At 45.0% G+C, this 57,671-nt stretch carries 55 protein-coding genes, 1 tRNA gene and 1 other annotated feature (1 of these 57 only partly in view); of the genes, 5 read left to right on the top strand and 51 right to left on the bottom strand.

Annotated features, from left to right (window positions below; genetic code table 11):
• From ASL11_RS04810 to ASL11_RS04715, 20 genes are all read right to left on the bottom strand, one after another.
• Positions 1-537 carry the 5' portion of a C40 family peptidase gene (locus tag ASL11_RS04810; protein WP_056610381.1) on the bottom strand. It extends 444 nt beyond the left edge of the window, so only the first 537 of its 981 coding nucleotides appear in the window; the start codon lies at positions 535-537; its stop codon lies off the left edge, out of view.
• A 252-nt stretch (positions 538-789) separates the two neighbouring features.
• The gene (locus ASL11_RS04805) at positions 790-1,863 is read right to left on the bottom strand and encodes an anthranilate phosphoribosyltransferase (RefSeq protein ID WP_056610379.1); all 1,074 of its coding nucleotides are present in this window, start codon (positions 1,861-1,863) and stop codon (positions 790-792) included.
• Between the two features lie 163 nt (positions 1,864-2,026).
• Complete coding sequence (obgE, locus tag ASL11_RS04800) at positions 2,027-3,331, bottom strand: GTPase ObgE (RefSeq protein WP_056610376.1); 1,305 nt, start codon at positions 3,329-3,331, stop codon at positions 2,027-2,029.
• A gap of 15 nt (positions 3,332-3,346) precedes the next feature.
• Positions 3,347-4,153: a Spo0B domain-containing protein gene (locus ASL11_RS04795; RefSeq protein ID WP_082595255.1), complete on the bottom strand. Its 807-nt coding sequence runs from the start codon at positions 4,151-4,153 to the stop codon at positions 3,347-3,349.
• Between the two features lie 139 nt (positions 4,154-4,292).
• Positions 4,293-4,607 carry a 50S ribosomal protein L27 gene (rpmA, locus tag ASL11_RS04790; RefSeq protein ID WP_036742986.1) on the bottom strand — a complete coding sequence of 105 codons (315 nt, stop codon included), beginning with the start codon at positions 4,605-4,607 and terminating at the stop codon, positions 4,293-4,295.
• Positions 4,608-4,611: 4 nt separating this feature from the next.
• Positions 4,612-4,965, bottom strand: coding sequence for a ribosomal-processing cysteine protease Prp (locus ASL11_RS04785; RefSeq protein ID WP_056610370.1), 354 nt, complete (start codon positions 4,963-4,965; stop codon positions 4,612-4,614).
• Positions 4,966-4,977: 12 nt separating this feature from the next.
• Positions 4,978-5,289 carry a 50S ribosomal protein L21 gene (gene rplU / locus ASL11_RS04780; RefSeq protein ID WP_028555793.1) on the bottom strand — a complete coding sequence of 104 codons (312 nt, stop codon included), beginning with the start codon at positions 5,287-5,289 and terminating at the stop codon, positions 4,978-4,980.
• Between the two features lie 156 nt (positions 5,290-5,445).
• On the bottom strand, positions 5,446-6,609 hold the full coding sequence (locus tag ASL11_RS04775; protein WP_056610369.1) for an Rne/Rng family ribonuclease: 1,164 nt from the start codon (positions 6,607-6,609) through the stop codon (positions 5,446-5,448).
• 23 nt (positions 6,610-6,632) lie between these two features.
• The gene (locus ASL11_RS04770) at positions 6,633-7,508 is read right to left on the bottom strand and encodes a M50 family metallopeptidase (RefSeq protein WP_063795474.1); all 876 of its coding nucleotides are present in this window, start codon (positions 7,506-7,508) and stop codon (positions 6,633-6,635) included.
• A complete protein-coding gene (locus ASL11_RS04765; RefSeq protein WP_056610367.1) occupies positions 7,501-8,376 on the bottom strand; it encodes a M23 family metallopeptidase in 876 nt (291 codons plus the stop codon). The genes ASL11_RS04770 and ASL11_RS04765 overlap by 8 nt, the downstream gene beginning before the upstream one ends.
• A 146-nt stretch (positions 8,377-8,522) precedes the next feature.
• Positions 8,523-9,671: an FtsW/RodA/SpoVE family cell cycle protein gene (locus tag ASL11_RS04760; protein WP_056610365.1), complete on the bottom strand. Its 1,149-nt coding sequence runs from the start codon at positions 9,669-9,671 to the stop codon at positions 8,523-8,525.
• A 7-nt stretch (positions 9,672-9,678) separates the two neighbouring features.
• Positions 9,679-10,473 carry a septum site-determining protein MinD gene (gene minD / locus ASL11_RS04755; RefSeq protein ID WP_056610363.1) on the bottom strand — a complete coding sequence of 265 codons (795 nt, stop codon included), beginning with the start codon at positions 10,471-10,473 and terminating at the stop codon, positions 9,679-9,681.
• A 38-nt stretch (positions 10,474-10,511) separates the two neighbouring features.
• Positions 10,512-11,171: a septum site-determining protein MinC gene (gene minC, locus ASL11_RS04750; RefSeq protein ID WP_056610361.1), complete on the bottom strand. Its 660-nt coding sequence runs from the start codon at positions 11,169-11,171 to the stop codon at positions 10,512-10,514.
• 72 nt (positions 11,172-11,243) lie between these two features.
• Positions 11,244-11,771, bottom strand: a complete 528-nt coding sequence (gene mreD / locus ASL11_RS04745) for a rod shape-determining protein MreD (protein ID WP_056610359.1) — start codon at positions 11,769-11,771, stop codon at positions 11,244-11,246.
• A gap of 13 nt (positions 11,772-11,784) precedes the next feature.
• Positions 11,785-12,648: a rod shape-determining protein MreC gene (gene mreC, locus ASL11_RS04740; RefSeq protein WP_235550376.1), complete on the bottom strand. Its 864-nt coding sequence runs from the start codon at positions 12,646-12,648 to the stop codon at positions 11,785-11,787.
• Positions 12,649-12,669: 21 nt separating this feature from the next.
• Complete coding sequence (locus tag ASL11_RS04735) at positions 12,670-13,704, bottom strand: rod shape-determining protein (protein WP_056610357.1); 1,035 nt, start codon at positions 13,702-13,704, stop codon at positions 12,670-12,672.
• Between the two features lie 36 nt (positions 13,705-13,740).
• Positions 13,741-14,430, bottom strand: coding sequence for a RadC family protein (gene radC, locus ASL11_RS04730; RefSeq protein ID WP_056610355.1), 690 nt, complete (start codon positions 14,428-14,430; stop codon positions 13,741-13,743).
• A gap of 110 nt (positions 14,431-14,540) precedes the next feature.
• Entirely contained in the window at positions 14,541-14,990 is a 450-nt protein-coding gene (locus tag ASL11_RS04725; protein ID WP_056610353.1) for an RrF2 family transcriptional regulator, read from the bottom strand.
• 121 nt (positions 14,991-15,111) lie between these two features.
• Positions 15,112-15,714: a Maf family protein gene (locus ASL11_RS04720; protein WP_056610350.1), complete on the bottom strand. Its 603-nt coding sequence runs from the start codon at positions 15,712-15,714 to the stop codon at positions 15,112-15,114.
• Between the two features lie 52 nt (positions 15,715-15,766).
• Entirely contained in the window at positions 15,767-16,009 is a 243-nt protein-coding gene (locus ASL11_RS04715; protein ID WP_056610348.1) for a DUF4321 domain-containing protein, read from the bottom strand.
• A gap of 164 nt (positions 16,010-16,173) precedes the next feature.
• On the opposite strand from ASL11_RS04715, the gene ASL11_RS04710 reads away from it, so the two are divergent.
• Complete coding sequence (locus tag ASL11_RS04710) at positions 16,174-17,409, top strand: N-acetylmuramoyl-L-alanine amidase (protein WP_056610347.1); 1,236 nt, start codon at positions 16,174-16,176, stop codon at positions 17,407-17,409.
• 54 nt (positions 17,410-17,463) lie between these two features.
• Here the strand turns inward: ASL11_RS04710 and ASL11_RS04705 are convergent, their stop codons facing one another.
• From ASL11_RS04705 to ASL11_RS04680, 6 genes are all read right to left on the bottom strand, one after another.
• Positions 17,464-18,810, bottom strand: coding sequence for a hypothetical protein (locus ASL11_RS04705; RefSeq protein ID WP_056610345.1), 1,347 nt, complete (start codon positions 18,808-18,810; stop codon positions 17,464-17,466).
• A gap of 161 nt (positions 18,811-18,971) precedes the next feature.
• Complete coding sequence (gene murC, locus ASL11_RS04700) at positions 18,972-20,312, bottom strand: UDP-N-acetylmuramate--L-alanine ligase (RefSeq protein WP_442953021.1); 1,341 nt, start codon at positions 20,310-20,312, stop codon at positions 18,972-18,974.
• Between the two features lie 55 nt (positions 20,313-20,367).
• Positions 20,368-21,741 (bottom strand): bifunctional folylpolyglutamate synthase/dihydrofolate synthase, encoded by a 1,374-nt coding sequence (locus tag ASL11_RS04695; RefSeq protein WP_056610341.1) that lies wholly within the window; start codon positions 21,739-21,741, stop codon positions 20,368-20,370.
• Positions 21,742-21,811: 70 nt separating this feature from the next.
• Positions 21,812-24,472: a valine--tRNA ligase gene (locus tag ASL11_RS04690; RefSeq protein WP_056610338.1), complete on the bottom strand. Its 2,661-nt coding sequence runs from the start codon at positions 24,470-24,472 to the stop codon at positions 21,812-21,814.
• 55 nt (positions 24,473-24,527) lie between these two features.
• Positions 24,528-24,787, bottom strand: a binding site (T-box leader).
• 188 nt (positions 24,788-24,975) lie between these two features.
• Positions 24,976-26,067, bottom strand: coding sequence for a LysM peptidoglycan-binding domain-containing protein (locus tag ASL11_RS04685; protein ID WP_056610336.1), 1,092 nt, complete (start codon positions 26,065-26,067; stop codon positions 24,976-24,978).
• Positions 26,068-26,182: 115 nt separating this feature from the next.
• A complete protein-coding gene (locus ASL11_RS04680; protein WP_200962411.1) occupies positions 26,183-27,070 on the bottom strand; it encodes an RluA family pseudouridine synthase in 888 nt (295 codons plus the stop codon).
• Between the two features lie 265 nt (positions 27,071-27,335).
• On the opposite strand from ASL11_RS04680, the gene ASL11_RS04675 reads away from it, so the two are divergent.
• Positions 27,336-28,829, top strand: coding sequence for a phosphodiester glycosidase family protein (locus ASL11_RS04675; protein ID WP_056610334.1), 1,494 nt, complete (start codon positions 27,336-27,338; stop codon positions 28,827-28,829).
• 537 nt (positions 28,830-29,366) lie between these two features.
• Here ASL11_RS04675 and hemL read toward each other — a convergent pair.
• Positions 29,367-30,665, bottom strand: coding sequence for a glutamate-1-semialdehyde 2,1-aminomutase (gene hemL / locus ASL11_RS04670; protein ID WP_157256821.1), 1,299 nt, complete (start codon positions 30,663-30,665; stop codon positions 29,367-29,369).
• An 81-nt stretch (positions 30,666-30,746) separates the two neighbouring features.
• On the opposite strand from hemL, the gene ASL11_RS04665 reads away from it, so the two are divergent.
• Positions 30,747-31,406 (top strand): Crp/Fnr family transcriptional regulator, encoded by a 660-nt coding sequence (locus ASL11_RS04665; protein ID WP_056610330.1) that lies wholly within the window; start codon positions 30,747-30,749, stop codon positions 31,404-31,406.
• A gap of 2 nt (positions 31,407-31,408) precedes the next feature.
• On the opposite strand, the gene hemG is transcribed toward ASL11_RS04665, so the two are convergent.
• The 15 genes from hemG to lonB all read right to left on the bottom strand — a co-directional run bounded on the left by hemG (position 31,409) and on the right by lonB (position 48,867).
• Positions 31,409-32,854, bottom strand: coding sequence for a protoporphyrinogen oxidase (hemG, locus tag ASL11_RS04660; RefSeq protein WP_056610328.1), 1,446 nt, complete (start codon positions 32,852-32,854; stop codon positions 31,409-31,411).
• On the bottom strand, positions 32,851-33,798 hold the full coding sequence (gene hemH, locus ASL11_RS04655; RefSeq protein WP_056610326.1) for a ferrochelatase: 948 nt from the start codon (positions 33,796-33,798) through the stop codon (positions 32,851-32,853). The genes hemG and hemH overlap by 4 nt, the downstream gene beginning before the upstream one ends.
• Before the next feature lies 1 nt (position 33,799).
• Entirely contained in the window at positions 33,800-34,864 is a 1,065-nt protein-coding gene (gene hemE, locus ASL11_RS04650) for a uroporphyrinogen decarboxylase (protein ID WP_056610324.1), read from the bottom strand.
• Between the two features lie 158 nt (positions 34,865-35,022).
• Positions 35,023-36,015 (bottom strand): porphobilinogen synthase, encoded by a 993-nt coding sequence (hemB, locus tag ASL11_RS04645; protein WP_056610321.1) that lies wholly within the window; start codon positions 36,013-36,015, stop codon positions 35,023-35,025.
• Complete coding sequence (gene cobA / locus ASL11_RS04640) at positions 36,012-37,562, bottom strand: uroporphyrinogen-III C-methyltransferase (protein ID WP_082595253.1); 1,551 nt, start codon at positions 37,560-37,562, stop codon at positions 36,012-36,014. The genes hemB and cobA overlap by 4 nt, the downstream gene beginning before the upstream one ends.
• Positions 37,562-38,506: a hydroxymethylbilane synthase gene (gene hemC / locus ASL11_RS04635; RefSeq protein ID WP_056610319.1), complete on the bottom strand. Its 945-nt coding sequence runs from the start codon at positions 38,504-38,506 to the stop codon at positions 37,562-37,564. The genes cobA and hemC overlap by 1 nt, the downstream gene beginning before the upstream one ends.
• A gap of 13 nt (positions 38,507-38,519) precedes the next feature.
• On the bottom strand, positions 38,520-39,269 hold the full coding sequence (locus tag ASL11_RS04630) for a precorrin-2 dehydrogenase/sirohydrochlorin ferrochelatase family protein (protein WP_056610317.1): 750 nt from the start codon (positions 39,267-39,269) through the stop codon (positions 38,520-38,522).
• On the bottom strand, positions 39,260-40,090 hold the full coding sequence (locus ASL11_RS04625) for a cytochrome C assembly family protein (protein ID WP_056610315.1): 831 nt from the start codon (positions 40,088-40,090) through the stop codon (positions 39,260-39,262). The genes ASL11_RS04630 and ASL11_RS04625 overlap by 10 nt, the downstream gene beginning before the upstream one ends.
• Positions 40,091-40,122: 32 nt before the next feature.
• Positions 40,123-41,526: a glutamyl-tRNA reductase gene (hemA, locus tag ASL11_RS04620; RefSeq protein WP_056610314.1), complete on the bottom strand. Its 1,404-nt coding sequence runs from the start codon at positions 41,524-41,526 to the stop codon at positions 40,123-40,125.
• A gap of 153 nt (positions 41,527-41,679) precedes the next feature.
• Entirely contained in the window at positions 41,680-42,216 is a 537-nt protein-coding gene (locus tag ASL11_RS04615; RefSeq protein ID WP_056610312.1) for a hypothetical protein, read from the bottom strand.
• A gap of 115 nt (positions 42,217-42,331) precedes the next feature.
• Complete coding sequence (gene speD / locus ASL11_RS04610) at positions 42,332-42,739, bottom strand: adenosylmethionine decarboxylase (protein ID WP_056610310.1); 408 nt, start codon at positions 42,737-42,739, stop codon at positions 42,332-42,334.
• 307 nt (positions 42,740-43,046) lie between these two features.
• On the bottom strand, positions 43,047-43,634 hold the full coding sequence (locus ASL11_RS04605; protein WP_056610308.1) for a hypothetical protein: 588 nt from the start codon (positions 43,632-43,634) through the stop codon (positions 43,047-43,049).
• A gap of 243 nt (positions 43,635-43,877) precedes the next feature.
• A complete protein-coding gene (yihA, locus tag ASL11_RS04600; protein WP_056610306.1) occupies positions 43,878-44,528 on the bottom strand; it encodes a ribosome biogenesis GTP-binding protein YihA/YsxC in 651 nt (216 codons plus the stop codon).
• Positions 44,529-44,545: 17 nt separating this feature from the next.
• Positions 44,546-46,897, bottom strand: a complete 2,352-nt coding sequence (gene lon, locus ASL11_RS04595; RefSeq protein WP_056610304.1) for an endopeptidase La — start codon at positions 46,895-46,897, stop codon at positions 44,546-44,548.
• 251 nt (positions 46,898-47,148) lie between these two features.
• Complete coding sequence (lonB, locus tag ASL11_RS04590) at positions 47,149-48,867, bottom strand: ATP-dependent protease LonB (protein ID WP_056610302.1); 1,719 nt, start codon at positions 48,865-48,867, stop codon at positions 47,149-47,151.
• A gap of 195 nt (positions 48,868-49,062) precedes the next feature.
• Between lonB and ASL11_RS04585 the strand changes: the two genes are divergently transcribed.
• Complete coding sequence (locus tag ASL11_RS04585) at positions 49,063-49,746, top strand: N-acetylmuramoyl-L-alanine amidase family protein (protein WP_162261623.1); 684 nt, start codon at positions 49,063-49,065, stop codon at positions 49,744-49,746.
• A gap of 9 nt (positions 49,747-49,755) precedes the next feature.
• On the opposite strand, the gene ASL11_RS04580 is transcribed toward ASL11_RS04585, so the two are convergent.
• From ASL11_RS04580 to ASL11_RS04555, 6 genes are all read right to left on the bottom strand, one after another.
• Positions 49,756-50,559, bottom strand: a complete 804-nt coding sequence (locus ASL11_RS04580) for a divergent polysaccharide deacetylase family protein (RefSeq protein WP_056610298.1) — start codon at positions 50,557-50,559, stop codon at positions 49,756-49,758.
• A gap of 181 nt (positions 50,560-50,740) precedes the next feature.
• The gene (ispG, locus tag ASL11_RS04575) at positions 50,741-51,841 is read right to left on the bottom strand and encodes a flavodoxin-dependent (E)-4-hydroxy-3-methylbut-2-enyl-diphosphate synthase (protein ID WP_056610296.1); all 1,101 of its coding nucleotides are present in this window, start codon (positions 51,839-51,841) and stop codon (positions 50,741-50,743) included.
• Positions 51,842-51,938: 97 nt separating this feature from the next.
• On the bottom strand, positions 51,939-53,207 hold the full coding sequence (clpX, locus tag ASL11_RS04570; RefSeq protein WP_056610294.1) for an ATP-dependent protease ATP-binding subunit ClpX: 1,269 nt from the start codon (positions 53,205-53,207) through the stop codon (positions 51,939-51,941).
• A 12-nt stretch (positions 53,208-53,219) separates the two neighbouring features.
• Positions 53,220-53,810 carry an ATP-dependent Clp endopeptidase proteolytic subunit ClpP gene (clpP, locus tag ASL11_RS04565; protein WP_056610292.1) on the bottom strand — a complete coding sequence of 197 codons (591 nt, stop codon included), beginning with the start codon at positions 53,808-53,810 and terminating at the stop codon, positions 53,220-53,222.
• Between the two features lie 195 nt (positions 53,811-54,005).
• Entirely contained in the window at positions 54,006-55,307 is a 1,302-nt protein-coding gene (gene tig, locus ASL11_RS04560) for a trigger factor (protein WP_056610289.1), read from the bottom strand.
• A 110-nt stretch (positions 55,308-55,417) separates the two neighbouring features.
• Positions 55,418-56,260, bottom strand: coding sequence for a hypothetical protein (locus ASL11_RS04555; protein ID WP_157256820.1), 843 nt, complete (start codon positions 56,258-56,260; stop codon positions 55,418-55,420).
• Between the two features lie 230 nt (positions 56,261-56,490).
• Here ASL11_RS04555 and ASL11_RS04550 point away from each other — a divergent pair.
• Positions 56,491-56,564, top strand: a tRNA-Arg gene (locus tag ASL11_RS04550).
• A 113-nt stretch (positions 56,565-56,677) separates the two neighbouring features.
• Here the strand turns inward: ASL11_RS04550 and ASL11_RS37810 are convergent.
• The 3 genes from ASL11_RS37810 to ASL11_RS04545 form a co-directional block, all read right to left on the bottom strand.
• Positions 56,678-56,809 carry a hypothetical protein gene (locus ASL11_RS37810; RefSeq protein ID WP_268796183.1) on the bottom strand — a complete coding sequence of 44 codons (132 nt, stop codon included), beginning with the start codon at positions 56,807-56,809 and terminating at the stop codon, positions 56,678-56,680.
• Between the two features lie 177 nt (positions 56,810-56,986).
• Positions 56,987-57,100, bottom strand: coding sequence for a DUF4023 family protein (locus ASL11_RS35620; RefSeq protein WP_082595252.1), 114 nt, complete (start codon positions 57,098-57,100; stop codon positions 56,987-56,989).
• A gap of 46 nt (positions 57,101-57,146) precedes the next feature.
• Positions 57,147-57,503, bottom strand: a complete 357-nt coding sequence (locus ASL11_RS04545; RefSeq protein ID WP_056610285.1) for a hypothetical protein — start codon at positions 57,501-57,503, stop codon at positions 57,147-57,149.
• Between the last annotated feature and the right edge of the window lie 168 nt (positions 57,504-57,671).

Below are 57,671 nucleotides of genomic sequence, written 5' to 3'. Positions count from 1 at the left end.
TGTCCCACCTGTGTTCGTACCAGGAGATGTGCTTCCACCTGAGGTTGATATGTAGGTAGGACTTGTGCTTATGTATCCTTCACGACCATCTGATGCTTTGACTTTATACCAGTAAGCATTTACTTTCTGGAGGATTTGAACCGTTTCTCCTGCCTTCAGATAACGGATTCGCGTTGCATTCTCGTTAGCCGCTGTGCGGAAGCTCACGCTTGCGACGATACGTCCTGTCCCCGTTGCAGGAGACGTTGTTTGACCGTTTGCTTTTATGTACTTTGAACTTGTTGAGACATAACCGATTTGACCGTTCGTCACTTGAACTCTATACCAGTAGGCATTCACTTTCTCGATAATGGAGACTGGCTCTCCGGCTTTTAAATAGCGAATACGCGGTGAATTCTCGTCTGGGCTTTGGCGGAAACTCACACTGCTAACGACTTCACCAGTAGTTGCAGCAGAAGCTGCTTTAGGGAATGGGACTGTGACAGCACCAAATAGTAATGATGGGATAAGGGCAAAAGCAAGTAGTTGTTTCTTCATGAAGTAAGCCTCCTAGCGTTTTGTACTTACGAATCCTGATGACACTAGTAAATGGTAACATATCCATTGATTAAGTTTTAGCTGTAACATCTACCAATTTTCCTACCCCCATAAAATAAACGGCTACTCCGTCCTACTTGGACAGGTGCGTTTATCTAAAAATATAGATAAATTATCGTGTGAAACTATATATTCTATATTTCAAAAAAAGCCCCCCATTTTGCTGTCTACTCACAGCTTTTTGGAAGGCCTTTAACCTATTTTCGATGAGGAATCATCACTGTCGGCAAGATCTTGCAGTTTCAAATACTGACTCTGATCAATCCAGCGCTGCATGATTTTCTGCGCTTCTTTCCGCTGTAGTAAAGCTTCGGCAAGCTGAAAGCCCTCTTCGTAACTATCTACCTTATCAAACCATTTCAATCTTAGCCCCGTATTGAAAATGACGTGATCACGTTCACGTTTGACTTCTGTCCCATCCTCGCCTGCAATAATGCGTTTCACCATCGTAATCTGATCTTCTTTCGCCAAATTTGGTAAAGGTGTACTCGTAAAGCCAAATTTCTGCGGTTCCACACTACGAGACTCATCCCCCCAAGGGGTCACGATTCGGATCATGCTGTTCTCATAAAGTGGTAAATCCTCAGAGCCATCAATGCCGCTGATAATATACGCTTGTTGAAACCCCGAACGCATTGAAATCGGAATCAAGGATTCCATTGCTTTGCGCTGTTGTACACCAATAATTAAGTTCGTCGAAAGCACAGGATTCAATACTTTCTCTATCGTATCGATGACAGTTCGTATACCTAATTGCTCCCTGACCTGCTTCAACCGTCCAATTGGCGGACACAGCTGCTCTGTAGGTAGAAATCCGATATGCAAATGAAATAACATGGATTGCCAAGCCTTCACAGAAAGATGCAAGGAAACACCTAAGCTTTCTACAATCTCTTTCAGTGCTGTCCCTTGGCGGGCCGGAAGCGCATCACCACCTTGCATTACTTGGGTGAACCCCACTGACGCAAGCAGCAGGCTGACGGGCAACGTAACAGGAAATCGCTTTCTCCCTTCCGTAGGCCCTATTGAATTAAGCGAGTTAGGCTGAGTATGATAATTCAATGAATAGCCGCGATAGACATCAATAAAGGCCATCAACTCGTCATCCGCTTCCCCTTTCATACATAACGCCATTAAAAAGGCAGCGCATTGCGCATCTGTTGAATCTCCTTTCGCCATTTCACCAGCAGCTTCTACAGCTTCATCATAGGTTAAATTTCGCATTCGCGTCGGATCCGACCCCATCGCTTGAATCCATCTCTTCATCATACTCCTCCTTTCTTAGGTCCATTTTGTGTTATATTAACTTACATAATTATCGTGTTATATCTAAAATGGTAATGCTTTTATTAATTCGTGTCAAGTATTGTGACATTAAATGAGTCGAAATAAAAAAAACACCTATCCCGTTGGGATAAGTGCTCTTGGATTATAAATTATTTTCATCAAACTCGAAGTCAAAGTCACCAATTTGAATCGTTTGTCCATGAACAGCGCCACGTTTACGCAACTCATCATCAATGCCCATGTTACGCAAAATACGAGCAAAACGCGCGATTCCATCTTGGGTCGTAAAATTCGTCCGCTTGATCAATTTCTCAATCGATGGGCTCTCGATAACGAATACATCATTATCACGACGAATCGTGAAGTCATTCTCTTCGCGTTTCTCAAAGCGATATACTTTACGCTCTTCTGTCCCAGCAACTCCCTCGACCTCAGGAGCATTCGGGATGCTTTCCACGATGTCAGAAATCTTATACAGCAACTCTTGAACGCCACCGCGTGTCAATGCCGAAATCGGATAAACGGCATAATCCTTGCCGTCAGCTGCCAACTGCTCTTTGAACAAGGCCAAGTTATCTTCCGACTCTGGCATATCCATTTTGTTGGCTACAACGATTTGAGGACGTTGCTCTAACTTCGCATTATAGAGCTTGATTTCTTCATTGATTTTGATGAAATCCTCATAAGGATCACGTCCGTCCGCAGCCGACATGTCCACGACATGTACAATGACTCGCGTCCGCTCTACGTGACGTAGAAACTCATGGCCCAAGCCTACACCTTCGTGAGCGCCTTCGATCAAACCTGGCAAATCTGCCATCACGAAGCTTCTGCCATCCCCAACATCAACTACACCTAGGTTAGGAGTTAACGTTGTGAAGTGATACGCTGCAATCTTAGGCTTCGCGGCAGAAACGACAGACAATAAAGTTGATTTACCCACGCTCGGGAAACCTACAAGCCCTACGTCAGCCATTACTTTCATTTCTAAGATAACCCAACGTTCTACGCCTTCTTCACCGTTCTCCGCAATCTCAGGAGCTGTCACGCGAGCAGTTGCAAAGCGCGTGTTCCCTCTTCCGCCTCGGCCACCCTTCGCAACGACGACTTCTTGCCCATGACGCGTTAAGTCAGCGATCACTTCTTGCGTGTCATCATCAATAATGGTCGTCCCAGGGGGAATACGAACGATCATATCCTCTGAGTTAGCTCCATGCATCGATTTGTTACGGCCTTTCTCGCCGCGTTCTGCTTTAAAGTGCTTCTGATAACGGAAATCCATCAATGTCCGTAAGCCCTCGTCTACGCGGAAAACAACATCACCACCGTTGCCACCGTCACCGCCGGCAGGACCACCCTCCGGTACATACTTCTCCCGACGGAAAGCAACTAAACCGTCACCACCGTCGCCGCCTTTTACAAAAATCTTCGCCTTATCAACAAACATTTCTACACCTCAACTTTATATATGAAACGGCAATCGTAGCGTGACACTTGCTTCTTCTTCATGCCAATCATCATTCTCAAGCAAATACTGTGAATCTTTCGATGAAAAACGCGCCAAAACCGATTGCTCAAGTTGTTCCCGATTATAGGGGCCTTGATATACAAAATCAAGCAGTAAGCCATCTTCTTGAACATCAAACTCCAAGCTGAGAGTGCCACTTTCCCCATCTTCGAATGCCGTATGTTCCTGAATGCATGCCACCATTTGCCGAACCAATCGTTCAATCAGTCCGTGCTGGATCGGGAGTTGTCCAAGATTAATTTCTTGCTCAACTTCCACATTCAGCTCTAACATCTTTGACTGCACACGGAATTGAAGCAAGTAAGCAATAAAAGAGGGGATTCCCAGCTTGGAGAGATTGCTTTCCTGCTGCATAGTCATTTTTATTTTTTCCATATAGGGCCGCAAATTATCAAACTTCTTCATTTGAATGTAACCAAATAAAATCTGGGTATCATTCATCCAATCATGCCGCAAGCGATTTACAACGGCAATCAGCTTCAGATGATCCTCTTGCTCTTGCTGCTTCAGCGTAGAACGCCACTTTTCTTCCATTCTACTTACTTCTAGTCTCCAAGCTGTATACCCACTTACGAGAATGATTAGTAGGAATGCCACTCTAATAATCCACGGTTCTGTAACCAACAAGCCAGTCAATCCTATGAGCACAAGTGCTAATACATAGACTTGTGCGCTGCCCAATTGCTTCATTATCCGCTCGCCCCGTTCTCCTGCTTTGTAACCGTTCATCCAGTATATCATGATGCCTGGAAAACTTCACCAAACAAACGAGAAAACCCCCGCCCCGGGCCATCCGAAATGAGTGATCACGGTTAGAGGTTTTTTCCATACATATTGAGAAAAAATCCCTGGATGAACTCTCGCTCACCAGGGATTCTAATTACGCTTCTAGAGCTGCAGCTACTGGAGCTACATCAACTGGGTATACGCTCACTTTTTTGCGATCGCGGCCCAAACGCTCGAATTTCACTACGCCTTGTACCAAAGCGAAAAGTGTATCATCCGAACCGATGCCTACGTTCGTTCCTGGGTGAATTTTCGTACCGCGTTGACGGTAGAGAATGCTTCCAGCAGTAACAGTTTGACCGTCAGCACGTTTAGCGCCAAGGCGCTTAGAGTGTGAGTCACGACCGTTCTTTGTGGAACCTACCCCTTTTTTGGAAGCGAATAATTGGAGATCCAATTTCAAAAACATGGTGTTATCCTCCTTTGTGATAGATTGTTTCAATCGTTATATAGTCACCGTAAGTTTGTTCAATCGTTTGTAACATAACGACCATCGATTCTATAATTAACTGCACTTGACCCCAAGTTTCAGGCATGGCACGCGCACTATCCGGGATGGTTACATCCAGCAGTCCAGGCTCCATTTCGTGAATCGGAATCACACCGGTTAAGGATTCTATCGAGTTACATGTACCAACGGAAATCGCTGATACCGCGGCGCAGACCAAGTCTTTGCCAGGCACGTCATATTCAGCATGGCCTTCCACTACAAAAGAAAGAATTTGAGGCGAATCCGGTGCAAGACGTTCTATGGTCACGTAGATCATAGGGCTTGTCTCTTACGCTTGGATTTTCTCAACTACTACTCTTGTGTACGGTTGACGATGACCTTGCTTTTTGTGATAGTTCTTTTTCGGTTTGTACTTATAAACGATGACTTTTGCACCTTTGCCGTGTTTCTCCACTTTCGCGGAAACTGAAGCACCTGCAACCAATGGAGCACCTACTACTAGGCCATCTTCTTTGGAAACCAAGAACACACGATCAAAAGAAACAACCTCACCCTCAGCAGCGTTCAATTTTTCGATGTAAAGAACATCGCCCTCTTGAACTTTGTACTGTTTACCACCTGTTTCAATAATTGCGTACATTTTCATTACCTCCTCATGTCTCAGACTCGCCTTGTGCAGGTGACGGAACAGAATTAATTCCATTCGCGTACTTCGACCTGTTTCGTGCGGTTACAGCATGCCTAAACAACACACTCCGAGTATTATATCACAGTTATATTTTCATATGCAAACCTTTTATTTGCGTTTCCGAGTCATTTCCAACAATCCTAACTTGGTCCAACCTACAATTGTCGTCTTAGAACGATCCTTGCGTACAGCTTCCGCCATATTCGCCATGACCTTCGCACGATTGTCTTCTGCATGCATGTCAATAAAATCGACAATAATAATGCCTCTCAGATTTCGAAGCCGCAAAAGCCTAGGGATCTCGATAGCTGCTTCCCGATTAATATCTGTAACCGTTTGCTCTAAATCAATAGACCCCGTGTATCGTCCCGTATTGACATCAATTACTGTCAGCGCTTCAGTTTGATCGATGATTAAATACCCTCCGCTAGGGAGCCAGATTTTACGACGAAAGCTCTGGTTCAACTCTTCCGTGACGCCGAAATGATCGAACATAGGTGTTCTACGGTCGTAGAAAGCAATGCGGCCACGCCAACCCGGTTGCTGCTTGCGTAATAAGGTTCTCATTTCCTCAAAAACCTTATTATTGCTCATCCACACTTCTTGAACTTCATCCGATATCACATCTCGCGCTAGTTTGGGCAATAAATCGAGATCTTGATAAAGCTGTGCGGGAACATGTGTTTCTTCTCGCTTCGCTAGAATGGTACTCCACACATCGCGTAAATTTTGCAAATCGTCTCGAATAGCTTCTTCACTTTGACCTATTGCACCTGTTCGAATAATCACGCCTTCACTAGGCATAAGATTACCCTCTGCTAGCTGCTTTAGTCGCTGTCGCTCAGCCTCTAGATCAATTTTACGAGATATGGCAATATAATCCGCATCTGGCATATAAACAATCCAACGGCCCGGAATGGAAACATGCGTAGTCACTCTTGCCCCTTTGGTCCCCTGTGGATCCTTGCTCACTTGAACCATTAGCATTTGCCCCACTTCAGCAATATCCGTAATGGAAGGCTTAATCTTAGGTTGCTTGTCCACATGAACGGGGAGGAGATCGTCTATATAAAGAAAGGCATTCTTCGCAAGTCCAATGTCGACGAATGCCGCTTGCATGCCGGGAAGTACGTTAACGATGCGGCCCATGTAGATGCTGCCTGCCCGTTGAGATTCAAGCGGATACTGCGTATCATACTCCACAAGACGTCCATCCTCTAGCAATGCCGCTTGTGTAAGCTCTGGTGCGCAGTGAATTATCAGTTGCTTCATACATGTTCACCTCACCAGTTATTTTACATGAAAAGATCGGAAACTGCACTCCCCGGTTTTTTCCCATCTAAATAACCGCCGACGATTTGCTGTTCGGGCAGCACAGCTTGGATGCGCCCTGCTTCATTCACGACATAAATTAAGTGGTATCGTTCGCGCATAAAAAGCTTCAATGTCTCCGCCATCGTTAGCTGCTTCGTAATTACAATCGGCTGCGCTCTAGTACCTCGGCTCAGCAACTGCCCTACTCGCAACCCGCGACCCATTAGGAAACGTAGGAAATGATAGGGAATCTGTCGGTAAGCATACCAATTGGATACAAGTAGAAACAGTCCTATCACTAGAATATTAATTGGCAGTTGACCTTGTACGAGCTGAATAATCGCCATAACAATGATTGAGGAGCTTATGATCATACTGATCCAAACCGAATAAACAATCGTATTATGAAACGACATGATATAGCCTAACAAGCCCTGCATGATTTTCCCGCCATCGAGCGGCATCACTGGTATCAGATTGAATAATCCGATCATGAGATTTGCTTCAATGAAGTAATCCCACCAGTTACCACTTCCAATATCCAGTGACTTCAATATCAACGCCAGCAGTATCATCCATACGTGTTGAAGTGGTCCCGCTATGGCAACGATCAACTCCTCACGAGTAGACGTACTCCCTAGCTCATCAACAATTAAGACACCACCAAAGGGAAGTAGCTGAACTTCTTGGACCCTCCAACCGAACCCTTTCGCCGCGGTTAAATGCCCTAGTTCATGGATGAGTACGATGCCGAATAACGTGATTGCCTCCAAGAAATACCCCGTTATCGCACAGCCAATCATAATTAAAGTGAATAATGGATGAAATCGATATTTCGTCCCTGCCCATTTAATCAAAGGTGATCACATCCACCGGGTTGATCGTAACGCCTTCTTTCATGACTGAGAAATACAAATTCCCCTTTGTTGGATCTTTGGCAGAAGCTTTTCCTATGGGCTCCCCTACCTTCATCCAATCGCCAACAGCTACAGTAATCTCACTTAGTCCACCGTATAAAGATTCCAATCCACCAGGATGTCGAATCATAATCGTTAATCCCGTATCCGTAGTTGTACCTGCGAAAATAACCTGCCCCGTGTCCATCGCATACACCGGGGCAAACTCAGCCGTGTTCAATTTGACTCCCTTATGGATTGTTCCATCGTAGCTGACCAACACGCTTCCTTTCGTCGGTGCGAACAGCGTACGCTTCGAGGTACTTACAATCACAGCTTCATTGCCTGCGCGGTTAAAGCTTGGAATAAAGGAAGGAGCCCCTCCGAACTTATCGGCATACCAAGCGGACAAAGCCGTAAAGTCATAGGACTGCGTTAGTGCTGCTGTTATATATAGCTTTCCTTGATTAGCCCATGGCTTGTCTATCTGAAACATGCCGTAAACAGATGCAAATAGGGCACCACTGATGAGCAGCTTCAAGGCAATTCTCCGCGCAGATGGCGGGGTAAGAATTCCTCTTTCTGCATCATCATTCGCCGTATCCATCATAAGCTTCTGTCTCCAGGCAAATTCAGGGTCCTCCATTCGTCTTCTCCAGTCAGGATCAGCATATAACGGCATTTCCTCTATTTGTCGTGTTGGCATTAGGAAATCAACCGACGGAGAGGATCTGTGTGAACTTCCATTCCCAAGTGTTGCTTCTGACGATTCTCTCAAATGGCGAAGTCGCTCTAGCCGGCGTTGCTTTACTTTATCTTTTATAACCATAGAATCCCCTCCTCATAGACTTTCATTAGTACAGCCTATGAGCAGATGGACAAGATTATGTGAAAAGTACAGCCTTCGTTCTGATTGCAGAAATAGAAAAAGCCCGCGGCCTCGATAAGGTCACGGACTTAACATAGGTATAGCCATTAAAACAATTCAGGCGCACGCTCTTGATGCAGCTTCACACTCATGACAAGGCCTAGTGAAAGCATATTGATGAGAAGCGAGGTCCCTCCATAACTGACGAAAGGAAGTGTAATACCGGTTAATGGCATAATGCCAATCATCATTCCAACGTTCTCAAAAATTTGGAATACGAACATAGATACAACACCAACAACGATATATGCGCCAGCAAGCTGAGAACTTTGAATAGAGATCAGAATCATACGATAAATAAGCAAGAAATAAATAAGCAAAAGTACGGCAGAACCACGGAATCCAAACTCTTCCCCTACAACAACGAAGATCGAATCCGAATAGGCGAAAGGAATGAAATTACTGTGCACAGAGGTCCCCTTCAAGAAACCCTCACCTTCCAAACCACCAGAACCAATCGCCCTTACCGCGTTGCGTACCTGATAATTATCATCATCCGATACATCCTGCGGATAAAGGAACGTATCTATCCGATCCATCCAGTGACTGAAGCCGTATCCCTTAAGCATTTCAAACAAACTATCATGAAAATGTTTATATAACGTCAGTGTCAGGAAACCTACTCCGACCACGAGAAGGATACTTATTAACACTTGTGAGTATTTGATATTCCCAATCCATAGCATCCCTATCAAAATAATAACAAAAATAATCGCATTCCCTAGATCCGGCTGTATGAGAACAAGCACAAACGGGAGAAACACAGCTACCCCTACAGGAATAATATCATTCTTCACCTGAAGCAAGTCCCCGCCGCGTCTGGCAAGGAGAGCTGTAATGCAAATAATCAAGATTAATTTGACGAGCTCTGCTGGTTGAAATGTCAATCCTCCAGGAAGTTCAAACCAGCCGCGCGCACCGTGAATTTTTTTACCAAAAAAATAGACGGCAATCAAAGAGACAATTCCAATCCCATACAAATATGGAGCAATTCGTATAAGTACACGATAATCGAATAAACTACAAGCTAGAAATGCGACGAGTCCTACCGCATATAAAATCAGAATTTTCGAAATGCTGATGTTAATGGTCGGGTGATCGACAGATGAGCTGTAGACCATCATTGTACTTATCACCATGAAGGCAAACAGAATGACAACAATTGGAATATCAATGTTTTTCAGTTTGGCAAACACAGAACAATCATCCTATTCCAATAAACTTTTTCATTCGTTTTACCCAACCGGTTTTGTCCTCTAGCTGCATAAGTGGCACGGTATCACCAACAATACGCCTAGCAATATTCCGATACGCAATGGCTGCACGTGATGATGGGTTCATCACCGTTGGTTCACCTAAATTAGCCGCCTTAATTACGTGCTCATCATCCGGTACAATTCCTAACAAATCTATTGCAAGTACAGAGCAAATTTCATCGATATCCAGCATTTCACCTTTTTTCACCATTTGAGGGCGAATACGGTTAATGACAAGCTTCGGTGAAGATATTTTCTCATTTTCCAAAAGGCCAATAATCCGATCCGCATCACGCACAGCGGCATTTTCCGGAGTCGTCACAACAATCGCTTTATCTGCGCCTGCAACCGCGTTCTTGAAGCCCTGCTCAATCCCCGCTGGACAGTCGATAATGACATATTCGAAATCATTTTTTAGTTCCAAAATAATCGTCCGCACCTGTTCCGGAGTTACGGCGTGCTTGTCCTTCGTTTGAGCAGCTGGTAATAAATACAGCTCATCAAATCGTTTATCCTTAATTAGTGCTTGCGGCAATCGGCAACGCCCTTCCGCAACGTCCACAAGATCATAGATAATCCGATTTTCCAATCCCATCACGACATCCAGATTACGTAAACCAATATCCGTATCAACCATGCATACTTTCTTCCCCAGAAGTGCAAGTGCAGTCCCCAGATTAGCGGAAGTCGTCGTTTTACCAACGCCACCTTTACCTGAGGTGACAACGATAGCCTCTCCCATATTCCTCACCCCAGACACAGTTTATATGTTAAAAATATTTAATTAATTGGAGCATCCGGCCAAATCCGATGAAGCTGATGCAGCTTATCGATTTCCATTTTGCCTTCTTTGACATAAGCAAATTCCATGAAAGCCTCCTCGATCCCCCACTCATCTGGAGAACGACTGATGACCCCGGCAATTCGTAATTGTGTAGGCCGCATATGAGACGCAGCAATGATTGCTTTCTCGTCTCCATCTGACCCTGCGTGAGCCATACCGCGAAGTGAACCCATTATGTAAATGTTCCCTGTGGAGGTAATGATTCCGCCTGGGTTAACATCACCTAAATAAAGTAAATCGCCTTCGTTGTGAAGGGTTTGTCCTGAACGAATCATTCCTCTTAGCGTTGTCATGGATACCTTGGGCTCCGGTGGAGCCTCCACCTTAGGCGGTTCACTCTCGATGGATTGAATCAAGAGATTCCCCTTCTGCTTAATTACAGCTCGAATCTCTTCTTTCTGCTCATCGGTGGCCACACGGTTGCCCAATTTGACATTCACATGAATAATCGGACCCGTTAATATTTGTTGATGCGTTTTCTCAAGCTTATGTTGCAGCTCTTGCAACAGCTCTTGCCAATCGCATGCGTCATTTAGTAAAAAAACTAGGCCATCTTTGACCCCTTTAATCATAACATGGTGCTTCGCTACAGACATAATGGCATGACGACCTCCCAACCTATACATTTCGGCCCTTGTTCTAAATTCTCCTGCTTATCGCCTGGAAAATTAATCTTCCTTCGCTGAAGCTGCAAGTCGTTTGCCTTCAAGCAGTTTGCGGATGGGAACGTAGCAAATCAAGGCCACAAGTAAATTGAATAGAACACTTGGGAGCATGTAATGGGTGAGAGCAAAATTCAAATCAATGGCAATCACTTTGAATAAGCGGTTGATCCCATAGTTGAGAAACTCAAATATTAATAATCCTAAGCTTGTAATAAGCAAGTTGTAAAAAATTAGATTGGGCTGCTTGCGCTGCGCAAGACCTGCCAAATAGCCTACGAGCCCCATGCTGAAAGAGTACACACCCAACATCGATCCATAATAAGTAAAATCATGTAATAATCCGAACAGAAGACCGTAAAGAAGAGCCGCATGACGATGATGAAAAAGTCCAATAAACATAATGAATACCAAAGGTAAGTGAGGTGTTACATAGACGATCGATTGCCAAGAGGCTGGCAGTAACCATACGACTAAACTGCCTTGAAGGATAAACAGACCGAACAAGATGAGCCATAACACATGTCTATTCATTTGTTGGCTCACCTCATTTCACTTCCGGAACTTCAACGACGAACACTTCACGGATTCGGTTAAAGGATGCTTTCGGCTTCACCATTACCTTATACGTAATGCCGAATTCCCCAGGTCCAATGGAAGAGATCGTCCCAACTTCAATCCCCTTTGGAAATACCTGCCCTAAGCCTGATGTAATAATCGTATCGCCGATTTTCATATCGTCAGCATGTTCAACCTTATTCATCACTAGCTCCCCAAGCTTGGGATCATAGGATTCAATCATCCCGAATGGCTGTGACTCATTCCCTTTGACTGTGACAGCAATGGCTTTGGAGTTGTTGTCGGTATCATTGGTCTCCGACAAGAGCTGCACGTTGGAGTGAAACCCAAATACTTTACTCACTCTTCCCACTAAGCCATCGACAGACATAACCGCCATATTTTCCTTAATCCCATCTTTATCACCCAAATTAATCGTTACGGTGCTGTTGTAGGGGTCGGGATCAATCGTGACGACCTCAGCGATTCTGTACGTATAATTGTTAGCTTCACGCTGACGTTCTGTGAAACCAAGTGATTCCATGAGTCGTTTGTTCTGCGATTCAAGTTCATTCAACCTTTGCGTATCTCGAGCGTATTGTGTGAGCGTCAGCTTCAACGTCTTGTTTTCTTCATATATGACACGCAGTTGTCTGATGTCTTCGAAGAAGCCCGCTACCTGCGCAGCGGGCTTGTACAAGAGTCCTTGCGTCCATGATATGGAGTCTTTGACGAATTTCTCAGGCCATGTCATCGGCCCTCGATTCCCAAGTGTTAGTCCCATTAAAATAAAGAAACAGACTAAACCGGACATAAGAAAAATAAGTCGTTTATTTCCCATGAATTTAAACAAATTAGCACCTTCTAACGAAAATTAACCCTTATACCTTGAACCAGATCCTGATTTGTTTTTGAATAAGTGAATATTCTCTAATGCACGTCCCGTTCCAATCGCAACGCAATCGAGCGGATTTTCGGCAACCATAACGGGCATACCCGTTTCTCTTGCCAGGAGTCGGTCCAAATTACGAAGCAATCCGCCTCCGCCAGTCAATACAATACCGCGATCCATAATATCCGCAGACAGCTCTGGTGGACATTTCTCAAGCGTGACCTTTACAGCCTCCACAATAGCACTTACCGTGTCAGACAACGATTCCGTAATTTCTACGGATGTTACACTAATTGTTTTAGGTAACCCGCTTACAAGATCACGACCACGAATTTCCATCGAATCGGCTTTATCTGTGTTAAGCGCTGAGCCAATTTCAATCTTCAGTGTTTCCGCGGTACGTTCCCCAATCATGAGGTTGTAGGTACGTTTAATATATTGAATAATGGCCTCATCCATTTCATCACCAGCGATACGAATCGATCGACTGGTTACAATACCGCCAAGTGAGATAACAGCAACTTCTGTCGTACCTCCGCCAATATCAACAACCATACTCCCTGTCGGCTCCCATACTGGAAGATCCGCTCCAATCGCAGCAGCGAAAGGCTCTTCGATCGTGTAAGCTTCTCTTGCTCCCGCTTGCTTCGTAGCATCTTCAACAGCACGCTTTTCTACAGCGGTAATCCCCGATGGCACACACACCATGACATTCGGATGACGCGGAAACAACCAACGTTGCTTCTGAGCTTGTCGAATAAAATATCGAATCATCGTTGCGGTCGTGTCGAAATCGGCAATAACGCCATCCTTCATCGGACGTACTGCACGGATATTCCCCGGTGTACGACCAATCATCTTTTTGGCTGATTCACCGACTGCTTCAATTGTTTTTGTATCTGTACGAAGGGCGACCACCGAAGGCTCCCTAACGATAATTCCTCTGCCTTTCACATAAACCAATGTATTCGCGGTACCCAAATCAATCCCTAGATCTTTCGTAAAACCACCAAACATACAAACGGCTCCTTTCCTGTAGCGTGTTCTATTATATTACATAAAGCCTTGTTCCTTCAAACTTATAAATCTCTGATCTCCAATGATAACATGATCCAACACTTCAATACCAATTATTGCTCCAGCTTCTACTAATCGACCTGTCAGACTAATATCTTCCGGACTTGGGGTAGGATCTCCACTGGGATGGTTATGTACACAAATGATCGAGGCACTGCTTCGTTTAATCGCTGCACGAAAAACTTCCCTAGGATGTACAATCGACGCGTTCAAGCTGCCCATAGATAAAGTCTCTTGCGCAATGACATGATTTTTAGTATTAAGGAACAAGCAAACAAAATGCTCTTTCTGTAAATAGCGAAGATCCTCGCTCATTAAATTGGCGATATCTTTGGGCGAACGAATCGTTATCCGCTCCTCATATGAGCTTTTGGCTAGCCTGCGTCCTAGCTCAATACCCGCAAGAATTTGAAGAGCCTTGGCATCACCAATCCCCTTGATCTGCGTTAATTGATCCTTGCTCATATCTACAAGACTGCGCAGCCCCCCGCTTTCACTTAGAATCCGGCTTGCCAAATAAATGGCTGATTCCGCTACCGTTCCTGTCCGTAATAATATAGCAAGCAGTTCGGCATGACTTAACGCGCCTGCCCCCAGTTGAAGCATTCGCTCCCGAGGTCTTTCTTCGATCGGAACTTCTCGCAGCATCAAGCTTGAGCTTTCCATGTTTTCCCCTCTTCCGTAATGTAGGATATGTTACTTATTGCTATCCCATGCATGCGGGTACAAGCCCTAAAAACAACATAAAACCCCCGGATTGTGAGATCCGAGGGCTTCTAGGATAGAGATTCTGTATTCGATTTCGGACATTCAAATGCCCTTATTTGTTCTAACATACTGCCAATTGTATGACCTTCAAAGTAATTTTCCATTTGCTTCTCAGCATCGTTGAAAACTTTACCCATCAATCTATCCATTTTGGATGATATCATACAAGGTTTGGACTCATCACCAGAGCACCAGCTCGGCTTCAAAGTACCTTGACATGTCAATCTGTAAATCTCCCCGAGTGTGACTTCCTCAGGCTTGCAACTCAGTATAAAACCGCCACCGATGCCTTCCTTCGTTGACACGTACCCTGCTTTTCGAAGAAAGCCCATAACTTTACGAATACGGGCAGAATGCGTTGATACATTAGCAGCAATTTCTTCACTAGTTGCCATATGATCAGGTAAGTGAGCTAACAGAACAAGGCTGTGGACGGCAATTGTAAATTCGCTGTTCATGGCAGGTACCTCCCAGAAGAATGCGAAGTCATGTCGCTTACTGTCATTGTAACCGTTACAGATTGCTCAGTCAATCTTATTACCCTATTTTGGACTAGAATGGATAGAGTTGGAAATGGCACTACAGAACTTGAATATCAAACGTCAACAGCAAGTCACTCAACAAGGAAAGTGGAAGTCCCACAACGGTGAAATAATCCCCCTCGATCCCGCTGATTATCGTTGCGCCAATACCTTGAATTGCGTAAGACCCGGCTTTATCTTTGGGTTCCCCAGTAGCAATATAGCGTAAAATTTGTTCATCCGTCATCGGTTTCATCCGTACATGCGTCACGCTATGCGAGACTACTTGTTGACCCGTTGCTGCATCCACACAAGCAACACCACTGTAAACCTGGTGCACATTCCCTTGCAGACCCTTGAGCATGCGGAAAGCATCTTGCTCGTCGACTGGTTTACCTAGAATCTCCTCGTTATACACAACAACTGTATCAGATCCAATGATAATCCCATGTTGCTCTTGAACCTCTAGCATTTCTCTGACTGTTGAAGCCTTACGTAAAGAAAGTAACTCAACGAGCTCAGATGGTGTTATTTTTTGTTCGACGGTCTCATCCGCGTCACTCACACGAATAATATAGGGTAGTCCGAAAGATTGGATTAGCTCCTGCCTCCGCGGCGACGATGAAGCAAGAATTAGTCTTTGATGTTCTTTGGTTTGCACGCTCAACAACTCCTAAAATAATAATCCCTCTGCTTTAACGTTCAAAAACTCACTAGAGTTTCCGATATAGGAGATAAGCTCCTACTAGTCCAATAATGCTGCATAGGTTTAGCTTCACCAAAAGGTGGAATTCGTATTTCACAACTTGTAAATCAGCTTTAGGTTCCCAAGAAATTTGAACTGATTTGGTTAAAAATGCGAGAGCAGGAACGGGCGCCAGCAGCTGGCCGATAATAATCCCAGTAATTAACCCGACGATTAAAAAAATGATCAGTGTAAATGTGCTTTTTTTCATTCCTGTCATCCTCTCCAAGTATGTACAAGCACTATTATACGGGGAATCCCCTCTTTTTTCCATGCAAAATAAGCGGCCGGCAGTTGAATAAACCGATGGTGATTCTTACCTGCTTACAGCCTAGATCAATCCTAGTAAAATAGTCACCGGAGGTAATTTCAACTATGACTCTACTTAAACGACTTATTCTGTTCACTTTATTCCTTACAATTGCATTCCCTTACCAGGCATTCGCTTACAAGGTTGTACTCGATCCCGGGCATGGGGGAAGTGACCCTGGCGCAATTGGTGTTGGTGGACTCCGTGAAACAGATGTCAATCTGGACATCACGTTAAAGGTTCGACAAGCCCTTCTTGAACGCGGTTACGAGGTCGTCTTGACACGCACCAACGACACTTTCTTATCACTAGCTGAAAGGGTTGCCTTCACGAATGAACAGCAGGCTGACTTATTCGTATCCATTCATGCTAACGCACATTCGAGCAGTAAAGCTAATGGAACCATGGTACTCTACTATGATAATGCATACCCACAAGAAGATTACCCAGCAAGCAGTGCGATGACGCAATTAACGCCTTATAGTAAAGATTTGGCACAGCGTGTGCAGGACGCATTACTCTCGCAATCCGGGACCAAAGACTTAGGGCTGACACCAAGCGCTGTCTACGTGGCCCGAATGGGAACCATTCCGAGTATTCTAGTAGAAACAGCTTTTCTCACGAATGCTAGTGATGCTGCCTTGCTTGCTAGTAGCGCTATGCGATCAAAGATGGCCATCGGCATCGCCAATGGGATTAGTAGCTATGAACCACCTCTTTTTACTGACATGCTTGTACATTGGTCCAGATCATCTGTACTTCGCATGAAGTATAAAGGTATTGTCGAAGGTGTCGGCAACAATTATGAACCAGACCGTGCGCTTACGAGAGCAGAGTTCCTTACACTGATGGATCGCGTATTTACCTTCAGCAAGCTGCCGGCTGTCTGCAGCACGACCGGAAGTGTGACTTCCAGTGTGTATGGCTGCGGGACTGGAGACTCGAAAAGCTATTCGGACTTATCTGCTTCCCATTGGGCAAGCGGCGTTTTTGCCAAAGCGGCCAAATTAAACTTACTACAAGGGTATGCCGATGGGACGATTCGACCTAACCAGGCGATTACGCGCGGGGAAGTTGCTTATTTATTCAATCAGCTTCTACAAATGACATCACCAACTGCACAACCCACGTATACAGCCGCATTCGATGATGTACCGAAGTCCATGTGGAGCGCTTCTGCCATCCTAATTTTGAAAGATAAAGGCATCATTAATGGCATATCGGACACTTCCTTTAAGCCTGATCAAACGATGACAAGGGCTGAGATTGCCGCCCTGCTCGATCGTTACCTCACGAAATAACAAGAAAGCCGTGTATCCCGGACTCCGTAGAGTTCAGGGTACACGGCTTTCTCCTTATGCTACGCTAATCGTCTTAAGAAGATTTTTCTGAGCAATAATGTACTGCATCAAGGCTGACTGCGCTTGCCACATCAAGGCCTGAGATGGTGTTTTCTTGTATTCTTCCATCGATTGAACGGCACTATTGATCGCACTTGTCATTTTCGTCAGCAACGGCTTAACATCATCCCCCGCCCCGTTAGACAGTCCCGTACCGAGCGCGATTAGTGCCTGATGCGAAGTACGAATCGACTGTAAAGAGACATCCGTAAGTGCTGTCGGCTTCGTCTCAGCCAAATGAACAAGTGTCAATCCACTCATTGTGGTCACAAGCTTGTCGCCCTCAGCAATATAATTGGGCAGGGACTCGGCCTTTGAGCCAGACCAACGAATGCCCGTTACCGCTGGGAAATCCACATTTTTCATAAAAACCTCAATCGTTTTATCCGTAGCCTCCACACCTTGTCTCAAGGCAATGGCATCGTCTCTCGTCTTTGCAAAGCCGACAAACACAGTAAGCTTATCGGAATTATCCATCGCGGAAGCAAGACCCTTTTTATTGAGTGAATCCTGAACTGCCTGAGCGCCTTGAAGCGAACTGAACACTCCATTTTGCAAAAATGTATATGATTTAGCGGGAATTTGCACAGCAGTAACAGCTGCTGTTGTAGCTGGGAGAGCTACATCCCCTGTGCCCGTTTGTGTTTTGGTCGTGGAAGCAGCGGATTGTGTATTAGGTGATGGCACCGTAATTTTGGTAGGATTCGATGTCACTATACTCGTGCTCGTATCTCGATCTGAAGAGAACATGGAAAGCACGAAGAAACCGAATGCGATTCCCGTTACCACTGCCCCCGCTACAGATGTTGCTATGCGAATCCACGGCGCACCGGTCGACTTCGCATACCGAGTTCCAGTCCCCGGATCCCGGTAAGGCTCTTTGGAAGTCCAATTGGACCATTCCTCTCGATTGTCCGCAGGTGCAGGCTCAGGCTCCCGCTCTTGTCGAATAACCGTTGTTGGAATTGGAGAATTCTGCAGTTCACGAGATATTTGGGTTTCTCGAATGATGCGTTCTACACGCTCACCTTCTGATTCAATCTGGCTATGCCAGCTCCCAAAATCAGTAGTGAACGTATTCAACGCATGCGGTTCAAATAATGACTCTACTTGCTCTCTTTCTGCTTGATCATATGGGGTTACCTCTTTGGGGCTGCGATCTATCTTCGGTTCTATAACTTTATACTCTTCTTGATAGAGCGGAATGACGTTCTCTTCTTGTTCATGCACCCTGGCTGCTCTGCGTGTGGACTCTGCCCCTGCCTTAGGGTCGAAGCGATATGTGATTCTACCTTTGTTCATTCTCTTCCCTCACTCCTCATCATATATATCCCGAAACGGGTAAAATGCCGTATTATCTTGTCCCAATCTTCTGTTACTAGAGTATGAGAGAGAGAACCATATTATGATTTATTCAAGAAAAAAAGACCGCCTCCAGCCCTTCGGCTCAAGCGATCTTCTCTCTAGGTATGTGATTCGTATTTCTTACGCAGCGATTTAGCCAATCCATCCGCTGCCTTCCAGATGTCTCCTGCGCCCATTGTGAGAACGAGGTCACCAGGTTGAACATGGTCTACCAAATACGTTAGTACTTCTTCGCGTGTGGCAATGTGCTGAACATTCGGGTTGCTGTTGCTGCGTATCAACTCAACTAGCTTAACAGAGTCAACACCTTCAATCCGTTGTTCTCCTGCCGGTGAATAAATATCTGTAATGATCACTTCATCTGCTTCTAAGAAGGAGCGGCTAAACTGCTCGAACAAATAGTAGGTTCGCGTATAGCGTTGCGGCTGGAACACAGCGATGATCCGCTTTCTTGTTGCTTTCGCAGCAGAAATCGTTGCTTGAATTTCTGTCGGGTGATGCGCGTAATCATCAATGACCAAGATGTTCTCAACTTCTCCGAGTACTTGGAATCTACGCTTTGCGCCACGAAACTCCTGAATTGCTTCCGCAATGTTCTCGAAAGATAGTCCTGCTTCCAAGCAAGTAATCAGTGTCGCAAGTGCATTGTATACGTTATGTTTACCAGGCACTGACAGGCTGACTTGGCCAAGTGTTGAACCATTAAACTCAACCGTAAAGGTTACCTTGCGATCACCTAGTGAGATATCACGTGCAATATAATCCGCTTTCGTCTCAATCCCGTACGTAATCACTTGACTTTGAATTTCCGGAATCATTTCACGTAGGAATTCATCATCCTGACATACAATCGCTTTTCCGCCAGGTCTAACTTGGCTCAAGAATTGTTTGTATGCTTTCTTCAAGTTTTCGAAATCGCCATTGTAATTCTCCAAATGGTCGGCTTCGATATTGTTCACTAACGCAAGAGTTGGGTGATATTGCAAGAAGGTGCCATCGCTTTCATCGGCCTCCGCAACAACATACTCTCCTTTGCCAGCTTTGGCATTACTGCCAACATTCATAATTTCTCCACCGATAATATACGTTGGATCTGTGCCGCAAATCTCCATGACCAAAGCAATCATGGAGGACGTTGTTGTCTTCCCGTGGGCGCCTGCTACGGCAATCCCTTTGCGTTCATTCATCAGCCTTCCCAACATTTGTGAGCGATGAATAATCGGAATGTTCATTTGTTCTGCCGCTTGCATTTCCACATTATCTTTGGCTAATGCTGTCGAGTATACAACCAAATCGGCTCCCGATACGTTCGTTGCCTCATGGCCGATAAAGACTCTAGCACCTTTAGCTTTCAGTTTATCTGTAAGCTCTTGTTGTGCAAGATCTGACCCCGAAATGCGGTATCCCATTTCGAGCATGACTTTGGCAATGGCACTCATGCCGTATCCGCCGATTCCTATAAAATGTACGTGTTCTGCTTGACTCACGCCGTTCTCACCATCCTTTTTCAGAATCGGTTTGATAGGTTATCCAAGAACGAACATCAGAGATTAAATACAGCGTGCCGGATACGACCGCCAGATCATCCTGCTCAGTTCTATTTGTTAATAAGGTTAGAGCTTGCTTCCAATCGCGTTCTACAACAACATCTATCTCGAGATTCATCTCTCGAAGCAGACCATTTGCAATTTCAGCGAGAAGGTAAGCATCCCCTTTTTTATGAAAATTTGCCTCTGTAATAATGAGCGTATCCACCAATGGTAGTATATGCCTTAAGTAGCCTGTATGATTCTTCGTAGCTAGCATTCCAATCATCATGTGAAGCTTCTTGTAGCTATACACATTCTGAAGTGCTGCAGCTAGTGTCGCAGCCCCCTCAGGGTTATGAGCCCCATCTATAAGGATGCGCGGCTCCTGTGAAACCATTTCCAATCTACCTGGCCATTTGGTTCCCACAAGCCCCTTCTGCAAATCTGAGTCCTCCACGATGGTGGCGTAATATTGACGAAGAACCTCAAGTGTCATGACTGCTACGGCAGCATTCTTCAATTGATGTTCACCATTCAATGTAATCGACAGATTCGGAATAGGTCGAAATGGTCCGTTAAACTGAAAACTTTGATGATCTAGCTCACTGTTCACTTCGGTCAAGTTAAATTGATCGCCAAGTGAATAAAGTGTCGCTTTCTTTGCCTTCGCCGTTTGTTCGATAACACTCCAAATCGCCGCAGGCTCCACAGCTGTAATGACGGGTACTCCTGCCTTAATAATCCCCGCTTTTTCAGCTGCTACAAGCTCTAGGGTATCCCCCAGAATATCCATGTGATCATGACCGACATTCGTAATCACGGTAACAATTGGATTCACGATATTCGTGCTATCCAGCCTTCCCCCGAGTCCCGTTTCCCATACGACATAATCAGGATAAGCCACTTTACCAAAGTATAGTATCGCCAATGCCGTTGATATTTCAAACATGGTTGGCGGGCCTACCTCTGTGACTGCAATCTCATCTACAATTGGCTTCATCTCATTCACTAAACGAAGCAGTACATCATCCTCAATATCGACGCCATTGACTTGTATACGGTTCGTATACCTCACCAAGTAAGGCGACGTAAACGTGCCCACATCATAACCGCATGCTTGAAGCACGGAAGCAAGGTAAGCGCATGTTGAGCCCTTTCCATTCGTTCCGGCCACATGAATGAACTTCAGCCTGCGTTCGGGGTTACCCAACTTCTCCATGAGTAGATGCATACGTTGGAGGCCCGGCTTCATGCCGAGCTTCTCCATCCGTCCAACGATCCAATCAATGGCTTCCTGTGCGGATTGGAATTCACCCGCAGTGTTCTTGATTTCATTCATTGTTCTCATCCTCTTTTACTATATGAATCGCCAAGTAGACGAACCTAGGCAATCGTATAATTTACGTTCCTTATGCCTTTAACTCCGCTAATCGAGCGATAACTTTATCCCGTTTGTCTGCATAATCAGCAAGCTTGGCTTTCTCTTCTTCGATGACTTTGGCTGGCGCCTTAGCTACAAAACCTTCATTACCCAGTTTCTTCTCGATGCGCTCAACTTCACCATGTAAGGATTGCAGCTCTTTGTCCAAGCGTGCAAGCTCTTGCGTGATATCGATCAAGCCCGCTAATGGCAAGTAAAGCTCTGCCCCCGTGATAATCGACGTCATTGCTTTGTCAGGTGCTGTCATTGTAAGGTCAATTTCAAGAAGAGACGTGTTACAGAAACGTTTCAGATATTCTTCATTTTTGCTGAGAATGTCCTGTGTCTCTGCACTAGCTGGTTTGATCAAGAGCTCAACTTTCTTACTCATCGGCACATTCACTTCAGCACGGATATTACGAACGGAACGAATCGCTTCCATCAAAAGCTCCATCTCCCGAATCGCATCCGGCGCTTCGAAAGCGACATTCTCAGTCGGCCAAGCCGCGAGTGTAATCGTGTCCCCAACATGCGGCAAATGCTGCCAAATTTCCTCAGAAATGAATGGCATGAACGGATGAATCAAACGTTGCGTTTGATCTAATACATAAGCTAGTACTGATTGTGTCTGCTTTTTCGCCGCTGCATCCGTTCCATATAAGCTCAGTTTACTGAACTCAATGTACCAGTCACAGAGATCATCCCAGATGAAGTTATAAAGTAGACGGCCAGTTTCGCCGAACTCATAACTATCAATTAGACGAGTCACATCACGAACGGTTTCATTCAAACGATGCAATATCCACCGATCCGCTGTCCCTAATGAGCCTGTCAAATTTATATCTGCTGCGTTTACGCCTTCCAAATTCATCAGAGCAAATCGGGATGCGTTCCAAATCTTATTGGCAAAATTACGAGCTTGCTCAACCCGCTCCCAACGGAAGCGCAAATCTTGACCCGGCGTGCTGCTCGTAGAAATCATATAGCGCATCGCATCCGCGCCGTATTTCTCGATCACTTCCAACGGATCAACGCCGTTTCCGAGCGATTTGGACATTTTACGTCCTTCGGAATCACGAACAAGACCATGCATGAGCACATCTTTAAATGGAAGTTGATCCGTAAATTCGAGTCCTTGGAAAATCATCCGAGCGACCCAGAAGTAAATGATATCGTAACCAGTAACGAGGACACTCGTCGGATAGAAACGCTTCATATCCTCAGAATCATTCGGCCACCCTAAAGTGGAGAAAGGCCATAGCGCCGAGCTGAACCATGTATCCAGTACATCGTTATCTTGGTTAAGATTCGCACTTTGACAATGGGAGCAAGCAGTAGCATCCTCACGAGCTACAGTGATTTGACCGCAATCCGCACAGTGCCAAGCAGGAATTCGGTGACCCCACCATAGTTGACGGGAAATACACCAGTCACGCACATTTTCAATCCAGTTCAAATACGTTTTCTCGAAGCGATCGGGTACAAAATTAACACCCTTGCCTGATTTTTGTGCTTCAATCGCTTGATCAGCGAGCGGCTGCATTTTCACGAACCATTGGGTAGACAAGTAAGGCTCAATTACGGCACCACTGCGCTCACTATGTCCAACTTGATGAACGTGCTCTTCGATTTTGATTAGAACACCTTGCTCTTTCAAATCAGCAACGATTTGCTTTCGGCACTCGAAACGGTCTTGCCCCTGATATGGGCCGGCATTCGCGTTCATCGTTCCCGTTTCGTCCATAACTAGAATTTGCGGCAGATTGTGACGCTTTCCTACTTCGAAATCGTTCGGATCATGCGCAGGCGTAATTTTTACCGCGCCGCTTCCGAATTCTTTTTCAACATAATCGTCTGCAATAATCGGAATTTCACGGTTAACAATCGGTAGCAGCAAAGACTTCCCTATGAGATGCTTATAGCGCTCATCCTTCGGATGAACAGCTACTGCTGTGTCCCCCAGCATCGTCTCAGGACGCGTTGTAGCGACAACGATCGAACCTGATCCGTCTGTTGTTTCATATTTCAAATGGTACAGCGCACCTTGAACTTCTTTGTATTCTACTTCAATATCCGAAAGTGCTGTGCGTGCCGCTGGATCCCAGTTAATAATATAGTTGCCGCGATAAATGAGACCCTTTTCAAACAAGCTTACGAAAACTTCACGAACCGCTTGCGAAAGCCCTTCATCCAATGTGAAACGTTCACGTGAATAATCAAGCGAGAAGCCCATTTTGGCCCATTGCTCACGAATCGTATCCGCGTATAATTCCTTCCACTCCCAGACCTTCTCCAAGAATTTCTCACGCCCAAGATCATAACGTGTTTGTCCTTGTTCGCGCAGCTTCTGCTCTACACGTGTTTGTGTAGCAATACCAGCATGGTCAGAACCAGGCAGCCAAAGCGTGTCAAAGCCCTGCATCCGCTTCGTACGAATAAGAATATCTTGCAGTGTAAAATCTAATGCATGCCCGATGTGCAGCATCCCTGTTACGTTCGGTGGTGGTATTACAATTGTATAGGTTTCCGCATCAGGACGGTTACCTGCCTTGAAAAATTCATTCTTAATCCAGTAGTCGTACCATTTACGCTCCGCTTCTTTCGGGTCGTACGTGGTAGGCATTTCCGTTTGTAATTTCGTTTCGGTCATAAAAGTACCTCCATATCTGGTTAGTTGTTATAAACACAAAAAAACCTTTCGCCCCAAAAAGGACGAAAGGTATAGCTTCCGTGGTACCACCTTCATTTCATGCGACTTGCCCCAATAGCAAATAACATGACACTTAAACAGATAACGGCTGCGACCGGAAAATGCTAATGCAGGCGAGATATGAATCTCGGCGATTGCACTCACATTTACTGCTCCAGGGCGACTTCGATCGGATGTATCCTGAGGAACCTCTCAGCGCTGCAGTTCCACTCTCTGAAGGGCGTTCCGACTACTACTCCCTATCTTTGCAATTCCATATGTTGGTTTGAAAATGAGTTACACTATATGATATCGAATTATCGACACATAGTCAATAATTTCGAACGCCTATTATAAGGATTATTTTCTAGTATTGGATGAAACGGTGGAATTTATACGAGGTCAAACATAAAGAGCCCCCAGCCGCTATCAGCAGCCAGAAGCTCTTGCCTATGTATCATTATTTATTTGGGTAAATAAATAACTTGCCCCACAACAATATCCTGATCGCCTAGACGATTCATCAATTGAAGCTCACGCGTTGTCAGCTGATAGCGCTTCGCGATGGATTCTAAGGTGTCATCCTTCTGAACGATACATAGTTTGAGCTTCCTGAACTCTTGTGACTCCGATCTGCTCTGAAGGAATAATCGCCGCCACTCTACTGCATCTATCCGCGATTCCGCCTCAAGAGCCGCTTGCGCCTCAGCTTCCGCAAGCCGCTTGTCGGAAAGATACGTGCCTGCCTTAGATAATAGCGATTTGATGCCATACGGGTTAACCTCCACAGCGTCCGTTGCCTTCTTGCCAAAGGCAACTTTTAGTTCCTTTTTTTCCTCCGTAACGACGGTACTATCAGCATGCGGGGTCACTTTTAGCTCGATTTGTTCAAATTCCACACCTACCGTGTCGTCCCCCGAAAAGGATTCAGGCTGAGCCGCAACGACGGTTGGTTCTGGTGCAGCTGCAATCAACGTTGGTGTTGGCGTAGGTAAAGGTGTAGGAAGAACAGGTGCTGGTGGTGGTTGAATCACTTGTTGAACTTGTTGAACTGGTTGAACCTGTGGTTCTTGAACAAACGGTTCTGGTGTAGGTTCTGATGCGTAAGGCATGACGGGCTCGGAGCGCGGGTACTCAATTTGATGGACAAAAGTAACCTCTTCTTCCTCTCGCCAGCTTTCTTGCGGCACAGAAACCATTTCTACACCTTGCAAGGAAAGTACACCAGTTACATTTAGACTTCGTGCCGATAAAAGGTCGATATCAAAATTCTCGATCTCCACCTGAATATCTTCTACACGATGAATGCGATTCAAGGGCAGCGTAATTTCAACAGGAATTAAATGCTCAAGCGTGCGAGGGCTGCCGCCTTCTTCACTAAAGTAGTTACCTGTAAGTAGTAGATTCCCCTTTAAAATCGCTTGATCATCCAGCGTTATTACTTGAATATGCGGAAGCAATTCTACCTCATTCAATTCTTGTATAGCTGCCAAATTCTCCTGCAAATGCACACGTTCATAAATATCAAAGCGTAACCCTGGTTGTTGTTCAGACACCGAATGAATCCTCCCTTCCGTTAATTCGAAACAAAAACAGCTCCGAATTGTTGGGTGATATACTTGATTGTCTCTAAAAGTATATGGGTGGATGCGGCCAGGCATGACTACATTTTTAATTCATTGACATTTGATCCAACAACATCTTGAAATCTAGTGGATACGGTGCTTGTACAACGACCTCATTTTGCGTGATCGGATGCTTAAATAGAAGTCGTTCTCCATGCAGGGCTTGTCGTTGAAACATACGTGAAGAACCTCCATATAAAGTATCACCTACGAGTGGATGCCCTAAATGGCTGAGATGGACTCGAATTTGATGTGTTCTGCCCGTCTCTAGCTCCACTTCCACGAGTGCCCCTGCTTTCATTTGTTGAACGACACGGAAATGTGTAACTGCTTGATCCCCATTGGGAGTCACTCTTCGCTTCCCTGGCTGATGGCGATCCTTGCCGATTGGTTCATCAATCCATCCTTCTTTTTCTTTGAAAATTCCATGAGCTAGCGCAATATAGCGTCTATCGATTTGTTTTTCTCGCATGGCCTCATCTAATAGGACATGCGCCCATTCATTTTTGGCATAAAGTACAACGCCCGTCGTATCTTGATCTAGACGATGTATATGCCTAACGCCGCATGCTTGTCCTGTCGCTTCATAATAGTGAGCTACCGCATTGGCAAGTGTCCCTCCCTGACCAGCTTCAGATGGATGGACAGACTTACCAGCTGGTTTATTCACGACTAGAGTGAACTCATCTTCAAATAAAACGTCTAATGGGTAAGATTCAGGTTTAAACGCCGCCTTTTCCTGAGGAAAAACCTTAAGCAGAATCGTATTATTGTCTATGCGAATAAGTCCCTGGGAAGCTAATCGCAGGAAAAATTTGCGAGGCACCGGCAAATAAGCCGCTAATTCTTCAACAGCGCCCGGTTTAAGCGGTTTCCATTGCTCATTCGGAAGCGGTAACTCCAACCATTCTCCATTGCGCGACCAAGTCATCATGATTTTAAGCCTTTACGAAATGATAGAAAGATTGCTAGCAGAATGAGTAGAAATACAAAAACAATCGCCATAAGGTCGATTGGGAAATCAAAAAAGTAATAACGTTTCATAATTAGAACGAGCTCCTTAAGAAAGAGGGATTAAGTACACTTTATTTTAACAATTACCATTACCATTTGCATGCAAAAATATGATACTATTATTCTTGTATTGTTTTTTTTCGACATTTTCTATCATTTTATTAATAGAGCAGGAGAGGTTTACCTTGGGTAGTTCAATTGCAAATCATTTTCGGAATTATAGTTGGCTGAAGCGGACTTTACTCGTTATAGCAGTATGTACATTTTTAAGTTCTAGCTTTCTATTTCTAACCCCGCCAGGGACATTCATTCGTGAATATTTGGCCAAAACCGTCATAACAACGCAGCACCGCGACTGGGCCTGGATCTTTGTAGGTGCACAGCGTCGAGATCAAATGGTTCTCGAAATGCAGAATTTAACGGAAGTTAACTCGATCGAGAAACAAGATATTGAGGCTGTTCAGTTTAATACAAACCGCCCCATTGAGAGTCTCGTCAAAGTAGAAGATATTTCAGGCACCCTGTGGAAGGGTAAACGAATGTATGTATATGATCCACGATCAATCCGTGTTGTTGTTCCTTCCAAACAAGGTGAGGGTGAACGAATTACAGCCATGGTTCAACGCACAGGTGCTGTTGCCGGTGTCAATGGCGGTGGCTTCAATGATCCTGACGGCCTTGGAAACGGATTTGCCCCAATCGGTGCTATTATGTCCGGTGGAGAAATTCTTTATACCGACCAAGAGGGAAGCAACCCGCAACAAATTGTTGGGTTCACGAACGAAGGAACACTCATTATCGGAAAATATACGATTAACGAATTACTGAAGCTTGGCGTCTCTGAAGCAGTTTCCTTCTATCCACGAGTTATCGCTAACGGTAAACCGCTTATTACAAGCGGTGATGGCGGCTGGGGACGTGCACCGCGTACAGCAGTTGGACAAAAAGCTGACGGTACGGTTATCTTTATCGTCATTGATGGCCGTCAAACATCAAGTGTTGGTGCTACACTGAAAGAAGTTCAGGATCTTTTCTTAGAAGACGATGTCATCAACGCTGGATTCCTTGATGGCGGAGCATCTTCTGAAATGGTTTATAATAATGCACTCATTACAAAACCATCTAGCCGTTATGGCGAGCGTCGCTTACCTTCAGCCTTCTTAGTATTCGATCATCCTGAGAAAGTCGAAGTGAAGAACATTTGGGCTGGCTTGACGACGATTGATGCAGGCGGTGCTTCAACTCACCCTGAATTCTTGAAAGAACAAGCAGAACTGAAGGCGCAAGGTAAATTACCAACGCCTACGCCGAAAGCAACGCCTACACCATCTCCAAAACCGGAAAACACAGCAGAATCAGTCAAAGCTGGCGGGTCATCTTCACCTTCAACTACCGACTCGACGAAGCCGAACTCGACGGATAAGCCGTCAACTGGAACACCGACGAATACAACTAGCCCAACACCAACAAATACAGGTAACCCTACACCGACTCCAACGCCTACACCAACACCAAGTAGTGGGAATAATACAGGTGGAAATAACACGGGTACTACGAAGCCAACGACGACGACAACAACGTCGCCTACGCCGAGCCCCACACCGAAGCCTGCAACGAATGGAACAGAGACTTCACCTAACACATCTACATCTACTTCTTCAACAGTTAAACCGAATTAGAACGTTCTATCCTAGTTAAAAAACCAGTTAGCATCTTATTTTTTCGGATGTTAGTTGGTTTTTTTGCGGGTACATCTAGTTGCCACACGAATTGTTATGGCTAACATATCGTTCAAAGCTTGGGGAAGGAGGAGCATAGCACTAGCACCTCCAAGAAGCGATAAACATCGTCTGAGCAGCGTTTCAGTGTTCGCATCCCTTTTCTGCGTCCCATGTACGCTCCTATTTCCGCGACCCTCATCCCTGCATCCATACCGGGCGCACAATTGTGCTAACTGGAAAATATACAGCTAATTACGATATATTTCCTCGAAAACTCGATATAACTGTAGAATATGTAATTAAAAATGCCTCTTTTGTTCCGATTGGGTAAAATGGATAAAATTAACTGGAAGGAATCCATCTATTCTGCGTTTGAGCGGATAATCCCAAAATTTAACTGTATAATATCCATCTATTTGCCTGGAGCACATGACCTCTAATAAAAGGGCAGCCCTCACGTAGAACATTCTACGGAGGGCTGCCCCTTTCTTAATTTTATAATCGTTTCAAGGCTTCGCGATGAGCCTCAATCGTCGTTTCAATATCCGCATCGGAATGCACCGTAGACACAAACATACCCTCAAACTGCGAAGGTGCAACGGAAACACCTAAATCCAATAGGTTACCGAAATAGGCATTAAATCGGCCAAGGTCGGATGTTTTGGCTGTGTCGTAGTTGGTGACTGCTATCTCCGTGAAAAACGGACAAACCATGGAGCCTACACGATTGATCGTGCTGGCAATACCGAATTCAGCAGCATTCGCAGCAAAGCCTGCTTCTAGTCTAGCTGACTTGCGTTCCAGTTCCTCATAAACATTCGGCTCGCCTAGTAAGGACAACGTTGCGAAACCAGCTGCCATGGCAAGTGGGTTACCCGATAACGTACCTGCTTGGTAAATCGGACCCGCAGGAGCAATCTGCTCCATGATGTCTAAACGGCCGCCATAAGCACCTACAGGAAGCCCGCCGCCGATAACTTTACCTAGACATGTTAAATCAGGTGTTACGCCGTATAAACCTTGTGCACAGTTCTTATGCACGCGGAAACCGGTCATAACCTCATCAAAAATCAACAAGGAGCCATACTGCTTAGTAATGTCACGCAGACCTTGCAAGAAGCCATCTGCTGGAGGAACAACCCCCATATTCCCTGCAATGGGTTCAACGATAAGCGCGGCAATTTCTTCTCCAAACTTTTCAAAAACAAGCTTCACGGAATCCAAATCATTATAAGGCACAGTAATGGTGTTAGACGCCACGCTGCTTGGTACACCAGGACTATCTGGTAATCCAAGTGTAGCAACCCCAGACCCAGCCTTAATCAACAAAGCATCCGCGTGCCCATGATAGCTTCCTTCGAATTTCACGATCTTGTCGCGCTTCGTGAATCCACGAGCTAGGCGCAACGCACTCATGGTAGCTTCTGTCCCCGAATTGACCATGCGAACCATATCAATGGACGGTACGCGTTCAATAACAAGCTTTGCCATCTCAGTTTCGAGCAACGTCGGTGCTCCGAAGCTTGTCCCCTTAATTGCTGTAGCGTGGATCGCTTCCAAAACCTTTGGATGAGCATGACCTACGATGAGTGGTCCCCATGAACCCACATAATCAATAAACGTATTCCCATCAATATCCGTTACTCGCGAGCCAGATCCACTCTCCATGAATAACGGTGTTAAACCCACCGATTTAAAAGCACGAACTGGACTGTTGACTCCTCCAGGAATCAACTTTCTTGATTCTTGGAAAGCAGCCGCTGACAGTTTGTCGATTCTGCTCGAATTTACCATTATTTAGCCCCCGATGACGTGATCTTGTGATAAAATAAGGTCATATCCTACCATTAACTACCTATAAAGGCGGTACAACCTATGCTAGAGCATATCAAGAAAGTTCCTTTATTTGCCCAACTTAGCGAGCATCAATTGAACGCCCTTATTGAGATTTGTACAAGACGTACTTATAAAGCAGGCACGATCCTTTTTCAAGAAAAAGAAATCGGTTCTGTCTTCTATATGGTACTTAGCGGTTCCGTTAAAATTTATACAACAAGCCAAGCAGGTGAGGAAAAAATACTGTCGATCTGCAAAACCAGTGAAAGCTTCGGCGAGCTGTCTCTCATTGATGGCAAACCACGTTCTGCCTCAGCTCAAACCTTAGAAGAATGCACACTCCTAACAATAACCGGCCAAAGCTTCCTTGAACTACTTCGTAATCATTTTGACATTAGCCTAGGTATCATGCAAGAACTTAGTAATCGTCTACGCGATACGAATCAACAAGTCTATGATTTAACCTTCGTAGATGCAAGAACACGCGTCATTAAGAGTTTGATCAAAATGGCGAACTCGCACGGTCTGCGTAAAGGCACCACTATCGTCATTAAGCTTGTACTTAACTTTGATGAAATCTCCCAGCTAGCTGGGGTTCAAAAATCAACGCTCATGCAAGTCATACGTGATCTCGAAGAGAAGAAAATCTTGACCATCTCAGCCAGTGAATTCACTTTAGAGTTGACCAAGCTCCGATAACATTATCGTGTTAGAACAAGATCAGCAAGTTGATTTGCTGCTTCTTTTCCTTGCCGTATGCAATCAGGCAGTCCTACGCCATGAAACCCTGCCCCCGTGACCAGTACTCGCGGCATGGCTGCAGTTAGTTCTTTTTTGAAATTCGCGATCGCCTCTAAATGGCCAACAGGGTATTGCGGCATGGAATGCATCAACCTCGTTACTTCAACAAAATCAGGTTCAGCTGTAATCCCAAGCAGATCAGCTATATCATGCCGTGCTTTACTGATTAATTGCTCATCGGACCATGCTGGCCATTCCTGCTCACCAGAACGACCAATATAACAACGAAGCAGCACCTTGCCTTCTGGTGCAGCATGCAGCCACTTCGCTGAGGTTAACGTACACGCTGTAATGGTATAGCCCTCATGCTTAGGAACGAGGAAACCGGAGGCATCCAGTTCAAATGGAATATCTTTACGATCGAAGGCCATAATCACATTAGCTACCGATATATAATCAATCTTCGCTAGCTTGCTTGCAGCTGGCAGCTCCGAAAGCAGCTTCGCCGCTTGATACGTTGGCGTCGTCAAGATGACCCCGTCAACGAGCTCACGTTGACCATCCTCAAAGACTACTTCTGTTTGTCCCCCATCCACACTACACACCGAAACAACGCTAACTCCTGTACGTAAATCAACGGTAGTACGCATGGCATCAACCAAACCTGTCACTAAGGATTCGAGCCCTCGCTTAAACGTTACAAAGACTGAATTGCGAACAGCCGCAGGTAAATGCGCGCTTTCCTCGGTCACATTTTTTCGGCTCGCCATCATCCCAAGAATTAAACTTCGGTTCTTCTGCTCCATGGCCCGAAACTGCGGGAAAGTGGATTTCAGGCTTAGCTTATACGTATCCCCGGCGTAGATCCCTGCAAGCAGCGGCTCAACAATACGCTCAAGCACTTCCTTACCAAGTCGGCGCTCCAGAAAATGTCCAAGCGACTCGTCATCTGTGACATCCCGCTTCGGTTTAATCAAGTCCAACGCAGCGCGAAGCTTGCCGAGTGGTGAAATAAGGCCTGTCTTCATAAATGGTGTCATTTGAGTCGGAATTCCCAGAACCAAGCCTGGAGGCATACGATGCAGCTTTCTCCCGCGAACGATATAAGTCTTCTTCGCTTTCGGATTCGTACCTGTCAGCTCATTTTCCATGCCGAGATCATAAGCCAAATCAATAATGGGACGTTTACGCGCTAGAAAGGAATCTGGCCCCTTTTCAATCACAAAACCGTCACGCTCAATCGTATGAATTTTCCCGCCAAATGACGGTGATTTCTCGACAACAGAAATGCGAAAGGGGGCACCTCCACCATCAGCTTCCGTCATCTGTTTTTTCAAATAAAAAGCAGCACTTAGCCCCGTAATACCCCCGCCAATAATCATATAATGAGGCACGTTGTTACTCATTGTGAACCAGCTGCCTCTTGCCATTTCTTATAGACAACATCACTTAAGGTTTCCATATATAGAGGATCCGTGTTGAGCGACTCTGTACGTTCCAAATGAACGCCTAGCTCTTTCGCCAGCCCTTGCGCTTCAATATCGATATCATAAAGGACTTCTAAATGATCGGAAACGAAACCGATTGGACAGAGAAGTATCTTATCCACGCCTTCTTCTTGCTTAATCGTACGCATGACATCCATAATGTCTGGACCTAACCAAGGCATTGCTGTCTGGCCCGCACTTTGCCAACCAAACTGCCAATTCGTAAGACCAACCCGCTCAGCAAGCGCTTTGGAAGTAGCTAGCAATTGATCTGGGTACGGATCCTTCATTTCCAGAATTTTCTCCGGCAAGCTATGCGCTGTAAAGATGACTCTCACGTTATCCCGATCCGCCTCAGCAAATTTCCCCAAAGCTTTCTCTACGCGTGTTTGTAAAGCATCCAGCAGCTTCCCATGGAGATGATAATCTAGAACGAAAGTCATCTTAAGACCTAGCGCTTCCGCTTTATCCTTCGCTCTCTTCACATAGCCACCAACACTCATTGTCGAGTAGTGAGGCGCTAGAACGACCCCTACAGCCTCTGTGATGCCGTCTTTAACCATTTGCTCAACACCATCTTCTACGTATGGCTGAGCGTGCTTAAGGCCTTGATAACAGACAAATTCAAGTTCAGGATGCTCCTGACGAAGCGTAGCTTCGAGTCCCTTTACCTGTTTGTTCGTATTTTCACGCAGCGGGAAGAAGCCACCGACAATAGCCTCATAACGCGTCGTTAATTCATGCAATTGCTCCGGGGTCGGCGGATGACCACGACGGATATGCGTATAGTACGCTTCAACTTGATCTAAACTTTCCGGCGTACCGTACGACATCACTAAGACACCAATGCGTGTTTTGGTCATGTTAAACACCACTCTTTCCAGCTTGCTGGGTTAAAACGGAATGCGAATACGTATGCACAAACGTTGTTAATTCCTTCAATTTCTCCAACGATGCTTCTGGGAATAAACCATGTCCTAGGTTGAAAATAAAACCTGGCTGCTTCATCCCTTCATCCATAATTGCTTTCGCTTGCGCTTCAATCACACTCATCGGCGCTGTTAGAATATAGGGATCTAAGTTCCCTTGCACCGCATATCGGTTCTGTAATCTTTCACGACCAACAGAAATCGGTACACGCCAATCCAATCCAATCACATCCGCTTGAATCGTTGTCAGATACGGCAGCAATTCACCTGAACTTACACCAGGAAAATAAATTTTCGGTTCTTTCAAATCCGATAACTCTTTGAAAATCCGCATCATCGTAGGACGTACGTAGACGTCGAAATCAGCTGGAGAGAGTGCCCCCACCCAGCTATCGAATACTTGAACAGCTTTCGCCCCATTAGCGATATGTGCACGCAGATACGTGATAACCATATCCCCTAGCTTATCCATTAAGGCGAACCAGACTGCTGGTTCAGAATACATCATTTGCTTCGTACGAATATAGCTCTTGGAGGGTCTGCCCTCAATCAAGTAGCTGGCGATCGTAAATGGCGCACCTGCAAACGAAATCAACGGAACCTCTAATTCTTTATCTAAAATACGAATCGTTTGAAGAATGTGGGACAAGTCCTTGTCCACATCAATTGGACGAAGTCGATCAACATCTTGTGCAGTACGAACCGGCGTATGTATCACAGGACCGATATCTTTCACAATATCAAAATCAACACCCAACGATGCCACTGGGTTCATAATATCCGAGTACAAAATTGCGGCATCTACGCCAAGCTTTTTGATCGGCATCATCGTTACTTCCGCTGCAAGCTCTGGTTGCTGACAAATCTCAAGCAAGGAGTACTTTTCCTTGATCTTACGGTAGTCCGGATCGTAGCGACCCGCTTGACGCATATACCACACAGGCAGCGTATCAACCTTTTCTTTCCGGCATGCTTTAATAAAATTATCGTTATAACTCATGAGGCACCTTCCTCTTGTTTCCATCTATTCTCATCCATTATGCCCTAATTATACCCCTCTCACAACCAAGGTAAGCTCACCTATTGCGACAAAAGTATGACAAAAGAACCACCCGGACTCCGTTGTACATCACAGAGGACAAATGGTTCATGATCTCCTTACTTTTGCAAGTAGCGAGCGATATCTTTGGCAAAATAGGTCAGGATAATATCTGCTCCTGCACGTTTGAAGCTTGTCATCGTTTCCATCACAATCGCTTCTTCATTCACCCAACCTTGCTGAGCAGCAGCCTTCACCATGGCGTACTCTGCACTCACATTGTAAGCGACAACTGGCAAGTCGAAGTTATCCTTCAGCATGCGGATAATGTCCATGTAAGCGAGCGCTGGCTTCACCATTAAGAAATCTGCTCCCTCGATGACGTCGCTTGACGCTTCACGAAGGGCTTCACGACCGTTAGCCGGATCCATTTGATACGTTTTCCGATCACCGAATTGCGGTGTGGAATGCGCAGCATCACGGAACGGCCCGTAGTAGGCCGAAGCATATTTAACGGAATATGCCATGATCGGCGTGTTCTCATAACCAGCTTCATCAAGTCCAGTACGAATGGCTTGCACATAACCATCCATCATATTGGACGGAGCGATAATATCCGCACCTGCTTTGGCTTGGGAGACAGCTGTACGAACGAGTAATTCCAGAGAAGGATCATTCGCGACATCTGCTTGCCCTGTAATCGGATGGTGATGAATAACGCCACAATGACCTGTATCGGTAAATTGACATAAACACGTATCTGCGATAATCAGCAAGTTAGGGTTGAGCTCTTTAATAAAGCGCGTTGCTTGCTGTACGATACCGTCATCCATAAATGCGGATGTTCCGGTTGCATCTTTATAATCAGGTACACCGAACAAGAGAATCGCTTGGATACCCAATTGCGTGATTTCATCGATTTCCTCTTTCACACGATCGAGTGAGAAATGATACACACCAGGCATCGAGGCAATTTCTGACTTTACATTTGTACCATGAGTAACAAAGATCGGTTGAACGACATCGTTCACTGTCACTTGATTCTCACGAACAAGATTACGAATGGCTGCATTTCCGCGTAAGCGGCGGTTACGAACGATTGGAAAACTCATGATGGATTTCCGCCTCCTTGAATCATGCTTTGTACCAAAGAAGCCACTGTTGCTTCTTCAGCCGTATATGTAATCGACAGTCCTGCTTGTAAGACAGTATCTGCCGTTTTGGGACCAATAACTGCAATTTCCACGCCTTGCAACAACGATAACGGATCTTCCATACCGAGTTGCTTTAGCGCTTCAAGTAAATTCGTAACGGTCGATGAGCTTGTAAAAGTAATGATATGAATGCTTTGATTCTGCAAAAGATGAATAATCTCTTCTCCGTCATCGGTGGTCAGTACATTCTCGTACACATCCACTTCGGTAACTTCGAGGCCGAGCTCCTTCAATTTAGACGGTAAATAATCACGTGCTAAATCTGCTGTCGGCAGCAACACTTTCTGACCTGCGTTCAAATCCCCTTGAATGGCATCTAGGATACCTTCCCCATGATACTTAGCCGGTAGGACGTCTGCGATGATACCACGCTCAGCGAGCGCCTCAGCGGTCTTAGGACCTACTGCAGCAATTCGTGCGTTCCCCATTCTGCGAACATCAATACCTAATTCACGCAGTCTGCGGAAAAAGAATTCAACACCATTTGCACTCGTTAGCACAATCCAGTCAAACTCCTGCAGTCTCTCTAGTGCGAGATCCAATGCTTGCCTAGCTTCTTGGCGACTTGGCGGCTGTAAACGAATGACTGGGAATTCGACGGGTTCTCCACCCAAATCATCGATCATATCCACAAGTTCACTCGCTTGACTCCGAGCTCTCGTGACAAGTACTCGCTTGCCAAACAGCGGCTTCTTCTCCATCCAAGCCAGCTTCTCACGAAGCTTAACTACCTCACCCACGATGATGACGGCTGGAGATTTGAAATTCGCTTCTCTTACTTTTTCTGTGATATCTGCAAGTGTACCTGTAATCGTCGCTTGATCCGCCCATGTTCCCCATCGCACTAAGGCAACAGGCATTTCTGGCGGTTTCCCACAACGAATTAACTCACGGCATATTTGCTCTAAATTGGCAACGCCCATCAGGAACACCATCGTGCCAATCGCTTTGGCCAGATGCTCCCAGTTTAAGCTGGAATACGTTTTATTCGGATACTCATGGCCCGTTACAATCGCAACGGACGACGTGAAATCGCGATGTGTGACAGGAATACCCGCATAAGCTGGAACAGCAATCGAGGAGGTGATTCCTGGGATAATGTCATACGTTATCCCGTTATCTGCCAACAGCTCGGCTTCTTCACCAACGCGACCGAATACACTCGGATCTCCACCTTTAAGTCGTGTTACGATCTTCCCTTGTAAAGCCAAATCCACTAGCAACTGATTGATTTCTTCTTGCTTTAATATATGTTTATCCGGCAGCTTGCCAACAAAGATGAGTTCTGCTTCTGGTCTACGATGTTTCAATAAGCGTGGATTCGCCAGTCGATCATATACGATGACATCAGCTCTTTGGATCGCTTCCATCCCGCGTACCGAGATGAGCTTAGGATCTCCAGGACCCGCTCCAACAAGAAAAACTCTTCCTTTGTTCACAGCCATCACTCCCTGACCTCAGCTAGAATTTTCTCTGCTCCTTGTGCGATGAGCTTCTCTGCGACTAACGCGCCCAACGCTTCCGGATCGTTCCCGGAAGCCGTCTCCTTGAGCATGGTCACGCCGTCCGGCGTCCCGACCATGCCGGTCAGTGTCAACAGCGGGGCGTCTTCCCCGCTACTGTTCTCGACGCTCGCGTATGCGCCGAGCGGCACCTGGCAGCCTCCGTTGAGTCTGCCGAGGAAAGCCCGCTCCGCTCGCACCGCGAGCGCCGTTGGCTCATGCTGGAACTTGCCCAGCAAGTCCAGCACGAATGCGTCGTTGCCGCGGCACTCGATGCACAGCGCTCCCTGCCCTACGGCAGGGAGGCAGAGCTCGGGCGGCAAGTAGGCACTGATGCGATCTTGCCAGCCGATCCGGTGAAGACCGGCGGCAGCAAGCATAATCGCATCGAAATTCTCTTCTTCGAGCTTGCGCAGCCTCGAATCAATATTTCCCCGGATCGACTCGATCCGGAGGTCCGGGCGGTGGTGCTGCAGCTGGCTTGCACGGCGCAGTGAGCTTGTGCCGACGAGCGCGCCCTGCGGCAGCTCGTCAAGGGATTTGCCGCCGCGCGTGATCAACGCATCGCGCGGATCTTCGCGCTTGGGAATCGCGCCTACAACGAGACCTTCGGGCAGCTCGAAAGGCATGTCCTTCATGCTATGAACGGCGATATCAATCTCGCCGTCCGTCAGCGCTTGTTCGATTTCCTTCACGAACAGGCCCTTGCCACCGACCTTGGATAACGTGACGTCCAGAATCCGATCGCCCTTCGTAACAATTTTCTTGATTTCAAATTGACATTCGATACCATGTTCGGCAGCAAGCTGCTTCAAAAGTTCCACAGCTTGTCCTGTTTGAGTCAGTGCCAAAGCACTTTGTCTTGTCCCTACAATTATCGTTTTCATTCGTCTCCGCCTCCTATACGTGCTGCCCAATCTCATTGATGAAAGACCAAGAAGGCCGTCCACTCTCTACTTGCTCTCGCTCTTGTGATTGCATCCAAGCTTCGCCATGTAAGGCTAGGTTGAACTTCTCTTTCCAGTCTTCAAACTTGCCTTCTCGGATCAAAGGCATGAGATCCCACGCCAGCATGTCTTTAAATAGACCCTGCCTTGCTTTTTTATCCTTCACGCGTTCTTGAATGAACAAGCGAGTTTCACTGAGAAAATCCAAATAAATTTCATACTCATCACCATAGGTCTTGTCGATCTCTTTGGCAATCTTACGCGCTGCTGATGGACTAGCTCCACCAGTGGAGACTGTAATGACCAACTTGCCACGACGAACAACGGAAGGTAGGATAAACGAGCTTAGTTCTGGTTTATCTACAATATTGATGAGCACATCATGCACATTCGCATCCTGTGCGATCTGTCTATTGACTTGTGCATCGTTCGTTGCCGCAATGACTAATGCGAATTGTGCCTCGCCATGGGCTAACCATATCTCTTCATCATAGGGCTGTCTCTTCACGATCAGATTCGGTTGAGGCCCCAGCTCTAGAATTCCAACCGTGAACGCTGGACTTACAATCGTCACCTCGGCTCCAGCCGCAAGCAACGATCGTAATTTTCGTTCTGCTATCGGACCTCCGCCAACAATCAAGCACCGGCGTCTTGCTAAATTCATCATAACGGGAAAAGGATGCTGCCAACCATTTAGCTCCATATCCACCCGTGAAAATCAGAAACAAGGTTCGAAACAACGAAATTCAACACGACGATACAGAAAGCTGCCAAATTCCAAACAGCTAGCTTATTCCCCGAAATCCGCATGGATTTATGTTGAAATAAGTAAAACGCGTAGGCTGCCAAAACGAAGAAAGAATTGATTACTTTGGGATCATAGAGAAGATTGCGATTGCCTTCAAGCACAACCCACACCACACCAAGACTTAAAGCCATTAGAAGCAACGGTCCCCCGATAATGACCGATAAATACGTATAATGCTCAATTTTCTCAAGAGATGGCAATCTCATGACAGCCTGAGAGAAGTTTTTACTCTTCAACCTTGCATGTAAAAATATGTACATCCCTGAAAAAATAGCGGCAATTGAAAAGGCGGCATAGCTGCCAATCGCTAGCGAAATATGAATGAATAATAGCTCATCATTAATGTCCCAATCGGATTTGATCGGCACGACATGCGGATTTCCAAATATATTCAGTGCAAGAATCGCAAAGCCAAGTACATTCACAAAAAACACGAACAATTCAATTCGAAAAAAACGGTTGACGATCAATGAAATCGTTACAATCAGCCACGAAAACATAAAGAGTACGTCAGATCGTACGAAAGCCCATTCCGTCAAATGACCGTATAAACTGATAGCCAAGTAAGCGGTTTGCAAAACCCATACAAACAAAAGCAGCCCCGTCCCCATCCGTTTCGCGCTTCGGCTCGCATTGGCGAAATCCGAAAAGTAAAACAGTAGGCTCAGGGCATACATATAAATCATCGCATCAAACAACCAGCTACGTGTAACCATGGCACCTCTCCTAGGCGGTTAGCGCCTTTTTATCAAGATGGAGCTAGAACATCCGCGTTTTGCAAACTACGAACGGACAGCTTCTCATCCAACGTTTGTTTACTTTCCACTTTGTTAAAGCCTGACTCCAACTCTTGTGCTATTTGATCTGCCTGTTCTTGTTGTTTAAGCGTATCTTCTAATGCGAAAAGCTTCGTGAAAATTTCGAGAGCATCGTCGCCATGGCGCTCTCCCGCCATTTCTTTGATTCTTAGAATCGGATCACGCAACACCTGATTCACAATACTCTTCGTTAATTTACGAATCACTTTAATTTCACGTTCATCCAGATCAGTCAGCTTATTCAGCATGTTCTCCATGGTTTCTTCGTGAATCTGATTCGCTTTCGTTTGCAAAGCACTAATCAGTGGGCTCACACCAAGTGTCTTCGTCCATTGGTCAAAGGCAGCGATTTCGGACGTGATCATGATTTCAATCTTAGCCGCTTCTTTCTTCCTCTCCTGTAAATGCTTATCCACAATATGCTCCAAATCATCAATATCGTAGAGGAACACATTAGGCAAGCCGCTAATCTCAGGATCTAGATCCCGCGGAACCGCGATATCCATCATGAAGAGCGGACGTGATTTTCTTTTTTGCACATAAGTTTGAATATCCTTCTTCGTCAGAACGTATCCAGGTGCTCCAGTCGAGCTAATGATAATATCAACCTCAGGTAAATATTTCGGCATTTCCTCTAGTGTGCAAGCCACACCGCTAAATTTGCCGGCTAAATCCATAGCTCTTTCCAACGTGCGATTCACAACGATAACTTTGTTTGCACCATTTGCATACAAATGCTTCACGGTCAACTCGCTCATCTTACCCGCACCAACAATCATAATGGTTTTGTTCATGTAACTTCCGAAGATCCGCTTACCGAGTTCTACAGCCGCATAGCTGATGGAGACTGGATTATTACTGATACCCGTCTCTGAATGTGCTTTCTTCGCAAGTGTTATCGCTTGTTTAAACAGTGTGTTGAAATAAGAGCCCGTTGCTTTCAATTGTTGAGATGCTAAAAAAGCATCCCTTACTTGACCGAGAATCTGAGTCTCCCCAATGACCATCGAATCAAGCCCCGTTGTTACACGGAACAAATGCTCATTTGCTTTGTCATTCTCATACATATATAAATGCTTCTGGAACTCATCCTTCTTCACATGAAACCAACGCTCAAGGAAGTGCGTTAAGTAATGACTGCACAATTGAGGTCGATCCACGACAGCATAAATTTCGGTGCGATTGCAGGTGGCAACAATAACACATTCTAGAATACTTTTCGTCTCTTTCAACTCAGCGATTGCTTTGGGTAAATCTTGATCTGAGAACGCAAACTTTTCACGAATTTCTACCGGGGCTGTCCGATAATTCAAACCAACTGCGATAATATGCAATGTTACCACCTGCCTTTCGTTTTATTTAGAATCATTATAGCACAGCAATACCGACATTCCGACAAAATATTTGAATAAATTATGAATGCTTTAGTACTGTTCGTTAGTTTTAACAGCTCCGTGCTCCTCTATACCTCATCCATACAGAATCCCCTATTGCAGGCCTTTTTTTCTTAAAAAGGACGTCATTTCGCGATCTAGTTTAGATAACTCCGTATTCTGCGATGAAATGATATCGCCGTTCGAAGCCATCATTTTCTCATAGACCTCATACATGTGCCCAAATTGCTTTTGGGCTTCCTTCAATGTTAATGTCTCATCCGCTTTCAGCGCTCTCACGCCACCGAGCTGCAACCTCTGTATGTACTGGCTTAGTTGGTTCATGAAGCTAAGCGAGCTTAACTCCTCTTTTCCCCCTGCTGCCAAAATCAATCGCTCATGCGTGTATTCCGCTGAGTACAGTGCTCGTCTCACTGGATCGAGCTCATTCGTACTTTTACTCTGAGAGGCTTCTTCTAGACTACTCTTCAATATTTCCATTTGAAATAAGGATACTTGGAACAGTAAATGTGTGGCATCGTGATCTTCCTTTTTATGACCTAACATTTGGGCGAGTTGATAAATTGGCCAAATGATGAGAAAGAGAACAACGACATACACCACCAATTTCCTAATGATTTTATGCTTCAAGCTTCTTCCCCCACCTCAAGTGAACTGGACATGTATCGCCAATATCATTGTATGGGTATCTGAACAAACAAATAACCACGGATTTCTCCGTGGTTACCGTTATCTTTGCAGAATTTTATTTAACAAGCTCTGCTTGCTTTATTTCAGGAGTTTCTACTTGTAGTTCACCCATTCCGCGAACAAGTTTCTTCGCATAGAACGTTTCTGGTTTTAGTACGGACACCATAAAGTCGATGGCTAATTGAGGGTCGACTGTCTCACCGCATGTATAACAATCAAGTGCGGCAAAACCTCTCTCAGGATAAGTATGAATGGAGAGATGACTCTCGGACAACATGACAAGAACTGTTGCTCCTTGTGGTTCGAATTGCTTGGATTGTACAGATAAAACAGTTGCTCCACATACCTCGGCAGCTTCAACCATCTGAGCTTGCAGCCATTCTGCATTGTTCAGAAGTTCAAAATCTACCCCCCAAGTATCAACAGCAACGTGTCTTCCGAAAGTTGAGTATTCTGTTTCCATCTTTCGGTTCCCCCTTCCTAGGAATAAAATGTGTGAAAAAAATTTCATCCGCTAGGACCTACGTCATTCACTTCCCGAGGGTATAATCTCTCGCAACATTCAATGTCCTGAGTGAATCCTGGTTCCTATATTGTTTCAACGAGAATAAAAATAACATCTATCGACGATAAATGCAATAGTTTTTTTTGTTAAAGGCTAACTGTCACATCGGCGCCATATCTAAATTATGTCGTAATGCCTTTGTATGTGCCTGAAAACAAAGAGAGACCCAAAAATGGGTCTCAATAAATATAGCATGTATGGGTGATTATGCCTCCAAAACGAACAAACGATGTGTAAGCTCATTGAGGCGAATGTCGATCTGTTGGTGTTCATCCCTAGCCTGCAGCATGTTACGCATATCAAGAAGGTGATTGATTTGATCGTAGATCATTTCAATTTCTTGCTCAACTTCTCTTTTCTGGAACATCATCTGCATGAGGCCAATGGTATCTTTGTGCTCATAGACAATTGTTAACAGTTGACCTTTGATTTCCTCGATCTTCACAACGGTTCCGCGTTCATAATAATAAACCATCGTGTAGCTTGGGTAAATCCGATTCACTTTAGCGCTGCCTTTGAATTCCGATACTGCTTTACGCATTAAATTTGCTAATAAGGTATTACTTAATCTGCAGGATCCTGTGCATTCATATAGGCCCGATTTCTTTTCAAATGAGAGGACGATTTCTTGACCTTCGCCATCTTGAAAAACAACTTCTTGATTCCCGTTTTCCAAAACTTTGACTTGCAGTGTCACTTGATGGTCCACAAACATTTGAAAAAACTTCAACATATCGGCTTCTGTTAACTGGAGGCAGGTTTTGACATATTCAGTCGCTAACCTTTGTGCCATAAAAATCCCTCGATTCTTTGTTTTCAAGCCATTAACTATTACCTTGCTTATTATTATACTACAAGAGACACGAATATTCCTGCCGGCAAATCATGATAATCAGCCAAATATTCTGAAAAATGCTTGATAAACTGGAATGCCATCAAATTTCCCCCAGATTACCTCGCTTTCCCGTATGCTTCTTTTTGATTTCCTCTATCTTTGATCGTTATCCTTTACAATACGCAAAAAACCGCCCTGCGATTAGGACGGTTGCGGATCGTTTACGGCGCTAGTTAGTACTTCTTCGGTTTGAGGCTCCGGTTCGCCATAAGCAATCGCTTGCTCTAGAATTCCCCACAGTTCGTCTTTGCCAAGCCCAAGCTCAGAAGAGAACATCAGCGGTTGAACCCCTTTATCCATCCCTAATGTTTCACGTACAATCTTCAAATGTTTAGCCCATCTGCTCTTAGGAATCTTGTCCGCTTTGGTCGCAACAACAAGAACAGGCACGTCCATGTGGCGAAGCCATTCGTACATCGCCTGATCATCTTTGGAAGGCGGATGTCTCAGGTCAACTAACTGCATCACAAGGCGCAAAGGCTCACGATTCAATAAATAGCTTTCAATGAATTTGCCCCATTGCTCGCGCTTGGTTTTGGATACCTTTGCGTAGCCATAGCCGGGGAGATCAACGAAATATAAGTCCTGATTAATTTTATAATAGTTAAGAGTCTGCGTCTTGCCCGGTTGTGAACTGGTTCTAGCTAAGTTTTTACGAGAAATCAAACAGTTAATGAGTGACGATTTCCCAACATTAGAACGCCCTGCCAGCGCTATCTCTGGCAAGGCATCCTCTGGATATTGGCTAGGTCCAACCGCGCTGATAATAAATTCAGCTTGATTGACTTTCATGAATATTCAACTACTTTCTAAGTCGATCCGACGTTTGCCGTCGGCTTATTTTTGATAAGCGCGTGTTCCAGCACTTGATCCATGTGGCTGACAGGGATGAACGTCATCTCTGTGCGGACACTTTCTGGAATTTCGATAATGTCTTTCTCGTTGTCTTGCGGTAAAAGAATTGTACGTATCCCCGCACGATGTGCCGCTAGTGCCTTTTCCTTCAAGCCCCCGATTGGAAGTACCCGACCGCGAAGCGTGACCTCTCCAGTCATCGCCACTAAGCGTGAAACGGGAATGTTCGTCAATGCAGAGATTAATGCGGTAGCCATTGTAATCCCCGCTGATGGACCATCCTTCGGAATAGCACCTTCAGGAATATGAATGTGTACATCATTCTTCTCATGGAAATCTGGGGCAATGCCCAGGACATCTGCTCGCGAACGTGTGTAACTGAAAGCTGCTTGTGCAGATTCCTTCATGACATCACCTAGTTTACCCGTCAAAGTTAACTTGCCAGTACCAGGCAGTACAGATACCTCAATGACGAGTGTATCTCCCCCAACTTCCGTCCATGCTAGACCTGTAACAGCACCGATCTGATCCTTCTCTTCTGCAACATTATATTTGAACTTAACAGGACCTAAATAGTCACTTAAGTTATCTACAGTTACATGAACAGGTGTCTCCGGGTCTGAAACGATCTTCTTAGCTGCTTTGCGATTCATACCTGCAACCTGCTGCTCTAGATTACGTACGCCAGCTTCTCGCGTATATTCGCGCACAATCTTCATCAAAGCAGCCTCATCAACGACTAGTTGCTCTTCTTCAAGACCGTGATCACGTTTCTGCTTAGGAAGTAAATATTTCTTGGCAATTTGGAGCTTCTCGATCTCCGTATAACCTGGAATATATAGAACCTCCATCCGATCTAGCAGAGGACGAGGAATATTATGCACAGCATTCGCCGTAGTCACAAACATCACGTTGGATAAATCAAAAGGAACTTCAATGAAATGATCACTAAAAGTGCTGTTTTGTTCAGGATCCAATACTTCAAGCAAGGCTGAGGCAGGATCTCCACGGAAATCCATCGCCATCTTGTCAATTTCATCTAATAAGAAAACGGGATTATTCGCGCCTGCATTCTTCATGCCTTGAATGATTCGTCCAGGCATAGCGCCAACGTACGTACGACGATGACCGCGAATTTCAGCTTCATCCCTCACGCCGCCTAGCGAAATACGGATGAACTGTCTTCCCATGGATCTAGCAATTGAACGAGCAATCGACGTTTTACCAACCCCAGGAGGGCCAACTAAACAAAGAATCGGACCTTTGAGCTTCTTGACTAGCTTCTGTACGGCTAAGTACTCCAGCACTCGCTCTTTTGGCTTCTCGAGACCAAAATGATCCTCATTCAATATCTCTTCTGCTTTATCTAGGTCCAAATCGTCATCGGTCGATTTGTGCCAAGGAAGGCCTAGCAACCAATCAATATAATTGCGAATGATGCCGCCTTCTGCTGAAGTAGCAGGCATTTTCTCCAATCGATCAATCTCTTTCTCAACCTTCTCACGAACCTTATCAGGAAGCTCGGCTTCAGCTAGCTGGTTACGTAACTCATCAACTTCACCAGCACGACCTTCTTTATCCCCAAGCTCTTTCTGAATCGCCTTCATCTGCTCACGGAGGTAGTATTCCTTCTGTGTTTTCTCCATTTGCTTCTTGACACGCTGACTGATTTTGCGTTCGAGTTCAAGCACTTCCCGCTCATTATTCAAAATATTAAGCATTTTCTCGAGCCGTTCACGTACGTCAACGGTCTCGAGAATATCTTGTTTATCTTTAATTTTAAGCGATAAATGACTACAAATCACATCTGCTAAACGGCCTGGCTCATCAATATCAGATACCGCGGCAAGCGTTTCAGGCGTGACTTTCTTGGAAAGATTGATATAATGCTCGAATTGACTTAGCACACTTCTCATCAAAGCATCAATCTCAGGATCTGAAATTTCTTGCTCTGGCAATTCTTTCACGGTTACTTCGTAATACTCGTCATTCGTCAAGTACTCTACGATTTCAGCACGTAAAACACCCTCTACTAAAACGCGAATCGTACCATTCGGTAATTTGAGCATTTGCCGCACTTTTGCGATGGTTCCGATGCGATAAATATCCTCTTTGGTTGGTTCTTCTATGTTGATCTCTGATTGAGAGCAGAGGAGAATCATGCTGTCATCCACCATCGCCCGCTCGAGTGCTTTCACCGATTTTTCTCGCCCTACATCCAGGTGTAGAACCATGCTCGGATAGACCAGCAGTCCCCTAAGTGGCAATAACGGCAATCTGCGCACCTTCATTTTTCCAGGCCCCATCCTCTGCACCTCCAATAATAGGGATCCTTGAACCTTCGTTCAAAGTCTCACCTTGAAATAAAGTAATAATAGGTATCACATAATAAATCGGCTTTATTTTTAGTTAAACACACTCGTCCAGAGGACGGTGTAGCCGTTTATTTTATCTATGTGGGATTATCTCCCTACGTTGCCCTTTACATTTTAACAAAACTCTAAACAAAACACCAATTGAGGGCTGACGCGCCATGTAAGGTCTCGAAAACCTCTCTTTAAGAGTCAATTGTATGCTGTGAATTGGCATGTAGAATGGGTAAAGTTGTAGCTGGAATCGTTCTTTCCATAGAGAAAGGTAATGGAATCACATTATCATGAAGCTCAATGCCGAGTGCAGCTGCAAGTACTTCTTCAATTGTTTCTGCTGCGACAACTTCAACACCAGGTAAATCAGCAAACAAAGCTTGCCAATTTTCCTTTGGAATAATAACACGGGTAGCTCCTGCTTGGAATGCCGCCTCTACTTTGGCTACTACACCTCCAACAGGCTTCACTTTCCCATGAATGCTCATTTCTCCCGTCATGGCTAATTTGTTATCTACAGGTATTTTATGTATGGCTGAGGCGATCGCTGTAGCCATCGAAATACCTGCGGATGGTCCATCAATCGGCACCCCGCCAGGGAAATTAATATGCAGATCATAATCCGACGTATTAAAACCTAGTTTACGAAGAACAGTTAACACATTTTCCACAGAACCTCTGGCCATGCTTTTACGACGAATGGTTCGGGAACCCCCGCCCATTTCTTCTTCATCTACAACACCTGTAATATTGAATTTCCCTGTACCTGCAACAGCAATTGGGATCGCAGTAACTTCAATCTCCAGTAGAGTGCCCAAATTGGGTCCATAAACAGCTAAGCCATTAACAAACCCTATTTGAGGCTGTGCAGGCACCTTCCGCTCTGGTCTAGGTGGTATTTGGGAAGAATTCACGACCCATTCAATGTCAGCTGCTGTGATCGAATCCCGCTTATCGGTTAGAGCAATCCCCGCGGCTAATTGAATCACATTGACTGCCTCGCGGCCATTTGTTGCATATTTCGTTACAACTTCAATGGCATCTTCACATTTCTTGAAACCAATTTTATCAAGCGCTTTTCTTGCAATTTCTCCTACTTCACCAGGCAAAAGTGGTCGGAAGAAAATTTCCAAACAACGTGAACGGATGGCAGGAGGAATTTCACTCGGTGTGCGGGTCGTCGCACCAACCAAACGAAAATCTGCCGGTAGCCCATTTTGAAATATATCATGAATATAGCCAGGAATATTCGCATCCTCAGAGCTGTAATAAGCACTCTCTAAGAACACTTTACGATCTTCAAGCACCTTTAATAATTTGTTCATTTGCGTCGCGTGTAATTCACCAATTTCGTCAATGAACAAAATTCCCCCATGCGCCTTTGTTACAGCACCTGGTTTCGGTTGCGGTATTCCAGCAACTCCCATCGCGCCTGCTCCTTGATAAATAGGATCATGTACGGATCCAATCAGCGGATCAGCAATACCACGCTCGTCAAAACGAGCAGTCGTAGCATCTATCTCTGTAAACTTAGAGTCAGGTCGAAAAGGAGATTCTTGATTTTTCTTCGCTTCTTCTAATATGACGCGGGCTGCTGCAGTTTTTCCAACGCCGGGAGGGCCGTAAATAAGCACATGTTGAGGATTCGGACCGCATAGTGCCGCTTTCAGAGCCTTCAATCCTTCGATTTGGCCAACGATATCCTGCACAGAAGAAGGTCTCGTTTTCTCAGACAGAGGCTTGGTAAGTGAAATGGATCGCAACTTGCGCAATTTCTCCAGTTCTTTCCTAGACTCTCTATCCACTGCAGACTTGTTCGTCTGTTGATTTCGCAGTAAATTCCAGAAATACAACCCGATTACAACTGCAAAAAACACTTGAATGACCATTAGAATGATACTTAAACTCATGTGTTGAACCTCCTTAAACACGTCATCTTCGATTAGGTACGTTTAAATGTGTTGCCTATCTGCCTTTGTTAATTTCCATTATTCCCGTGTAAAAGAAGGTTAATCCAATTCAAGCAAACTTTTGCATCACGTATGATAGCCCCCTTGCTGTAGAAGGATAAGGGTAGTTATTCTTGCAAAAGGATGTGGCGGGATTTGAAGAAATACTTGTTGATTATCCTACTTACGCTATTTCTTTGCGTGCCTAATTGGCAGTTAGTTTCAGCTGCTCGTAATGATCCCCTTCTTCCATCCGCGGACATTATTCTCGACGTAGGACATGGCGGAATCGATAGCGGAACCATGGTGGGCAAATATGAAGAAAAAGATATGAATCTAGCTATCGCTAAAAAGACGTATAAAGCACTAGTTAAAAGAGGTTATCGTGTTATCATAAATCGCACCGAAGATTACGCATTGAGTGATGATAATAGATGGTCATTTGGAGGCAGACACAGAAAAGATCTCGCACAACGCTCTGGTCTAGCCAATACCATTAAACCGAAAATCATGCTCAGCTTGCATATCAATTGGTCCAAAAAATCAAACACACGCGGTCCCCTTGTCATTTATCAAAATCAATCTGACAGTATTTTATTGGCAAACTTGCTGCAAGACACATTAAATAACGTTTATGGGATGGAAGAGCTCCCTGTGCTCGGCAAAAAATATTTTGTACTCCGGTTTACAAAATGCCCTTCCGTCATTGTTGAACTTGGGTTTTTATCCAATAAAACGGATCGCAAGCTGTTAAATGATAGTCATCATCAAGCAAAGCTTGCCAAAGCGATTACACATGCTGTCGATCAATATTTCTCTATGACGCAACCGAAATCGTAAATCTAACCATTATTTGACCATTTGTGAAATAGGAACAAAGGTTGCTTCCTTCTGAATACTTGGAATAGCTTCATGGATGACATGAGCTGTTTTCTTCCCAGGAGGCCCAACATGACCAATAGCAATAACTTCATCTTTTTCATGGATGAGTTTCTTCAGTCTGACCATTTGCTTATTAATATGACTATACGTATACAAATCGTCGAAGAAAAGTTGATTGTCCGCATGCGGTACGCCACGTGAATCTGCAATCTTGCCAATTAAGCTCTTTGGTGTGGTCCGGCTGTCCAGTAAGATTAGATTTCGTTCTTTGCAAATCTCGATAAGGATCTTCATGACTCTTTCGTCCGCGGTCGCTTTGGAACCCATATGGTTATTAATTCCTATGGCATAAGGAACATCGTCGATTGCCGCAACGATCCGTTTATGTATTTCTTCGCTGGACAAGTCTGTGGTGATTGCGCCTGGACCCAACCAACTCTTCTTCCCTCTTACAGGCTCCATTGGAAGGTGCAGTATGACCTCGAGTCCTCTGTCATGAGCTAACTGTGCATCCTGCTTCGTTGAGGGCAAGAAAGGCATAACAGCCACTGTAAATGGAATAGGCAGCTTCAGCATTTCCGCTGTCCCCTCCATGTTATTGCCAAAATCGTCAATGACGATGGCTACTTTCTTCGTAATCGCTCCCGTCGGCTGTTGCGGGATTACATCAGGTTCGGCATGTGTAAAACTTGGATTCGCGATCAAGACAGTCCCCATGATTAGGGTAAGCGCTACCTGTCGATATGACGCAAACGTTGGAAATAACTTCATCCTCTTCTCCTCCTTAAAGTTTCCTCAGAAAGTCTTACTACCAATTGAGCATGCTTTCCAGTTTTACTCATTATGCTTCACTTCCTATTCAAATATGCGCTTGGACATAGGCATGCAAAAAAACCGTTAAAGACTCATCGTTGAGTTCATTAACGGTTTGTTATTTTGTTCTACTATTTACTTAGTGCTGCTTGCGCCCAGGGATGACCCCAGTCTGTTCGTAGGAAGCCACAATAATATCAATTTCTTTTTTCAATTCAGCAAGCAGTTCAGCCTCAGGCACTTTACGAATCATTTCTCCGTAACGGAACAACATACCTTCTCCACGAGCCCCTGCGATGCCAATATCCGCTTCTCTCGCTTCACCAGGCCCGTTCACGGCACAACCCAGTACAGAAACCTTAATCGGCACTTTGATTTTGGCAATATAATCTTCCACTTCATTAGCGATCGAGAATAAGTCAATATCCAGACGACCACATGTCGGACAAGAAACTAATGTAGCGGCGTTCGTAATTAAACCGAATGTTTTGAGAAGTTCTCTTGCAACTTTAATTTCTTCAACAGGGTCAGCACTCAGAGAAATACGAAGCGTGTTACCGATACCCATATTAAGCAAAGTTCCAATCCCCGCGGCGCTTTTTACAGCACCAGTAAAGAGAGTCCCTGCCTCTGTAATACCAAGATGAAGCGGATAATTAAACGCCTTCGCAGCTTGCGAATACGCCGCAATGGCCATAGGGACATCAGAAGCCTTCAAGGATACGATGATATCATGGAAATCAAGTTCTTCCAAAATGTTGATATGGAACAGAGCGCTTTCTACCATCGCTTCAGGCGTTGGATAGCCGTACTTTTCAAGAAGATGATTCTCAAGGGAGCCCGCATTAACGCCGATACGAATCGGGATGCCACGCTCTTTACATGCCTTCACAACCGCCTCAACCTTCTCACGGCGACCGATATTACCTGGATTAATGCGGACTTTATCAATGCCGTTCTCAATCGCTGCAAGAGCCAAACGATGATCGAAGTGAATATCAGAGACCAACGGAATATGAATTTGTTTCTTAATTTCCTTGATAGCTTCTGCGGCTTCCTTATTGTTGACCGTCACACGCACAAGCTGACAACCTGCTTCTTCTAAGCGAAGAATCTCTGCAACTGTCGCTTTGACATCAGCGGTTTTGGTTGTGCACATGCTTTGCATGATTACTTCGTTACTGCCACCGATCGTTAAATCACCTACCCGAACGGCTCTGGTATCTCGTCTATGGAACATTTTGGTTTCTCTCCCCATGACACCAAACATCCTCCGCTCCAATTCCCAGAAATGGAAATCGGATTGGAGGCTGTGTGTTCATTTATAAAATTATAGGTTAAGCACTTTCTTCCTTCTTCTTACCAGATGGCTGTGCGCCTTCTTTGGTAGTCAGAACAGGCGTAATCTTGTTTTGAACTGTTTCTTTGGAAACGACACAAGAAGATACATCCGTTCTTGAAGGAACTTCGAACATCACATCAAGCATAATGCTTTCAATGATAGCCCTTAGACCACGAGCACCGGTGTTCCGTTTAATCGCTTCTTTGGCAATCGCATCAAGTGCTTCTGCATCAAATTCAAGCGAAACATTATCCATCTCGAGCATCTTCTGGTACTGCTTCACGAGCGCGTTCTTAGGCTCGGAAAGAATACGCACAAGCGCTGCTTCATCAAGCGGCTCTAATGTTGAGATAACCGGTAAACGACCTACGAACTCCGGAATCAAACCGAATCTCAATAGATCCTCAGGAAGGACCATCGATAGGTATTCACCTGGTTTCAAATCAACCTTCATGCCATCCGTGCTAAAGCCAATTACTTTTTTACCAATTCTGCGTTTGATAATTTGCTCTAAACCATCAAAAGCTCCACCACAAATAAAGAGAATATTCGTCGTGTCGATTTGAATGAATTCTTGATGCGGATGCTTACGCCCACCTTGTGGAGGTACGGAAGCTACTGTGCCTTCAAGAATTTTGAGAAGAGCTTGTTGTACACCTTCACCGGAAACATCGCGTGTAATGGATGGGTTCTCGGATTTACGTGCAACTTTATCAATCTCATCGATATAGATAATGCCGCGCTCTGCTTTTTCAACATCGTAATCAGCTGCTTGGATCAGTTTGAGCAAGATGTTTTCGACATCTTCCCCTACGTAACCAGCTTCTGTCAATGAAGTTGCATCAGCAATTGCAAATGGCACATTCAAAATTTTCGCAAGTGTTTGCGCAAGAAGTGTTTTACCACTACCTGTTGGTCCTAGAAGGACGATATTACTTTTTTGAAGCTCAACATCTTCAAGCTTGTTCTGCGAGTTGATCCGTTTGTAGTGGTTATACACGGCAACAGCCAAGGATTTCTTCGCTTGTTCTTGACCAATAACGTATTGATCCAAGATATTACGAATTTCCTTTGGTTTCGGAACATCTTTCAGATCCAGTTCTTCTTCATGCCCTAATTCTTCTTCCACAATCTCCGTACAAAGCTCTATACATTCATCACAAATGTAAACTCCCGGTCCGGCAACAAGTTTACGAACTTGGTCCTGGGATTTTCCACAAAAGGAACATTTGAGTTGGCCTTTTTCATCGTTAAATTTAAACATGGGATCACTCCTTTATTTCAAGTCGTTTCGAGTGATAACCTCGTCGATTAACCCGTATGCCTTCGCTTCTTCAGCGCTCATAAAGTTATCCCGGTCGGTGTCTCTTTCGATCTTTTCAAGCGGCTGTCCCGTTCGGTCCACGTAAATCTGGTTGAGTTTATTCTTGGTCTTGATAATCCAATCCGCATGGATTTTGATATCGGTTGCTTGACCTCTAACACCGCCGAGCGGTTGGTGAATCATTACTTCTGCATTCGGCAGCGCGTATCGCTTACCTTTGGCTCCTGCTGTCAAAAGCAAAGAACCCATACTTGCGGCCATACCTACACAAATCGTAGATACATCCGGTTTAATAAACTGCATGGTATCAAAGATACCCATTCCAGCCGTAACAGACCCACCAGGTGAGTTGATATATAAGTGAATATCTTTTTCAGGGTCCTGGGCGGATAAAAAGAGCAGCTGGGCAATGACCAAATTAGCCACATCGTCATCAATAGCGGTCCCGATGAAGATTATGCGGTCCTTAAGTAAACGCGAGTAGATATCGTAGGAACGCTCCCCACGAGCCTCTTGTTCTACAACCATAGGAATAAGACTCATTGTACCAACTCCTTTTGCGGCAAGCGCCATGTTCTCTCACTTGAGATTCAATTACAGTTTAACACGATTGGGCAACAATGTCATTTTTCTGAAATCACCTATGTAAGCGGTAATGCGTATGTACTAAGGCGTTTAGACGTAAATTAGGGTAAAAGAAAGGCACGTTGCTTGCGTACGTGCCTTTACTTACCTTATTTACACGGCTGCGGAAACATGCTTGCTATTTTGAAGCAAGAAATCAACCGTTTTTCTGATTACTAGATCATTGCTAAGACCTTCAAGAGATCCGTTGGAAGCAAACAGCTCACGAAGTTCAGCTGTTGATTTTTGGTAAGACGGTGCATATTTCTCAAGTTCCGCGTCAACTTCTTCGTCGGAAACTGTGATTTTTTCTGCAGCTGCGATAGCTTCAAGAACAAGGTTGTTACGAACACGCTTCTCAGCATCTTCTTTCATTTGTTCTTTCAATGCGCTCTCGTTTTGACCGGAGAACTGGTAGTAAATCTCAAGCGTCATGCCTTGGGAGCGAAGACGTCTTTCGAATTCTTTTACCATGATATCAAGCTCAGCTTCAACCATCGAACCTGGAATTTCAACATCTGCGTTAGCAGCAGCTTTCTCAACAACTGCAGTTTCAAGTGCAGCTTCGGAATCTTTCTCTTTGCGCTCTTGCATACGTTTTTGAAGCTCTTCTTTGTACTCAACAAGTGTATCGAACTCACTTACGTCTTTAGCGAACTCATCATCAAGCTCAGGCAGGTTTTTGCGTTTGATATCGTGAAGTTTCACTTTAAACACAGCTGCTTTGCCTTTCAGATCTTCGGAATGGTAGTTTTCAGGGAAGCTAACGTTAACTTCCTCCTCTTCGTCCTTACCAAGACCAACAAGTTGCTCTTCGAAACCTGGGATGAATGAGTTGGATCCAAGCTCAAGGGAATACTTTTCCGCTTTTCCGCCTTCGAAAGCTACTTCATCAACGAATCCTTCGAAATCAATGATCACGACATCGCCGTTAGCAGCTTGTCCTTCTTCAAGAACAACCAATTCAGCATGACGTTGTTGCAAACGTGCAAGCTCTTCATTCAGTTCTTCTTCAGACACAGTAGCGTTAACCGCTTCTACTTCGATACCTTTGTAGTCACCAAGCGCTACTTCAGGCTTAACTGTTACTTTAGCTTTGAATTTCAAGACTTGACCTTTACCAAATTGCTCAACATCTACTTCTGGACGATCTACAGGCTCAATTTTAACCTCTTCAATCGCTTCAACGTAAACTTCTGGCAAAATGATATCTAAAGCATCTTGATACAAGCTTTCAACACCGAATTTAGCTTCAAAGATTGAACGTGGCACTTTCCCTTTACGGAATCCTGGAACATTTACTTTCGCTGATACCTTTTTAAATGCTTTATCCAAAGCATCTGCTACACGTTCTGCCCCAACTTCAACTTCAAGAACGCCAACGTTCTTCTCTATTTTTTCCCAACTTGCTTTCATTTTATGCCTTCCCCTCCAAAAATGTACCATGACATATATTTTTCACGTTAAGCTCATTATAACCATTCTATTATACCATATAACATTTTCATTTCAAGCGAGCTTTGTTCTTAGCCAGGATCCGGGCTAAATTGCTTTACAAAAGCGGTCAGCACGTTGTGCGCGCGCTTCCACTGCAGTGTCATCGCATCCACGATTCCATAAGTCTCTAACAGCTCATCTCGATCAACCGTACCAAACAATTTGTCTTGCAAAATCGCATGCAGCGCTGAGGCCCACACATCTACCGCGCTTTCTTCTGCCCTTAGCAGCTCCGTGTAAATCGAGGTGCCATATGCATAGGCAAGAAACTCCTGCCAAGTCTGAGTCGCAAAGTAAACAAAGTCAGGTTGGCTTATTTCACTAATGTCCCCGACTCTACGAATCATATCACGAATTCGCAATGGAAAATCCTCCGCTGTAAGCGGCGTCTCATCGATTTCGACGAGAACTGTTCGGCCATTCTTAGGAAACTCAATTAAGCCGTGCTCTCCCATTTGCTTAAGTGTCTGTAACGCTCTGAATTGAAGATGCGGATGTCTAGGCCTTTCACAAAGCCATGTCTTCACATACTGGCTCACCTCAGGTTGCTCGATAAAAGCAAGTTGCTCCAATGCGCTTACTTGTTCCTCTAGCGAACCTTCTTGCAGCATGGTTTGAAGCTTCAACACAAAAGCACCATCATCTGAAGCTGATTTATCCTGGATATACTGGCGCAATAAGGCGGATTCTTCTTCCGAATCCTCTTCTTCTGTCACGGATGATGAGAACATCGTTTCCGGAAACATAGTGAGCAGCCAGTGGCGCAGGGCTTCCCATTGATCAGACTTACTCGCATCTACATTAGGGAACTGCAGCAAAAAAGTAAGCATCTCCAGTGCTTCTTTATACTGCTCCGAGCGCAACAGCTTCATTAGCTCGTCTTCATAGAACTGCTCTGTTTTAGGAAAAAGGATGACATTATTGGGCGTAGGATCTGATATAGGGATCACCTCTGTTCGTGGTCTCGCTTGTGCCAGTTTACTCCATCATCCAAATGATTGCAAAAATATTTAAAAATGAAGTTGACTCGCATTATACGTTATGATATATTAACTCTTGCTTCGCCAAACGGATCTCGTCCAGGCGGTAAGAAGTGTCATAGGTCTCAGTAGCTCAGCTGGATAGAGCACACGCCTTCTAAGCGTGCGGTCGGGGGTTCGAATCCCTCCTGGGACGTCAAAGCAAGAGGGAAGAGCGCGAGAAATCGCGGTCTTTTTTTTATTCCCAAAAAAAAAGCACCCCGCTGCATTTGCAAGCAAGGTGCTGATACGACTGATAGATTCCTTCGCCTACACGGATGGCCGATTCGGCTGATGATGACCCGGCTCCGTTGAATCGAGATTCGACTGAATACGGGATGATTGCTTCGAGTGATCGATCGCACTTTGTGTTTTCTGCATCATACTTTTCTTTTTACCCATGGTAAGCAACTCCTTCTATTCATAGAATGAACGCCACCTTAGTATGGAGGGTTTCCGTACAGACTATGCTGGTTATCATTTCCTTCTCTCTAGCATCAAGTCAGGGAAGCATATACCGGAGAGTAACAAAGAGCCTGTAGGGATATCCCTACAGGCTCTTGCTCATGCCAAACGACGTTAGTGCATCTTGTGAGGCAAATTCTTGCCTGTATGACCGTCACCTTGTGTCCTTTTATTCTTCTCGGCTTTCCTCTGCTTCTCATGCAGCTTGCTAATGAAATGACTATCCATGAGCACTCGCCTCCTGAATAAAGAATGGCATTACCCTAATAGAATGTCACGCAAGGTCCGTATTTAATCGCATTGCCAAATTTATTATTGCGCCTCTGAATTCAACATCGGTTAATGCTTTCTCGTACAAAGATTCAAAAGTTGCTCGATTTTGGATAAATTCAGGCTCGGATTTAATGGCTGTTTGCGTCCAGTTAATCAATACATTCTCAGCTTGTATGAGTTCGTTATAAGCGCGATGCAAGCCAACCTTTTCAATAATTTCTTCCATTTCAGCTTGACCCAATTCTACGCCATCTTGTTTTGCATTTTCAATTCGAATATCCGCTTGCGCGCTAATTTGCAAAAAGTGCTCTTTCGATGCTAAATAATCAACTTGAGCTCTTGAGTATTTTATTCCCATTGTCATCACCTTCGTTTATATAATGGCAGTACTTGGATTGATTGTAACAGTCTTGTCAACAAAACACAAAAAGCACGGGCTCATCTTCCTTTTGTCATGTTCTGGACAGACATTTAATACCTTCCATTCGCATACCCTTTATCATTATGCTCTCTTCAAAAGAAAGGA

The sequence above is a fragment of the Paenibacillus sp. Soil750 genome, assembly GCF_001428045.1.
Lineage (GTDB): Bacteria > Bacillota > Bacilli > Paenibacillales > NBRC-103111 > Paenibacillus_E > Paenibacillus_E allorhizoplanae.
This window is presented reverse-complemented; position numbering and strand designations above follow the sequence as displayed.

Bases quoted from the DNA above. Each gene is read 5' to 3' on its own strand.
- ASL11_RS04805 (WP_056610379.1), bottom strand. From the start codon at position 1,863: ATGAAGAGATGGATTCAAGCGATGGGGTCGGATCCGACGCGAATGCGA.
- obgE (WP_056610376.1), bottom strand. From the start codon at position 3,331: ATGTTTGTTGATAAGGCGAAGATTTTTGTAAAAGGCGGCGACGGTGGT.
- ASL11_RS04795 (WP_082595255.1), bottom strand. From the start codon at position 4,153: ATGATATACTGGATGAACGGTTACAAAGCAGGAGAACGGGGCGAGCGG.
- rpmA (WP_036742986.1), bottom strand. From the start codon at position 4,607: ATGTTTTTGAAATTGGATCTCCAATTATTCGCTTCCAAAAAAGGGGTA.
- ASL11_RS04785 (WP_056610370.1), bottom strand. From the start codon at position 4,965: ATGATCTACGTGACCATAGAACGTCTTGCACCGGATTCGCCTCAAATT.
- rplU (WP_028555793.1), bottom strand. From the start codon at position 5,289: ATGTACGCAATTATTGAAACAGGTGGTAAACAGTACAAAGTTCAAGAG.
- ASL11_RS04775 (WP_056610369.1), bottom strand. From the start codon at position 6,609: ATGAAGCAACTGATAATTCACTGCGCACCAGAGCTTACACAAGCGGCA.
- ASL11_RS04765 (WP_056610367.1), bottom strand. From the start codon at position 8,376: ATGGTTATAAAAGATAAAGTAAAGCAACGCCGGCTAGAGCGACTTCGC.
- minD (WP_056610363.1), bottom strand. From the start codon at position 10,473: ATGGGAGAGGCTATCGTTGTCACCTCAGGTAAAGGTGGCGTTGGTAAA.
- minC (WP_056610361.1), bottom strand. From the start codon at position 11,171: ATGTCTGTAGCGAAGCACCATGTTATGATTAAAGGGGTCAAAGATGGC.
- mreD (WP_056610359.1), bottom strand. From the start codon at position 11,771: ATGAATAGACATGTGTTATGGCTCATCTTGTTCGGTCTGTTTATCCTT.
- ASL11_RS04735 (WP_056610357.1), bottom strand. From the start codon at position 13,704: ATGTTTGGTGGTTTTACGAAAGATCTAGGGATTGATTTGGGTACCGCG.
- radC (WP_056610355.1), bottom strand. From the start codon at position 14,430: ATGGAAAGCTCAAGCTTGATGCTGCGAGAAGTTCCGATCGAAGAAAGA.
- ASL11_RS04725 (WP_056610353.1), bottom strand. From the start codon at position 14,990: ATGAACAGCGAATTTACAATTGCCGTCCACAGCCTTGTTCTGTTAGCT.
- ASL11_RS04715 (WP_056610348.1), bottom strand. From the start codon at position 16,009: ATGAAAAAAAGCACATTTACACTGATCATTTTTTTAATCGTCGGGTTA.
- ASL11_RS04710 (WP_056610347.1), top strand. From the start codon at position 16,174: ATGACTCTACTTAAACGACTTATTCTGTTCACTTTATTCCTTACAATT.
- ASL11_RS04705 (WP_056610345.1), bottom strand. From the start codon at position 18,810: ATGAACAAAGGTAGAATCACATATCGCTTCGACCCTAAGGCAGGGGCA.
- murC (WP_442953021.1), bottom strand. From the start codon at position 20,312: ATGAGTGCCATTGCCAAAGTCATGCTCGAAATGGGATACCGCATTTCG.
- ASL11_RS04695 (WP_056610341.1), bottom strand. From the start codon at position 21,741: ATGAATGAAATCAAGAACACTGCGGGTGAATTCCAATCCGCACAGGAA.
- ASL11_RS04690 (WP_056610338.1), bottom strand. From the start codon at position 24,472: ATGACCGAAACGAAATTACAAACGGAAATGCCTACCACGTACGACCCG.
- ASL11_RS04680 (WP_200962411.1), bottom strand. From the start codon at position 27,070: ATGATGACTTGGTCGCGCAATGGAGAATGGTTGGAGTTACCGCTTCCG.
- hemL (WP_157256821.1), bottom strand. From the start codon at position 30,665: ATGGTAAATTCGAGCAGAATCGACAAACTGTCAGCGGCTGCTTTCCAA.
- ASL11_RS04665 (WP_056610330.1), top strand. From the start codon at position 30,747: ATGCTAGAGCATATCAAGAAAGTTCCTTTATTTGCCCAACTTAGCGAG.
- hemG (WP_056610328.1), bottom strand. From the start codon at position 32,854: ATGAGTAACAACGTGCCTCATTATATGATTATTGGCGGGGGTATTACG.
- hemH (WP_056610326.1), bottom strand. From the start codon at position 33,798: ATGACCAAAACACGCATTGGTGTCTTAGTGATGTCGTACGGTACGCCG.
- hemE (WP_056610324.1), bottom strand. From the start codon at position 34,864: ATGAGTTATAACGATAATTTTATTAAAGCATGCCGGAAAGAAAAGGTT.
- hemB (WP_056610321.1), bottom strand. From the start codon at position 36,015: ATGAGTTTTCCAATCGTTCGTAACCGCCGCTTACGCGGAAATGCAGCC.
- cobA (WP_082595253.1), bottom strand. From the start codon at position 37,562: ATGGCTGTGAACAAAGGAAGAGTTTTTCTTGTTGGAGCGGGTCCTGGA.
- hemC (WP_056610319.1), bottom strand. From the start codon at position 38,506: ATGAAAACGATAATTGTAGGGACAAGACAAAGTGCTTTGGCACTGACT.
- ASL11_RS04630 (WP_056610317.1), bottom strand. From the start codon at position 39,269: ATGGAGCTAAATGGTTGGCAGCATCCTTTTCCCGTTATGATGAATTTA.
- ASL11_RS04625 (WP_056610315.1), bottom strand. From the start codon at position 40,090: ATGGTTACACGTAGCTGGTTGTTTGATGCGATGATTTATATGTATGCC.
- speD (WP_056610310.1), bottom strand. From the start codon at position 42,739: ATGGAAACAGAATACTCAACTTTCGGAAGACACGTTGCTGTTGATACT.
- ASL11_RS04605 (WP_056610308.1), bottom strand. From the start codon at position 43,634: ATGGCACAAAGGTTAGCGACTGAATATGTCAAAACCTGCCTCCAGTTA.
- yihA (WP_056610306.1), bottom strand. From the start codon at position 44,528: ATGAAAGTCAATCAAGCTGAATTTATTATCAGCGCGGTTGGACCTAGC.
- lon (WP_056610304.1), bottom strand. From the start codon at position 46,897: ATGGGGCCTGGAAAAATGAAGGTGCGCAGATTGCCGTTATTGCCACTT.
- lonB (WP_056610302.1), bottom strand. From the start codon at position 48,867: ATGAGTTTAAGTATCATTCTAATGGTCATTCAAGTGTTTTTTGCAGTT.
- ASL11_RS04580 (WP_056610298.1), bottom strand. From the start codon at position 50,559: ATGAAGTTATTTCCAACGTTTGCGTCATATCGACAGGTAGCGCTTACC.
- ispG (WP_056610296.1), bottom strand. From the start codon at position 51,841: ATGTTCCATAGACGAGATACCAGAGCCGTTCGGGTAGGTGATTTAACG.
- clpX (WP_056610294.1), bottom strand. From the start codon at position 53,207: ATGTTTAAATTTAACGATGAAAAAGGCCAACTCAAATGTTCCTTTTGT.
- clpP (WP_056610292.1), bottom strand. From the start codon at position 53,810: ATGAGTCTTATTCCTATGGTTGTAGAACAAGAGGCTCGTGGGGAGCGT.
- tig (WP_056610289.1), bottom strand. From the start codon at position 55,307: ATGAAAGCAAGTTGGGAAAAAATAGAGAAGAACGTTGGCGTTCTTGAA.
- ASL11_RS04555 (WP_157256820.1), bottom strand. From the start codon at position 56,260: ATGAAGCTGTTGCGCTCGGAGCAGTATAAAGAAGCACTGGAGATGCTT.
- ASL11_RS37810 (WP_268796183.1), bottom strand. From the start codon at position 56,809: ATGGGTAAAAAGAAAAGTATGATGCAGAAAACACAAAGTGCGATCGAT.
- ASL11_RS35620 (WP_082595252.1), bottom strand. From the start codon at position 57,100: ATGGATAGTCATTTCATTAGCAAGCTGCATGAGAAGCAGAGGAAAGCC.
- ASL11_RS04545 (WP_056610285.1), bottom strand. From the start codon at position 57,503: ATGGGAATAAAATACTCAAGAGCTCAAGTTGATTATTTAGCATCGAAA.